The 57,025-nt window shown below is 72.8% G+C and carries 51 protein-coding genes (1 of these 51 cut by a window edge); 27 read left to right on the top strand and 24 right to left on the bottom strand.

The features are described 5' to 3' along the window. From hrcA to ACZ4Z2_RS00210, 10 genes are all read left to right on the top strand, one after another. Positions 1-294: the 3' portion of a heat-inducible transcriptional repressor HrcA gene (hrcA, locus tag ACZ4Z2_RS00255; RefSeq protein WP_055543005.1), read on the top strand. It extends 723 nt beyond the left edge of the window; the window shows 294 of its 1,017 coding nt (coding positions 724-1,017); its start codon lies beyond the left edge, outside the window; it ends in the stop codon at positions 292-294. Further along, the gene (gene dnaJ / locus ACZ4Z2_RS00250; RefSeq protein WP_055543006.1) at positions 295-1,431 is read left to right on the top strand and encodes a molecular chaperone DnaJ; all 1,137 of its coding nucleotides are present in this window, start codon (positions 295-297) and stop codon (positions 1,429-1,431) included. Positions 1,432-1,600: 169 nt separating this feature from the next. Beyond that, on the top strand, positions 1,601-2,809 hold the full coding sequence (locus ACZ4Z2_RS00245) for a nitronate monooxygenase (RefSeq protein ID WP_468070781.1): 1,209 nt from the start codon (positions 1,601-1,603) through the stop codon (positions 2,807-2,809). Further along, positions 2,806-3,555, top strand: a complete 750-nt coding sequence (locus tag ACZ4Z2_RS00240; protein ID WP_468070779.1) for a 16S rRNA (uracil(1498)-N(3))-methyltransferase — start codon at positions 2,806-2,808, stop codon at positions 3,553-3,555. Before ACZ4Z2_RS00245 ends, ACZ4Z2_RS00240 begins: the two co-directional genes overlap by 4 nt. 335 nt (positions 3,556-3,890) lie before the next feature. Then, positions 3,891-4,484, top strand: a complete 594-nt coding sequence (locus ACZ4Z2_RS00235) for a hypothetical protein (protein ID WP_468070777.1) — start codon at positions 3,891-3,893, stop codon at positions 4,482-4,484. A gap of 99 nt (positions 4,485-4,583) precedes the next feature. Beyond that, positions 4,584-7,832 carry a S41 family peptidase gene (locus ACZ4Z2_RS00230; protein ID WP_468070775.1) on the top strand — a complete coding sequence of 1,083 codons (3,249 nt, stop codon included), beginning with the start codon at positions 4,584-4,586 and terminating at the stop codon, positions 7,830-7,832. 183 nt (positions 7,833-8,015) lie between these two features. After that, a complete protein-coding gene (locus ACZ4Z2_RS00225) occupies positions 8,016-9,254 on the top strand; it encodes an IS30 family transposase (RefSeq protein WP_468070773.1) in 1,239 nt (412 codons plus the stop codon). A 212-nt stretch (positions 9,255-9,466) separates the two neighbouring features. Then, positions 9,467-9,820: an HIT domain-containing protein gene (locus tag ACZ4Z2_RS00220; protein WP_468070771.1), complete on the top strand. Its 354-nt coding sequence runs from the start codon at positions 9,467-9,469 to the stop codon at positions 9,818-9,820. A 6-nt stretch (positions 9,821-9,826) separates the two neighbouring features. Beyond that, entirely contained in the window at positions 9,827-10,735 is a 909-nt protein-coding gene (locus ACZ4Z2_RS00215; RefSeq protein WP_468070769.1) for a ribonuclease Z, read from the top strand. A 48-nt stretch (positions 10,736-10,783) separates the two neighbouring features. Next, positions 10,784-11,773 carry an adenosine deaminase gene (locus ACZ4Z2_RS00210; RefSeq protein ID WP_468070767.1) on the top strand — a complete coding sequence of 330 codons (990 nt, stop codon included), beginning with the start codon at positions 10,784-10,786 and terminating at the stop codon, positions 11,771-11,773. A 94-nt stretch (positions 11,774-11,867) separates the two neighbouring features. Here the strand turns inward: ACZ4Z2_RS00210 and ACZ4Z2_RS00205 are convergent, their stop codons facing one another. From ACZ4Z2_RS00205 to ACZ4Z2_RS00185, 5 genes are all read right to left on the bottom strand, one after another. Then, positions 11,868-13,061: an MFS transporter gene (locus ACZ4Z2_RS00205; RefSeq protein WP_468070765.1), complete on the bottom strand. Its 1,194-nt coding sequence runs from the start codon at positions 13,059-13,061 to the stop codon at positions 11,868-11,870. Positions 13,062-13,339: 278 nt separating this feature from the next. Next, complete coding sequence (locus tag ACZ4Z2_RS00200) at positions 13,340-14,452, bottom strand: carbohydrate kinase family protein (RefSeq protein ID WP_468070763.1); 1,113 nt, start codon at positions 14,450-14,452, stop codon at positions 13,340-13,342. Positions 14,453-14,616: 164 nt separating this feature from the next. Then, positions 14,617-15,405: a class I SAM-dependent methyltransferase gene (locus tag ACZ4Z2_RS00195; RefSeq protein ID WP_468070761.1), complete on the bottom strand. Its 789-nt coding sequence runs from the start codon at positions 15,403-15,405 to the stop codon at positions 14,617-14,619. A gap of 79 nt (positions 15,406-15,484) precedes the next feature. Continuing rightward, positions 15,485-16,786 carry a glucarate dehydratase family protein gene (locus ACZ4Z2_RS00190; protein WP_468070759.1) on the bottom strand — a complete coding sequence of 434 codons (1,302 nt, stop codon included), beginning with the start codon at positions 16,784-16,786 and terminating at the stop codon, positions 15,485-15,487. Further along, positions 16,783-17,736, bottom strand: a complete 954-nt coding sequence (locus ACZ4Z2_RS00185) for a 5-dehydro-4-deoxyglucarate dehydratase (protein ID WP_468071636.1) — start codon at positions 17,734-17,736, stop codon at positions 16,783-16,785. Before ACZ4Z2_RS00185 ends, ACZ4Z2_RS00190 begins: the two co-directional genes overlap by 4 nt. 159 nt (positions 17,737-17,895) lie before the next feature. Here ACZ4Z2_RS00185 and ACZ4Z2_RS00180 point away from each other — a divergent pair, with 159 nt between their 5' ends. The 5 genes from ACZ4Z2_RS00180 (at position 17,896) to ACZ4Z2_RS00160 (ending at position 22,073) form a co-directional block, all read left to right on the top strand. After that, a complete protein-coding gene (locus ACZ4Z2_RS00180; protein WP_468070757.1) occupies positions 17,896-18,687 on the top strand; it encodes an IclR family transcriptional regulator in 792 nt (263 codons plus the stop codon). Positions 18,688-18,833: 146 nt separating this feature from the next. Continuing rightward, the gene (locus ACZ4Z2_RS00175; protein WP_468070755.1) at positions 18,834-19,901 is read left to right on the top strand and encodes a PhoH family protein; all 1,068 of its coding nucleotides are present in this window, start codon (positions 18,834-18,836) and stop codon (positions 19,899-19,901) included. Positions 19,902-19,915: 14 nt separating this feature from the next. Continuing rightward, positions 19,916-20,413, top strand: a complete 498-nt coding sequence (gene ybeY / locus ACZ4Z2_RS00170) for an rRNA maturation RNase YbeY (RefSeq protein WP_468070753.1) — start codon at positions 19,916-19,918, stop codon at positions 20,411-20,413. Further along, entirely contained in the window at positions 20,410-21,717 is a 1,308-nt protein-coding gene (locus ACZ4Z2_RS00165) for a hemolysin family protein (protein ID WP_468070751.1), read from the top strand. The genes ybeY and ACZ4Z2_RS00165 overlap by 4 nt, the downstream gene beginning before the upstream one ends. Next, positions 21,714-22,073: an MmcQ/YjbR family DNA-binding protein gene (locus ACZ4Z2_RS00160; RefSeq protein ID WP_468070749.1), complete on the top strand. Its 360-nt coding sequence runs from the start codon at positions 21,714-21,716 to the stop codon at positions 22,071-22,073. The genes ACZ4Z2_RS00165 and ACZ4Z2_RS00160 overlap by 4 nt, the downstream gene beginning before the upstream one ends. Here ACZ4Z2_RS00160 and ACZ4Z2_RS00155 read toward each other — a convergent pair. Then, positions 22,035-23,477 carry an MFS transporter gene (locus tag ACZ4Z2_RS00155; protein ID WP_468070747.1) on the bottom strand — a complete coding sequence of 481 codons (1,443 nt, stop codon included), beginning with the start codon at positions 23,475-23,477 and terminating at the stop codon, positions 22,035-22,037. The genes ACZ4Z2_RS00160 and ACZ4Z2_RS00155 overlap by 39 nt on opposite strands. A gap of 192 nt (positions 23,478-23,669) precedes the next feature. On the opposite strand from ACZ4Z2_RS00155, the gene ACZ4Z2_RS00150 reads away from it, so the two are divergent. Both ACZ4Z2_RS00150 and ACZ4Z2_RS00145 read left to right on the top strand, forming a co-directional pair. After that, a complete protein-coding gene (locus ACZ4Z2_RS00150) occupies positions 23,670-24,488 on the top strand; it encodes a helix-turn-helix transcriptional regulator (RefSeq protein ID WP_468071634.1) in 819 nt (272 codons plus the stop codon). A 37-nt stretch (positions 24,489-24,525) separates the two neighbouring features. Further along, positions 24,526-24,879 (top strand): cytidine deaminase, encoded by a 354-nt coding sequence (locus tag ACZ4Z2_RS00145; RefSeq protein ID WP_468070745.1) that lies wholly within the window; start codon positions 24,526-24,528, stop codon positions 24,877-24,879. Between the two features lie 73 nt (positions 24,880-24,952). Here the strand turns inward: ACZ4Z2_RS00145 and ACZ4Z2_RS00140 are convergent, their stop codons facing one another. After that, positions 24,953-26,527: an oxidoreductase gene (locus ACZ4Z2_RS00140; RefSeq protein WP_468070743.1), complete on the bottom strand. Its 1,575-nt coding sequence runs from the start codon at positions 26,525-26,527 to the stop codon at positions 24,953-24,955. 429 nt (positions 26,528-26,956) lie between these two features. Between ACZ4Z2_RS00140 and ACZ4Z2_RS00135 the strand changes: the two genes are divergently transcribed. Continuing rightward, complete coding sequence (locus ACZ4Z2_RS00135) at positions 26,957-27,433, top strand: hypothetical protein (protein WP_468070741.1); 477 nt, start codon at positions 26,957-26,959, stop codon at positions 27,431-27,433. Positions 27,434-27,508: 75 nt separating this feature from the next. On the opposite strand, the gene ACZ4Z2_RS00130 is transcribed toward ACZ4Z2_RS00135, so the two are convergent. Next, positions 27,509-27,847 (bottom strand): P-II family nitrogen regulator, encoded by a 339-nt coding sequence (locus ACZ4Z2_RS00130; protein ID WP_468070739.1) that lies wholly within the window; start codon positions 27,845-27,847, stop codon positions 27,509-27,511. A 3-nt stretch (positions 27,848-27,850) separates the two neighbouring features. Then, the gene (locus ACZ4Z2_RS00125; RefSeq protein WP_468071632.1) at positions 27,851-29,188 is read right to left on the bottom strand and encodes an ammonium transporter; all 1,338 of its coding nucleotides are present in this window, start codon (positions 29,186-29,188) and stop codon (positions 27,851-27,853) included. A 216-nt stretch (positions 29,189-29,404) separates the two neighbouring features. Between ACZ4Z2_RS00125 and era the strand changes: the two genes are divergently transcribed. Next, positions 29,405-30,367 carry a GTPase Era gene (gene era / locus ACZ4Z2_RS00120; protein WP_468070737.1) on the top strand — a complete coding sequence of 321 codons (963 nt, stop codon included), beginning with the start codon at positions 29,405-29,407 and terminating at the stop codon, positions 30,365-30,367. Between the two features lie 11 nt (positions 30,368-30,378). Here era and ACZ4Z2_RS00115 read toward each other — a convergent pair whose 3' ends face one another. From ACZ4Z2_RS00115 to ACZ4Z2_RS00090, 6 genes are all read right to left on the bottom strand, one after another. Then, a complete protein-coding gene (locus ACZ4Z2_RS00115; RefSeq protein WP_468070735.1) occupies positions 30,379-30,705 on the bottom strand; it encodes a DUF4913 domain-containing protein in 327 nt (108 codons plus the stop codon). 87 nt (positions 30,706-30,792) lie between these two features. Then, complete coding sequence (locus tag ACZ4Z2_RS00110; protein WP_468071630.1) at positions 30,793-32,694, bottom strand: protein-arginine deiminase domain-containing protein; 1,902 nt, start codon at positions 32,692-32,694, stop codon at positions 30,793-30,795. A 178-nt stretch (positions 32,695-32,872) separates the two neighbouring features. After that, on the bottom strand, positions 32,873-34,126 hold the full coding sequence (locus ACZ4Z2_RS00105; protein WP_468070733.1) for an MFS transporter: 1,254 nt from the start codon (positions 34,124-34,126) through the stop codon (positions 32,873-32,875). After that, complete coding sequence (locus ACZ4Z2_RS00100; protein WP_468070731.1) at positions 34,123-35,448, bottom strand: GH1 family beta-glucosidase; 1,326 nt, start codon at positions 35,446-35,448, stop codon at positions 34,123-34,125. The genes ACZ4Z2_RS00105 and ACZ4Z2_RS00100 overlap by 4 nt, the downstream gene beginning before the upstream one ends. 87 nt (positions 35,449-35,535) lie before the next feature. Beyond that, positions 35,536-35,802: a protealysin inhibitor emfourin gene (locus ACZ4Z2_RS00095; RefSeq protein ID WP_468070729.1), complete on the bottom strand. Its 267-nt coding sequence runs from the start codon at positions 35,800-35,802 to the stop codon at positions 35,536-35,538. 20 nt (positions 35,803-35,822) lie between these two features. Further along, positions 35,823-36,893 (bottom strand): M4 family metallopeptidase, encoded by a 1,071-nt coding sequence (locus tag ACZ4Z2_RS00090; RefSeq protein WP_468070727.1) that lies wholly within the window; start codon positions 36,891-36,893, stop codon positions 35,823-35,825. 397 nt (positions 36,894-37,290) lie between these two features. Between ACZ4Z2_RS00090 and leuA the strand changes: the two genes are divergently transcribed. After that, positions 37,291-39,012: a 2-isopropylmalate synthase gene (gene leuA / locus ACZ4Z2_RS00085; protein WP_468070725.1), complete on the top strand. Its 1,722-nt coding sequence runs from the start codon at positions 37,291-37,293 to the stop codon at positions 39,010-39,012. Positions 39,013-39,195: 183 nt separating this feature from the next. After that, positions 39,196-39,948 carry a tellurite resistance TerB family protein gene (locus ACZ4Z2_RS00080; protein WP_468070723.1) on the top strand — a complete coding sequence of 251 codons (753 nt, stop codon included), beginning with the start codon at positions 39,196-39,198 and terminating at the stop codon, positions 39,946-39,948. A 38-nt stretch (positions 39,949-39,986) separates the two neighbouring features. On the opposite strand, the gene ACZ4Z2_RS00075 is transcribed toward ACZ4Z2_RS00080, so the two are convergent. From ACZ4Z2_RS00075 to ACZ4Z2_RS00055, 5 genes are read right to left on the bottom strand one after another with little or no spacing between them, the layout of a single operon-like run. Next, on the bottom strand, positions 39,987-40,922 hold the full coding sequence (locus ACZ4Z2_RS00075) for a dihydrodipicolinate synthase family protein (protein WP_468070721.1): 936 nt from the start codon (positions 40,920-40,922) through the stop codon (positions 39,987-39,989). Between the two features lie 9 nt (positions 40,923-40,931). Continuing rightward, positions 40,932-42,005: an oligopeptide/dipeptide ABC transporter ATP-binding protein gene (locus ACZ4Z2_RS00070; protein WP_468070719.1), complete on the bottom strand. Its 1,074-nt coding sequence runs from the start codon at positions 42,003-42,005 to the stop codon at positions 40,932-40,934. Beyond that, positions 42,002-44,110, bottom strand: a complete 2,109-nt coding sequence (locus tag ACZ4Z2_RS00065) for a dipeptide/oligopeptide/nickel ABC transporter permease/ATP-binding protein (RefSeq protein WP_468070717.1) — start codon at positions 44,108-44,110, stop codon at positions 42,002-42,004. Before ACZ4Z2_RS00065 ends, ACZ4Z2_RS00070 begins: the two co-directional genes overlap by 4 nt. Beyond that, entirely contained in the window at positions 44,100-45,059 is a 960-nt protein-coding gene (locus ACZ4Z2_RS00060; RefSeq protein WP_468070715.1) for an ABC transporter permease, read from the bottom strand. Before ACZ4Z2_RS00060 ends, ACZ4Z2_RS00065 begins: the two co-directional genes overlap by 11 nt. Position 45,060: 1 nt before the next feature. After that, on the bottom strand, positions 45,061-46,689 hold the full coding sequence (locus ACZ4Z2_RS00055; RefSeq protein ID WP_468070713.1) for an ABC transporter substrate-binding protein: 1,629 nt from the start codon (positions 46,687-46,689) through the stop codon (positions 45,061-45,063). Between the two features lie 314 nt (positions 46,690-47,003). Between ACZ4Z2_RS00055 and ACZ4Z2_RS00050 the strand changes: the two genes are divergently transcribed. Continuing rightward, complete coding sequence (locus ACZ4Z2_RS00050) at positions 47,004-47,765, top strand: FadR/GntR family transcriptional regulator (protein WP_468070711.1); 762 nt, start codon at positions 47,004-47,006, stop codon at positions 47,763-47,765. Positions 47,766-47,949: 184 nt separating this feature from the next. Beyond that, positions 47,950-48,390 (top strand): protein-tyrosine phosphatase family protein, encoded by a 441-nt coding sequence (locus ACZ4Z2_RS00045; RefSeq protein WP_468070709.1) that lies wholly within the window; start codon positions 47,950-47,952, stop codon positions 48,388-48,390. 246 nt (positions 48,391-48,636) lie between these two features. On the opposite strand, the gene ACZ4Z2_RS00040 is transcribed toward ACZ4Z2_RS00045, so the two are convergent. The 4 genes from ACZ4Z2_RS00040 to ACZ4Z2_RS00025 all read right to left on the bottom strand — a co-directional run bounded on the left by ACZ4Z2_RS00040 (position 48,637) and on the right by ACZ4Z2_RS00025 (position 54,172). After that, entirely contained in the window at positions 48,637-49,296 is a 660-nt protein-coding gene (locus ACZ4Z2_RS00040; RefSeq protein ID WP_468070707.1) for a M15 family metallopeptidase, read from the bottom strand. A 377-nt stretch (positions 49,297-49,673) separates the two neighbouring features. Further along, positions 49,674-52,787 carry an AfsR/SARP family transcriptional regulator gene (locus ACZ4Z2_RS00035; RefSeq protein ID WP_468070705.1) on the bottom strand — a complete coding sequence of 1,038 codons (3,114 nt, stop codon included), beginning with the start codon at positions 52,785-52,787 and terminating at the stop codon, positions 49,674-49,676. A gap of 212 nt (positions 52,788-52,999) precedes the next feature. Next, on the bottom strand, positions 53,000-53,584 hold the full coding sequence (locus tag ACZ4Z2_RS00030; protein ID WP_468070703.1) for an HD domain-containing protein: 585 nt from the start codon (positions 53,582-53,584) through the stop codon (positions 53,000-53,002). A 15-nt stretch (positions 53,585-53,599) separates the two neighbouring features. Then, positions 53,600-54,172, bottom strand: a complete 573-nt coding sequence (locus ACZ4Z2_RS00025; RefSeq protein ID WP_468070701.1) for an antibiotic biosynthesis monooxygenase — start codon at positions 54,170-54,172, stop codon at positions 53,600-53,602. 288 nt (positions 54,173-54,460) lie between these two features. On the opposite strand from ACZ4Z2_RS00025, the gene ACZ4Z2_RS00020 reads away from it, so the two are divergent. The 4 genes from ACZ4Z2_RS00020 (at position 54,461) to ACZ4Z2_RS00005 (ending at position 56,935) form a co-directional block, all read left to right on the top strand. Then, positions 54,461-54,691 (top strand): hypothetical protein, encoded by a 231-nt coding sequence (locus ACZ4Z2_RS00020; RefSeq protein WP_468070699.1) that lies wholly within the window; start codon positions 54,461-54,463, stop codon positions 54,689-54,691. A 77-nt stretch (positions 54,692-54,768) separates the two neighbouring features. Continuing rightward, positions 54,769-55,518 (top strand): DNA repair protein RecO, encoded by a 750-nt coding sequence (recO, locus tag ACZ4Z2_RS00015; protein WP_468070697.1) that lies wholly within the window; start codon positions 54,769-54,771, stop codon positions 55,516-55,518. Positions 55,519-55,576: 58 nt separating this feature from the next. Next, positions 55,577-56,413: an isoprenyl transferase gene (locus ACZ4Z2_RS00010; protein WP_468070695.1), complete on the top strand. Its 837-nt coding sequence runs from the start codon at positions 55,577-55,579 to the stop codon at positions 56,411-56,413. A gap of 3 nt (positions 56,414-56,416) precedes the next feature. Further along, entirely contained in the window at positions 56,417-56,935 is a 519-nt protein-coding gene (locus ACZ4Z2_RS00005; RefSeq protein WP_468070693.1) for a YcxB family protein, read from the top strand. Positions 56,936-57,025 lie beyond the last annotated feature (90 nt).

The following is a 57,025-nucleotide window of genomic DNA, read 5'->3' as shown; positions in this document are numbered from 1 at the left end:
GGACATGACTTCCCCCTCACGATCCGGCCCGTCCTCGAAGCCCTCGAGGAACAGGTCGTCCTCCTCAAGTTGCTGGGGGAGGCGGGGGATTCGGGCATGACCGTCCGCATCGGTCACGAGAACGCGTATGAGGGACTCAACTCCACGTCCGTCGTCTCGGTCGGCTACGGTTCGGGCGGCGAGGCAGTCGCGAAACTGGGCGTGGTCGGACCTACGCGCATGGACTATCCGGGAACGATGGGAGCGGTACGAGCGGTGGCACGGTACGTCGGACAGATCCTGGCGGAGTCTTAAGTGGCCACGGACTACTACGCCGTACTCGGCGTGCGCCGCGACGCGTCCCAGGACGAGATCAAGAAGGCGTTCCGCAGGCTCGCTCGCGAGCTGCACCCGGACGTCAACCCCGATCCGAAGACGCAGGAGCGGTTCAAGGAGATCAACGCGGCGTACGAGGTTCTCTCGGACCCGCAGAAGAAGCAGGTCTACGACCTCGGCGGCGACCCGCTGTCCCAGTCGGGCGGCGGAGGCGCGGGCGGCTTCGGAGCCGGCGGCTTCGGGAACTTCTCGGACATCATGGACGCCTTCTTCGGTACGGCGTCCCAGCGCGGCCCCCGGTCGCGCACGCGCCGCGGCCAGGACGCGATGATCCGGCTGGAGGTCGACCTCGACGAGGCCGCCTTCGGCACGACGAAGGACATCCAGGTCGACACGGCCGTGGTGTGCGGCACCTGCAGCGGCGAGGGCGCGGCCCCCGGCACGAGCGCGCAGACCTGTGACATGTGCCGCGGCCGCGGTGAGGTCTCGCAGGTCACGCGGTCCTTCCTGGGCCAGGTCATGACCTCCCGGCCCTGCCCGCAGTGCCAGGGCTTCGGCACGATCGTCCCGAACCCGTGCCCCGAGTGCGCGGGCGACGGACGGGTGCGGTCGCGGCGGACGCTGACGGTGAAGATCCCGGCCGGCGTCGACAACGGCACACGCATCCAGCTGGCCGGCGAGGGCGAGGTCGGGCCCGGCGGCGGTCCCGCCGGTGACCTCTACGTCGAGATCCACGAGCTGCCGCACCCGACGTTCCAGCGGCGTGGCGACGACCTGCACTGCACGGTGACGATCCCCATGACCGCGGCGGCGCTCGGCACCAAGGTGCCGCTGGAGACGCTGGACGGCCTGGAGGAGGTCGACATCCGGCCCGGTACCCAGTCCGGCCAGTCGATCCCGCTGCACGGGCGCGGTGTCACACACCTGCGCGGCGGGGGCCGTGGCGACCTCATCGTCCACGTCGAGGTGCAGACCCCGACGAAGCTCGACCCCGAGCAGGAGCAGCTGCTGCGGCAGCTGGCCGCGCTGCGGGGCGAGGAGCGGCCGACGGGGCAGTTCCAGCCGGGCCAGCAGGGGTTGTTCTCGCGGCTGAAGGACGCGTTCAACGGGCGCTAGCCGGTTCGTTCGGCTGCGGGTGCGTGGGGGCTGGTCGCGCAGTTCCCCGCGCCCCTGGAAGCCGAGGGCTGCGCACCCGTGCTTTTCCAAGAAGGATCACGAACCACGGCAGGCGGCCCCCGGCCCCACCGGATTCGGTCGGGGTTCGGGGACGTGAAACCATGCGGCCATGTCCTCCTCCGCACTGACCGATCTCTTTCCTCTCCCGATCGTGCAGGCCCCGATGGCGGGCGGGGTCTCCGTCCCGCCGCTGGCCGCCGCCGTGTCCGAGGCCGGGGGCCTGGGGTTCCTGGCCGCCGGCTACAAGACGGCCGACGGGATGTACCAGGAGATCAACGCGCTCCGGGCGCTCACCTCACGCCCGTTCGGCGTGAACCTGTTCATGCCCCAGCCCGAGTACGCGGAGCCCGCCGCCGTCGAGGTGTACGCGGAACAGCTGGCCGGTGAGGCCACCTGGTACGGGACGGAGCTGGGCGACCCCGACAGCGGGCGCGACGACGGCTACGAGGCCAAACTCGCCGTCCTGCTCGACAACCCCGTGCCGGTGGTCTCCTTCCACTTCGGCTGCCCGACCCCCGAGGTCATCGAGTCTCTCGCCCGCAAGGGCACGCTGACCCTCGTCACGGCCACCTCCGCGGAGGAGGCGCAGGCCGTGGAGCGGTCGGGCGCCCACGCGGTGATCGTGCAGGGCGTCGAGGCGGGCGGCCACCAGGGCACCCACCGCGACGACCCCGAGCGGGACTGCGCCGGCATCGGACTGCTCGCCCTGGTCGCCCAGGTCCGGGAGGCCGTGGCGCTGCCGATCGTCGCGGCCGGCGGGATCATGCGCGGCGGCCAGATCGCCGCCCTCCTCACGGCGGGCGCGAGCGCCGCCCAGCTCGGTACGGCGTTCCTCGCCACACCCGAGTCGGGGGCCGCCGCCGTGCACAAGCGGGCGCTCACCGACCCCCTCTTCGTCCGCACGGAGCTGACCCGCGCCTTCTCCGGGCGCCCGGCCCGGGGCCTGGTCAACCGCTTCATGCGCGAGCACGGTCCGTACGCGCCCGTCGCCTACCCGGAGGTCCACCACCTGACCTCGCCGCTGCGCAAGGCCGCCGCCAGGGCCGAGGACCCGCAGGGCATGGCGCTGTGGGCCGGGCAGGGGCACCGGATGGCGCGGGACCTGCCCGCCGGGGAACTGGTCGGCGTACTCGCCGCCGAGATCGCCGCGGCGCAGGCCGCGGTCGTGTCCGCGGGGATCGGGACGGCCGGGATCGGGACGGCCGGGATCGGGACGGCCGGGCCGGGCTCGGCCTCCGCGCCGACGTCCCCGCAGGCCTCCGCTTCCGGTTCCGACGAGGCCGGCTCCGGGACCGCGACGGGCGGTGAGGGCCGATGACCGCTCCCGTATTCGTCGTCGAGTCGCTGGAGCTGCCCCCCGGCAGCGGCGGCGAGTTCGTCCTCGACGGGCCCGAGGGGCGGCACGCCGTCTCCGTGAAGCGGCTGCGGCCCGGGGAGGACGTCGTCCTCACCGACGGGCGCGGCCGGTGGGCCGAGGGGATCGTCAAGGCGGCCGAGGGCAAGGACCGGCTCGTGGTGACGGACCTGGAGTCCGTCCACGAGGAGCCGGTGGCGCGGCCCAGGATCACCGTCGTACAGGCGCTGCCGAAGGGGGACCGGGGCGAGCTGGCCGTCGAGACCATGACCGAGGTCGGGATCGACGCGATCGTGCCGTGGGCGGCTTCGCGGTGCATCACGCAGTGGAAGGGCGAGCGGGGGCTCAAGGCCCTCGCCAAGTGGCGGGCCACCGCGCGGGAGGCGGGCAAGCAGTCGCGGCGCGTACGGTTCCCCGAGGTCGGGGAACTGGCGACGGGCAAGCAGGTCGCCGCGTTGCTCGCGGCGGCGGACTTCGCGGGGGTGCTGCACGAGAGCGGGGACGCTGCGCTGGCCTCGGCGGAACTTCCCTCCGCCGGGGAGATCGTGCTGGTCGTGGGGCCTGAAGGGGGCGTCTCCCCGGAGGAGTTGGCGTTGTTCGCGGAGGCCGGGGCCCGGGCGTACCGGCTGGGGCCGAGTGTGCTGCGGACGTCCACCGCGGGGACGGCGGCGGGGGCGTTGTTGCTGACGCGTACGGGGCGGTGGGGGTGACCGGGGGCGCCCAGTAGCTCGGGGGCGACTGTTGTAGGGCGGCTGCGGGTGCGTCGCGGTTGTTCGCGCAGTTCCCCGCGCCCCTGAAAAGCGACCGGGGCTGCGCCCCGTGCTTTTCGACGGCGCCACCCGCTGAAGGCCGGGCCGCAGGCCCGAGCCTTCAGGGGCGCGGGGAACTGCGCGAGCAACCCCCACCCGCACCCGCACCCGCGAACGTACCCTCCGGCCCGAGTTCTTGGGCGCATATCCACGGCCGCGCGGGGAACACCCCGGCTGGGGGAGCGTGGCTGCATGTGGTCTTTCGTCGTGGGCCCAGTGGTGGGAGGCTGCCGTCCATGGGGGTTTTGGGACGAGTAAGGGTGAATCGGTCCACAGGGCGCCGGACGTGGGCGCGCGCCGGACTCGGGCTCGTGGCGGTCGTCGCGCTCGCCGCCTGCGAGGGGGGCGGCATCAACACCGGCGCCGTCGCCTTCACCACGGACCAGATGGGGACCAAGGAACTGGAGCGGCACGGCGTCGACGTCCAGTGGCTCACCTGCACAGCCTCGTACGGCGACAACGGCGACAACGGCGACAACGGCGACAGTCGTGACGACGGCGGCGACAGGAAGAAGTCCGCTTCGCCCTCCGCTTCCGTCGACACCGTGGCGAACGTGAACTGCGAGGGCGAGGACAAGAAGGGCCGTGACATCACGATCACCGGGAAGGTGACCAAGGAGGTCAACGGCAAGTGCGTACGCGGTGATCTGACCGCCAAGGTCGACGGCAAGCAGCGCTTCCACGTCGACGTGCTCGGCAACTGCAACGCCCCCGACCCCACCCCCGGAACACCGGACCAGCCGGGGCGGCCCGGCCCCACCGCGACGGTGACCGTCACCCAGACCATCTGGTGCCAGAAGGACCCGCAGTGCTGGCCGGAGGGGAAGTAGCCGGCGGGTAGGGGGCGTGAAAGGTGCAAGTGCGGTTCGTGGCGGGCGACGTGATCCAAACGTCTCCCCAGACGCCCGTGCGCTGCTTACAGTGACCGGGTGACTCAGACCGTACCGTCCACACCGTCCGTTCAGGCCGTCCATTCCGTTCCGACCGCGTATCTCCGATACCCGCACCTGCACGGCGACTTGATCGCCTTCACCGCCGAGGACGACGTCTGGGTCGCCCCGCTCGACGGCGGTCGTGCGTGGCGCGTCAGCGCGGACAACATGCCCGTCAACCACCCTCGCATCTCCCCGGACGGCACGCTCGTCGCGTGGACCTCCACCCGGGACGGCGCCCCCGAGGTGCATGTCGCACCCGTCGACGGCGGCCCCGCCAAGCGCCTCACGCACTGGGGCAGTTGGCGGACCCAGGTGCGCGGCTGGACCCCCGACGGGCAGGTCCTCGCCCTCAGCACCCAGGGACAGCCCAGCCTGCGGCAGAGCTGGGCGCGGGCCGTCCCGCTCGACGGCGGACCCGCCACGACCCTGCCGTACGGGCCGGTCGGCCATGTCGCGTACGGCCCGGCCACCGTGCTGCTGTCCGCGCCGATGGGTCGCGAGGCCGCCTGGTGGAAGCGGTACCGGGGCGGCACGGCGGGCAAGCTGTGGATCGACCGCGAGGGCGACGGCGAGTTCGTCCGCCTGCACGCCGACCTCGACGGGAACCTGGAGTACCCGCTGTGGGTGGGCGACCGGATCGCGTTCCTCTCCGACCACGAGGGCGTCGGCGCGCTGTACTCGTCGCTCGCGGACGGCTCCGACCTGCGGCGCCACACGCCCGTCGAGGGTTTCTACGCCCGGCACGCGGCCACCGACGGCACCCGGGTCGTGTACTCGTCCGCCGGTGAACTGTGGCTGCTGGACGACCTCGACGGGGCCGAGCCGCGCCGGGTCGACGTGCGGCTGGGCGGGCAGCGCGTCGACCTCCAGCCGTTCCCGGTGAACGCCTCCCGCTGGTTCGGCTCCGCCTCGCCCGACCACACCGCCCGGGGCAGCGCCGTCGCCGTCCGCGGCTCCGTGCACTGGGTCACCCACCGCTCCGGCCCCGCCCGCGCGCTCGCCGCCGAGCACGGGGTACGGGCCAGGCTGCCGCGCGCCTTCCGGGTGGAGGGCGAGGAATGGGTGGTGTGGGTGACGGACGCGGAGGGCGACGACGCCCTGGAGTTCGCCCCCGCGACCGGCACCGGACCGGGCACGACTCCCCGCCGGCTCGCCGCCGGGCAGCTGGGCCGCGTCCTCGGGCTCGCCGTGGCGCCCGACGGCAGCCGGGTCGCCGTCGCCGCGCACGACGGGCGGGTGCTGCTCGTGGAGCGGGAGACGGGCGAGGTCCGGGAGGTCGACCGCAGCGAGGACGGGGAGGCGACCGGGCTCGTCTTCTCGCCCGACTCGGGCTGGCTCGCCTGGTCGCACCCCGGCGCGCGCCCCCTGCGTCAGCTCAAGCTCGCCAACACCGCCGACCTGTCCGTCACCGAGGCCACCCCGCTCCGCTTCCAGGACTTCTCCCCGGCGTTCACCCTCGACGGCAAGCACCTGGCCTTCCTCTCCGCGCGCGCCTTCGACCCCGTCTATGACGAACACGTCTTCGACCTGCACTTCGTCAGCGGCGCCCGCCCGCACCTCATCACGCTCGCCGCGACCACCCCGTCACCCTTCGGGCCGCAGCGTCACGGCCGGCCGTTCGAGGCGCCCGACAAGGAGGAGACCCCGGACAGCGAGGGCGCCCCCGTCACCCGGATCGACCTCGAAGGGCTCGCCGACCGGATCGTGCCCTTCCCCGTCGAGGCCGCCCGCTACTCCACGCTCCGCGCCGCCAAGGACGGCGTGCTGTGGTTGCGCCACCCCGTTACCGGCGTCCTCGGCCACTCCCGGGCCACCCCCGACGACCCCGACCCGAAGACGAGCCTGGAGCGGTACGACCTCGCCCAGCGGCGCCTGGAGTACCTCGCCTCCGACGCCGAGCACTACGCCGTCAGCGGCGACGGCAAACGGGTGCTGCTGTGGACCGACGGCAAACTCAAGGTCGTCCCCAGCGACCGGCGGGCCTCGGGCGACGACGACAGCGACAGCAACATCACCGTCGACCTCAGCCGCGTCCGGCAGACCGTCGACCCGGCCGCCGAGTGGCGGCAGATGTTCGACGAGACCGGCCGCCTCATGCGGGACAACTTCTGGCGCCCCGACCTCGGCGGCGTCGACTGGCAGGCCGTCCTCGACCGCTACCGGCCCGTCCTCGACCGGGTCGCCACCCACGACGACCTCGTCGACCTGCTGTGGGAGGTGCAGGGCGAACTGGGCACGTCCCACGCCTACGTCACCCCGCGCGGCGGCGGAGTCTCCGGCGACCGGCGGCAGGGCCTCCTGGGCGCGGACATCTCCCGGCACGAGGACGGCACCTGGCGCATCGACCGCGTCCTGCCCTCCGAGACCTCCGACCCCGACGCGCACGCGCCGCTCGCCGCGCCCGGCGTGGCCGTGCGGGCCGGCGACGCGATCGTCGCCGTCGGCGGGCAGCCCGTCGATCCCGTGGCCGGGCCCGGACCGCTGCTCGTCGGCACCGCGGGCAAGGCGGTCGAACTGACCGTCCTGCCCTCCGGCGGCGGCGACCCGCGCCACACCGTCGTCGTGCCCATCGCGGACGAGGAACCGCTGCGGTACCACGCGTGGGTGGCGGACCGGCGGGCCTACGTCCACGAGAAGTCCGGCGGACGGCTCGGCTATCTGCACGTGCCCGACATGGTCGGCTCCGGCTGGGCGCAGCTCCACCGGGACCTGCGGGTCGAGGTCGCGCGGGAGGGGCTCGTCGTGGACGTCCGGGAGAACCGGGGCGGACACACCTCTCAGCTGGTGGTGGAGAAGCTGGCGCGGCGGATCGTGGGCTGGGACCTGCCGCGCGGGATGCGGGCGACCAGCTACCCCGACGACGCGCCCCGGGGGCCCGTCGTCGCCGTCGCCAACGAGTTCTCCGGCTCCGACGGGGACATCGTGAACGCGGCGATCAAGGCGCTCGGGATCGGGCCGGTCGTCGGGACGCGGACGTGGGGCGGGGTCGTCGGCATCGACAGCCGGTACCGCCTCGTCGACGGGACGCTGGTGACCCAGCCGAAGTACGCGTTCTGGCTGGAGGGGTACGGGTGGGGTGTCGAGAACCACGGCGTCGACCCGGACGTCGAGGTCGTCCAGGCGCCGCAGGACCATGCGGCCGGGCGTGACCCTCAGCTGGACGAGGCGATCCGGATCGCGTTGGCGGGGCTGGAGGAGACACCGGCGAAGACGGCACCGGGGCTGCCGGGCGAGAGCGCCTAGTAGCTCGGGGGTGCGCGGATTGTCGGGCGGGTGCGGGTGGTTCGTGGTTTCTCGCGCAGTTCCCCGCGCCCCTGAAAAGCGACCGGGGCTGCGCCCCGTGCTTTTCAGGGAAGGGTGGGCCGAAGGCCCCACCCTTCGGCTTCCGTTCTAGTGGTCGTCGCAACACCCCAGTCAGGGGGTGCGATGGACTTCAAGATTCGGGAGAACCGGCAGGGGGCTCAAGGCCGCAAGGTCCTGGTCCGTGAGCGAGCGGAATACTTCCGGCTCATGGACCAGGGCTTCACCAACACAGAGGCTTGCCGGATCGTCGGGATCAACCGGCGGACCGGCAAGCGGTGGCGTCACGGCCGCCAGGCCACGGGAGCAACAGCGGGTGCTCCACCGGTCCGCAGGCCGCTGTCGCCCGATGGCCCGGTCCGCTACCTGCGGGAATCCGATCGCATCCACATCGCCGACCGGCTGCGGGAGAGGGCGTCCATCCGGCAGATAGCCGCTGAACTGGGCCGAAGCCCGTCCACGATCAGCCGGGAGATACGCCGCAACGGCATGCCACTGCGCAAAGGCAGCTCCCGCTGGGTCTACCGGCCGCACGCCGCGCAGTCCCGCGCCGACGCCCGGCGGCCTCGCCCGAAGCCGGGAAAGATCGGCCAGAGCCCCGAACTGCGCGACTTCATCCAGGACCACCTCGCACGCCGCTGGAGTCCGGAACAAATCTGCCAGGCTCTGCGGACACGCTTCCCCGGCCGGCCGGAGATGCACGTGACCCACGAGACCATCTACCAGGCCCTTTACATCCAAGGCCGCGGAGAACTCCGCCGCGAACTGGCCAGAGCCCTGCGCACAGGAAGGGCCATGCGCCGCTCGCACCGCCAGTCCTACAAGCGCCAGCCCCGTATGGCCAAGGACATGGTGATGATCAGCGAACGCCCTGCCGAGGCAGCCGACCGGGCGATCCCGGGCCACTGGGAGGGGGACCTCATCATCGGCAAGGCTCACAAGTCCGCGATCGGCACCCTCGTGGAGCGTTCCAGCCGCTTCGTCGCCCTCGTCCACCTCCCCGAAGGCCGCCAGCCCACGCAGACACGCGACGCGCTCATACAAACCGTCGCGGCCCTCCCGACCGAGCTCAGACGCTCTCTCACCTGGGATCAGGGCTCCGAGATGCACCTGCACAAGGACTTCAGCACCGCCACCGACATGCCGGTCTTCTTCTGTGACCCCGGCAGTCCGTGGCAGCGCGGCTCGAACGAGAACACCAACGGCCTGCTGCGGCAGTACTTCCCCAAGGGCACCGACCTGGCCCGCTACACCCGCGAACAGCTGGACGCCGTCGCGGCCGAGCTGAACAGCCGGCCACGCAAAACGCTCGGCTGGGAAACCCCAGCCGAGCGCCTCGCTAAGCTCCTGGCCACAGCCAGTTGATCACTTGTGTTGCAACGACCCCTGGAATTCGCCCGGGGGAGGGTGGGCCGCAGGCCCGTCCCTCCAGGGGCGCGGGGAACTGCGCGACCAGCCCCCCACCGACCCGCACCCGCCCACGACCCCCCCCGGCCCCCCGATTCGCGGAGCGACGGCGCACCCCGGTCGATACGATGGCGCACGTAGTGATCACAGTGGCGGAGCGGAGGCGACGTATGGCAGGGGAGCCGCAGGACGAGTGTCTGTTCTGCAAGATCGCGGCGGGGCACGTACCGGCGACGATCGTGCGGGAGTCGGAGACGACCGTCGCGTTCCGCGACATCAACCCCCAGGCGCCCACCCACGTCCTGGTGATCCCGAAGGCGCACTACCCGGACGCCGCCTCGCTCGCCGCCGAGGCCCCCGCGCTCGCCGCGGACGTCCTGCGCGAGACCCGGGCCGTCGCGGACGAGGACAAGCTGGACAGCTACCGCATCGTCTTCAACACCGGCAGCGGCGCCGGCCAGACCGTCTGGCACGCCCACGCGCACGTCATCGGAGGCCGCGGCCTCCAGTGGCCCCCCGGGTGACGAGCAGTGTCCGCACGTGAACTGGTGGTCCTCGGCACCGCCAGCCAGGTCCCGACCCGGCACCGCAACCACAACGGCTACCTCCTGCGGTGGGACGGCGAGGGCCTGCTGTTCGACCCCGGCGAGGGCACCCAGCGCCAGATGCTGCGCGCCGGTGTCGCCGCGCACGACCTGAACCGGATCTGCGTCACCCACTTCCACGGTGACCACTCGCTGGGGCTCGCCGGGGTCATCCAGCGCGTCAACCTCGACCGCGTCCCGCACGAGATCACCGCGCACTACCCGCGCTCCGGCAAACGGTTCTTCGACCGGCTGCGGTACGCGACGGCGTACCGGGAGACCGTTCCGATCACCGAGGTGCCCGTCGACGGGGACGGCGCGGTGCTGGCCACCACCCCGGCGTACACGCTCGACGCGCGCCGGCTCTCCCATCCCGTCGAGTCGTACGGCTACCGGCTCGTGGAGCCGGACCGGCGCCGCATGCTGCCCGAGCGCCTCGCCGAGCACGGCGTCAAGGGACCGGACATCGGGCGGATCCAGCGGGAGGGCGCCCTCGGCGGTGTGTCGTTGGACGACGTGAGCGAGCCGCGGCGCGGACAGCGGTTCGCGTTCATCATGGACACCCGGCTGTGCGACGGGGTGTACGCCCTCGCCGAGGGTGTCGACATGCTCGTCATCGAGTCCACCTTCCTCAACGAGGACATCGAACTCGCCGTGGACCACGGCCATCTGACCGCCGGTCAGGCCGCCTCCGTGGCCCGCGACTGCGGCGTACGGCATCTCGTGCTGACCCACTTCAGCCAGCGTTACACCGAGCCGGACGAGTTCGAACGGCAGGCGCGCGCAGCCGGGTTCGAGGGGGAGCTGAGCGTGGCGCACGACCTGATGAGGGTGGCGCTGCCGAAACGACGGTGACGGCCGTGTGGATGCGAAATCGCGGCATGCCGGACGTACCATGCTTCGATGTCCCTCCCCAAAGCTGAACTGCACCTGCACATCGAAGGAACCCTGGAGCCGGAGCTGGCGTTCGAGCTGGCCGCGCGGAACGGCGTGGCCCTGCCGTACGCCGACACGGAGGCGCTCCGCGAGGCGTACCGGTTCGAGGACCTCCAGTCGTTCCTGAACCTGTACTACGAGCTGATGGCCGTGCTCCGCACCGAGCGGGACTTCGCGGACCTCGCCGACGCCTATCTCACCCGGGCCGCGGCGCAGGGCGTGCGGCACGTGGAGATGTTCTTCGACCCGCAGGCGCACACCGCCCGCGGGGTGGCCATGGGCACCGTCGTCGAGGGGCTGTGGCGGGCGCTGGAGAAGAGCGAGGAGACCCACGGTGTCTCCACCCGGCTCATCATGTGCTTCCTGCGCGACGAGTCCGCCGCCTCCGCCATGGAGACCCTTCAGGCCGCCCAGCCCTACCTCGACCGGATCACCGGCGTCGGACTCGACTCCGCCGAGGTCGGTCACCCCCCGGCCAAGTTCCGCGAGGTGTACGAGGCCGCCGCCGCGCTCGGGCTGCGGCGGGTCGCGCACGCGGGCGAGGAGGGGCCGCCGGAGTACATCACCGAGGCCCTCGACGTGCTGGGCGTCGAGCGCGTCGACCACGGGCTGCGCTGCATGGAGGACCCGGCGCTCGTCGAGCGGCTCGTGCGCGAGCGGATCCCGCTGACGCTGTGCCCGCTGTCCAACGTGCGCCTGCGGACCGTCGACACCCTCGCCGACCACCCGCTGCCCGCCATGCTCGACGCCGGGCTGCTGTGCACGGTCAACTCCGACGACCCCGCCTACTTCGGCGGCTACGCCGGTGACAACTTCGACGCCGTGCACCGCACCCTCGGCCTGAGCGAGGAGCGGCTGCGCGAACTGGCCCGCAACTCCTTCACCGCCTCCTTCCTGGAGGACGACGAGGAGCGGCGGGCCCGGTATCTCGCCGAGGTCGACGCGTACGAGTTCTGACGCATACGAGTTCTGACGCATACGAGTTCTGACGCGTACGCGTTCTGACGCGTCCGGATCTCGATGGGGCGACGGGGTGCCGACCGGCCCGGGGTCAGGCCGCCGGGCGGTATTCCGGCTGCTCGGTGGCCGCCCGGTCCCGGTAGCGGGCGTGCTCGGTCGTGGCGGTCGTGGTGCGCAGGGCCACGGCCGTCATGGGGGCGGCGATCAGGAGCAGGCCCACGGCCAGGATCGCGCCCATCGCCGGGAAGCCGGCGTGGGCGGCGAGCAGGCTGCCGGTGAGGGGGCCGGCGGCCGTGCCCAGCGAGGACGCGGAGCCGACGAGGACCGCCCAGCGGCCGCGCGGGTCGAGGGAGGCGGCGAGGCCGATCAGATACGACAGGACGACCGGGTAGAGCACGTTCCAGGCGATCTCGCCGGTGGCGAAGCCGGTGAGGTCGGTCGCCGAGGCGCTCAGCGCGATACAGCCCGCGATGAGCGCGGTACCGCCGCCGATGGGCAGCGCCCGGCCGAGCCGCGCGCCCAGCGCGCTCGCGCCGATCACCCCGAGCAGGCCCGCGCCGAGGGCCGCCGCGAACACCGCGCCGACGGTGACCTCGCTGAGTCCGGCCTGGGTGGTGCCGATACGGCCGCTCACACCCCACAGGGAGTTCTGGGCGAGGGACCACAGCAGGAGGGTGGCGGCGAGGACCAGACCCGAGCGGCGGTGGGGGAGCGGGCCGCGTTCCCGTTCGCCGGGGGCGCCGGCCACGGCGGTGGGGAGACGGCCGGCCGCCGGCAGGGTGAGCAGGGCCGTGAGGGCGAGGGCGGCGAGCGGCAGGCCGTGGCCGGGGCCCAGGTGGGGGATGGTCAGGTAGAGCGCGCCGGCCAGCGCCGAGACTCCCAGCAGGCCCATGGTGGACACCCGGTGGGGGTCGCGCTGCGCGGCGATGCCGGCCGCGGCCACGGCGGTCGCCGTACCCGAGCCGAAGCCACCGAGGACCGCTCCCGCGACGACCGCGGGGAGGGTGGTGGTGAGGGCGGCGGTGCCGTAGCCGGCCGCCGCGAGCAGCAGGCCCGTGCGGGCGAGGCGGCGGGGACCGAACCGCTCCACCTGGGCGGCGAGGGTGAAGCCCGCCGTGGCGGAACCCAGCAGCAGGGCACTGCCGACGGCGCCGGCCTCGGTGGCGGTGAGGGGGAGGGCCGCGTCGAGTCTGCCGACGGTGGTCGGCAGGAGGTACGCGGCGAGGTACCCGGCCGTGAAAAGGGCGACGAGGGGCCAGGGCAGGGTGGGGGTGCGGGGGGACACGGGCGTTCCTGGACGTGCGAGGGTGCGGCTCCGGACCCCGACGACCGCGGCCCGGCAAGGGAAGTGGGCGGCTGTCGACGGACAGGGACGCGCGGAGAATTTGTATCAAGGTCGCCGAGCACGGAAGAAACGCGGAGGGCGTGATGTGAGTCACGTTGCGTTTGGGGTGCGAATGGCGGGGTAGCCGCACTGGCCCCGATTGTCGAGACGGGGCGCCAACTCCCCTGTCGTGCAGGCGAGTTGGCGCCCCCTCCGCGCAGGGTGTTCGCGGGGTCGCGTCAGGCCGAGCGGCGGAAGCCGATGGTGGGGACCGCGCGGCGCAGCGGCCAGGGGGCCACGTGCCCCTGGGGGAGGAGGTCCTCCAGGAAGGCGTAGCGCCGGAGGGCGGCGGGGTCCTGGACGTCGAGGGACCGCACCCGGCGCCACCACGCGGCGATCTCGGACCAGCCGGGGGCCGACAGCGAACCGCCGAACTCCTGGACCGACAGGGCGGCGGTCAGACCCGCGAAGGCCAGCCGGTCGGCCAGGGGCCAGTCCGCGAGGGTGCCGGTGACGAAACCGGCCACGAACACATCGCCGGCGCCCGTGGGGTCGAGGGCCTCCACGGCGATCGCCGGCACCTCGGCCGTCTCGCCGGTACGGCCGTCCACCGCGTACGCGCCCTCCGCGCCGAGCGTCACCACGGCCACCGGGACGTGCTCCGCGAGCGCGCGGGCGGCGGCGCGGGGGCAGTCGGCACGGGTGTACCGCATGGCCTCCTCCGCGTTCGGCAGGAACGCCTCGCAGTGCGCGAGGTCGGGCAGTCCCGCCAGGTCCCAGGCGCCGGTCTCGTCCCAGCCGACGTCCGCGAAGATCCGGGTGCCCTTGCGCGCGGCCTGGGCGATCCAGGGGGCGCGCACGCCGGGCGCGAGGGAGGCTACGGCGGCGCGCGCGAAGGGCGGGCACTCCGGGGCGGACTCCTCGGCGGGGGCGGCGTGGCCGTGCGAGACCATCGTGCGTTCGCCCTCGTACGCCATGGAGACGGTGACCGGGGAGTGCCAGCCGGGGACGGTGCGGGAGGTGGACAGGTCGATGCCCTCGCCCTGCTCCAGGGCGTCCCAGCAGTACTCGCCGTAGTGGTCGTCGCCGAAGGCCGCGGCGAGGGACGTCCGCAGGCCGAGCCGGGCCAGGGCCGTGGCCATGTTCGCCACGCCGCCGGGGCTGGAGCCCATGCCGCGGGCCCAGGACTCGGTGCCGCGGACCGGGGCGGAGTCGAGGCCCGTGAAGATGATGTCGAGGAAGACGGTGCCGGTCAGGTACACGTCCCAGGGCGGGTCGTCCGGGGCCCTCAGGGCCGACAGCGGGTCGACCTGCGGACGGTCGTGTGGACGCTCCCCTTTGAACGCGGTCACGGTGTGCTCCCTGGCGGTGGTGCGTGGATCTGGCCAGTGTGGCACCAAAACGCTCCGCTGGGTGGGTGGGCGCCTGAGGGGGCGGGGGTGCGTGTTTCGTGGGCGGGTGCGGGTGGTGTGTGGTTGCTCGCGCAGTTCCTCGCGCCCCTCGGGTGGGCGGGGTTTCAGCGTCTGCCCTTGATCGCCCAGGCCCGGGCGGTCAGGGCGATCGAGCCGTTCGGTCGGGTGGGGACGGTTCCGGTGAGCGTGTCGCGCAGGCGGTCGCGGGCGGCCTCGGTGAGCGTCGTGACGTAGCCGGGTGCGGGGCCCTGCCCGGCCAGGAACGGCTGCCAGAGATCGGCGAAGCCGGTGAAGTCCGTGGGCACCTCGATCGGGGCGACGGCCACCTCGGTCAGCCCCGCCTCCGTCCACAGCGCGCGCAGGGGGGCCGGGCGGCAGAGCGGGAAGCGGCGGCCCTCGTCCAGCGTGGCGGCCGACGGGTCCAGCGCGACCGCGGCGTCCCAGAACCGCCGCAGGAACTCCATGCCCTCCGCGTAGTCCCACACGTACGCCGCGACCAGCCCGCCCGGCCGCACCAGCCGGGCCCATGCGGCCACCGCCGCGCCCGGCGCGGGCAGGAAGTTGAGCGCCAGCCCGCTGACGACCGCGTCGAACGCCCCGTCGCGCACCGGCGGCGCCACCGCGTCGGCCACCACGAAGTGCGCGGGCACGGCGGTGCCGGCCGAGGCCACGAACCCGGCGGACCGGTCCAGCCCCACCACGGCGCGCGGCCGGCAGCGGGCCGCCACCGTCGCGGTCAGCGCGCCGGTGCCGCACCCCACGTCCAGCCACCGCGCACCGTCCGGGAGACCGAGCCACGCCGTGAACCGCTCCGCGACCGGACGGCTCCACCGGCCCATGTACCGCTCGTAGGCGTCACCGGCCGCCCACACGTCGCCACGCCTGTCGTCCATGCCCCCACGATGGCCCCGCCGGGCCCCCGCGGAACGGGGACACGCGGTCCTCCGGTGCCGTCGGCGGGCGGTGGGCCGTTCACCAGCGCGGCACCGACGGGGTGCGCCAGGCCGGATCCGCCACCCGCATCGCCGCCTCGTCGTCACGGTCGTGGAGGGTGCCGTCGTCGGTCAGCCACCGTTCGTGCAGGAGGGCCAGCCTGGCGCGGTCCAGCTCGACGCCCAGGCCCGGGGCGTCGGACACGCGTACGGAGCCGTTCTCGAAGGTGAGGCGCTCGGTGAGGACGTCCTCGGACTGCCAGGGATAGTGGGAGTCGCAGGCGTGGTGGAGGTTCGGCACCGTGGACGCCACATGGGTCATCGCGGCGAGGCTGATGCCGAGGTGGGTGTTGGAGTGCATGGAGACACCCACGCCGAAGGTCCGGCAGATCGCGGCCAGTTCACGGGTGTTGCGCAGACCGCCCCAGTAGTGGTGGTCCGAGAGGACGACCTGGACGGCGTCCTTGGTGAACGCCTCCTTGATCTCGGCGAACGTCGTCACGCACATGTTGGTGGCGAGCGGCACCCGCGTGCGCGCCGCCACCTCGGCCATGGCGGGTGTGCCCAGCGCCGGGTCCTCCAGGTATTCGAGGACGTCCGCGAGGGCGTCCGCGACCTTCACGGAGGTCTCCACCGACCAGGCCCCGTTGGGGTCGAGCCGCAGCGGGCGGCCGGGGAACGCCTCGGCGAGCGCGCGGACCGCGGCGATCTCCTCGTCCGGCGGGAAGACACCCCCCTTGAGCTTGAAGGAGGTGAAGCCGTAGCGCTCGGTGAACCTCCGGGCCTGTTCCACCACCCCGGCCGGGTCGAGGGCCGCCCCCCAGTCGTCCGTCTCGCAGGCGACCCCCTCGGGATGACCGGCCCACTTGTAGAACAGGTACGCGCTGTACTCCACCGCGTCCCGCACCTTCCCGCCGAGCAGCGCGTGCACCGGCAGCCCCAGCGCCTTGCCGAGGGCGTCCAGGCAGGCCACCTCGAACGCGGACACCACCGAAAGACGCAGCTTGTCGGCGGTCTGCACCCCGCGCAGACCGCCCACGTCCACCTGGGAGGAGACCCGCGAGCTGTCGACGGCGACCTCCTCGGCGACGACGAACAGGCCGTTGAGGTCGTCGACGGTGCGGCCCACCAGCCGCCGCGCGAAGGGCCGGGCCAGCTCCAGGTACTTCGTGTCGCCGTACGTCTCGCCGACGCCCGTGGTCCCGTCGGCGGTCACGACCTCCACGATCAGCCGGGGCGTGTACGGCTGGTGCACACCCTGGGTGTTCAGCAGCGGCGGGTCGGCGACCAGGATCGGGGTCAGCCGGACCTCGGCGATGGTCAGGTCGCGGACAGCGGTCACAGGGCGGCTCCAGCGGTCGGGACGGCGGCGGTGGTGTCGGCCGGCGCCGCGGGCACCGCCCCGTCCGCGGCGAGGGCGAGCCCGGTGGCCAGCAGTGGCTCCAGGTCGGCGAGGTCGGCGGCCGAGGGATCGGTGAGCGGGGCGCGGACCGGGCCGACGGGGCGTCCGCGCAGCCGGGCCGCCGCCTTCACCAGCGACACCGCGTACCCCGGCCGCCGGTCCCGCAGCTCGACGAGCGGGAGGTAGAACTCACGCAGCAGCCTCTCCAGCACCGGGTCGTCGCCGCGCCGCAACGCGCCGAAGAACGCCCCGGCGATCTCGGGCGCGAAGGCGTGGACGGCGGAGGAGTACGCCGGGACGCCGACCGTGGCGTACGCGCGGGCCTGCACCTCGGCGGTGGCGGCGCCGTTGAAGAAGAGGAAGCCCTCGGGGGCGGCGAGGGTGAGGCGCTGAAGCCGGTCGAGGTCGCCGTGGCCGTCCTTCAGGCCGACGACGTTCGGGACGCGGGCGATCCGGCGGAGCGAGTCGGCGGTGAAGGAGACCTGGTCGCGCTGGTAGGCGACGAGCGGCAGCCGGGTCCGTGCCGCGATCTCCTCCAGTTGCCGGACCAGCCCGTCCTGGGGGGCGGCCACCAGGTAGTGCGGCAGTACCAGCAGCGCGTCGGCGCCCGCCTCCTCGGCGATCCGCGCGAACCGTACGGCCTGTGCCCACCCGTAGCCGGTCCCGGCCACCACGGGCACCCGCCCGGCGGTCACCTCCACGGCGGTGGTGACGACCTCCCGGTACTCGTCCTCGTCCAGGGAGAAGAACTCGCCCGTGCCGCACGCGGGGAAGACGGCGCCGGGGCCGGTCGCGACCTGCGCGTCGAGGTACGCCGCGAAGCCGTCGAGGTCGAGGGAGCCGTCGGCGCGGAAGCTGGTGAGCGGGAACGACAGGACGCCGTTCACCATGCCGTCGCGCAGCCGCCGGACCGTGGCCGCGGGGAGATCCGAGTCGAGGCCCACCTGGCGCCATCTCCCTATGTAGATGTCCTCCATGTATGAGGATGGAGGTTAGATATATGAATGACCGGCGTCAATGGGCGGGAACGGGCCGTTTACGATCGGCGCATGGCGCAGACAGAGGGCGCGGGGGGCGTCCGTGAGGTGAAGTCGGCCGCGCGCACCCTCGAGCTGCTGGAGCTGCTGGCCGCGCGCGGCGACCGGCCGGCCCGGCTCCAGGAACTGGCGGACGAGCTGGGGGTCCCGCGCAGCTCCATGTACGCGCTGCTCCAGACCCTGATCGGCCGGGGCTGGGTCCGCACGGACACCACCGGCTCCCTCTACGGCATCGGCATCCGCGCCCTGCTCACCGGCACCGGTTACCTCGACTCCGACCCCCGCGTCCGCACCGTACGGCCGTACCTCGACGAGGCGTCCGACGCGCTCGGCGAGACCATCCACCTGGCCCGCCTCGACGGCATGGACGTGGCCTACCTGGCCACCCGCGAGTCCCACGAGTACCTGCGCACGATCAACCGGGTAGGCCGCCGCCTCCCCGCCCACGCCGGCGCCCTCGGCAAGGCCCTCCTCGCCGAGCGCGCGGACGCGGACCTCCCCGAGGGCCCCTACGAGGCGCTCACCCCCCGGACCCGCACCACCCGCGCGGCCCTGGTCGCCGACCTCGCCGCCACCCGCGCCCGCGGCCACTCCGTCGACCGGGAGGAGGGCGTCCCCGGCATCGTCGGCTTCGGCTTCGCCCTGCGCTACGACACCCCGGCCCGCGACGCCATCAGCTGCTCGGTGCCGACCACCCGCCTGACCCCGGCCCACGAGGACCGCATCGTGCGGGTGATGACGGAGACCAGAGCCAGGATCGAGGCCGCGACGGGGGGCCCGGCGGGCGCCCCGCTCTGGCGCTGAGCCACGAGCCCCCCGGAGCTCATCCGCACCGTCGAAAACTCCTGCGGCGTTGTCGGTGCCCCGGCGTACCCTTGAAACGCAAGCGCAGCCCTCGTGCAGGGCCTGCGATCCGTTACAAGGAGGACGTGCGGCCCCAGAGCCGGCCCATGACTCAGACACCCACAGCTCACACCCCCGCGCAGGGCAAGGCGAGAGCGCAGTTCACCGTCCCCGCGGCGCACCCCATGGTGACCGTGCTGGGTTCCGGCGACTCCCTCCTGCGCGTGATCGAGAAGGCCTTCCCGGCGGTCGACATCCACGTCCGGGGCAATGAGATCAGCGCGGTCGGCGACGCCCCCGAAGTCGCTCTCGTCCAGCGCCTGTTCGACGAGATGATGCTGGTGCTCCGCACCGGACAGCCGATGACGGAGGACGCAGTGGAACGCTCGATCGCCATGCTGAGAGCGAGCGAGAACGGCAGGAGCGAAGGCCAGGAGACCCCGGCCGAGGTGCTGACGCAGAACATCCTGTCCTCGCGCGGCCGCACCATCCGCCCCAAGACGCTCAACCAGAAGCGGTACGTCGACGCCATCGACAAGCACACCATCGTCTTCGGCATCGGCCCCGCCGGCACCGGCAAGACCTACCTGGCCATGGCCAAGGCCGTGCAGGCCCTGCAGTCCAAGCAGGTCAACCGCATCATCCTGACCCGCCCCGCGGTCGAGGCCGGCGAGCGGCTCGGCTTCCTGCCGGGCACCCTCTACGAGAAGATCGACCCCTATCTGCGCCCGCTGTACGACGCGCTGCACGACATGCTCGACCCCGACTCGATCCCGCGGCTCATGGCCGCCGGGACCATCGAGGTCGCGCCCCTGGCGTACATGCGCGGCCGCACGCTCAACGACGCCTTCATCATCCTCGACGAGGCCCAGAACACCTCGCCCGAGCAGATGAAGATGTTCCTCACCCGCCTCGGCTTTGACTCGAAGATCGTGATCACGGGTGACGTGACGCAGGTCGACCTGCCGGACGGCACGAAGTCCGGTCTGCGCCAGGTCCAGGACATCCTGGACGGCGTCGAGGACGTGCACTTCTCCCGGTTGTCGTCGCAGGATGTCGTCCGGCACAAGCTCGTCGGCCGTATCGTCGACGCGTACGAGCAGTACGACAGCCAGCACGGCACCCAGAACGGCTCCCACAAGAGTCGCGGCAGGGCCGGGCACAAGGGGAAGTAGACAAGCACAGCGCCATGTCGATCGACGTCAACAACGAGTCCGGAACCGAGGTCGACGAGCAGGCGATCCTCGACATCGCCCGCTACGCACTCGCGCGGATGCGCATCCACCCGCTCTCCGAACTGTCGGTGATCGTCGTGGACGCCGACGCCATGGAGCAGCTGCACATCCAGTGGATGGACCTGCCCGGCCCGACGGATGTCATGTCCTTTCCCATGGACGAGCTGCGTCCGCCGTCCAAGGACGACGACGAGCCGCCGCAGGGCCTCCTCGGGGACATCGTGCTGTGCCCCGAGGTCGCCGAGAAGCAGGGCAGGGAAGCGGCCACGCAGCACTCCATGGACGAGGAGCTCCAGCTCCTGACCGTCCACGGAGTGCTGCACCTCCTCGGTTACGACCACGAGGAGCCCGACGAGAAGGCCGAGATGTTCGGCCTCCAGGCGGCCATCGTGGACGGCTGGCGCGCGGAGAAGGGCCTCACCGGCCCGTCCCCGGCCCCGACCGTGTCATGAGCGCGTCCCTCGTCAGCGGTGCCGTCGCCCTGGTCGTCGTCGCCTGGCTCGCCGCCTGCGCGGAGGCGGGCCTCGCGCGGGTCTCCAGCTTCCGCGCCGAGGAGGCCGTACGGTCCGGGCGGCGCGGCAGCGCCAAGCTCGCCCAGGTCACGGCCGACCCGACCCGCTATCTGAACGTCGCGCTCCTGGTGCGGGTGGCCTGCGAGATGGCCGCCGCGGCCCTCGTCACGTACGCGTGCCTGAAGGAGTTCGACGCGACCTGGGAGGCGCTGGCCGTCGCCATCGGCGTCATGGTCCTCGTCTCCTATGTCGCCGTCGGTGTCTCCCCGCGCACCATCGGCCGACAGCACCCCCTGAACACGGCCACGGCCGCGGCGTACGTGCTGCTGCCGCTGGCCCGGATCATGGGCCCCGTCCCGGCCCTGCTGATCCTCATCGGCAACGCCCTCACCCCCGGCAAGGGCTTCCGCCGTGGCCCGTTCGCCTCCGAGGCGGAGCTGCGCGCCCTGGTCGACCTGGCCGAGCAGGAGTCGCTGATCGAGGCCGAGGAGCGCCGCATGGTGCACTCGGTGTTCGAACTCGGTGACACCCTCGTGCGCGAGGTGATGGTCCCGCGCACCGACCTGGTCGTCATCGAGCGGTACAAGACCATCCGCCAGGCCCTCACCCTCGCCCTGCGGTCCGGTTTCTCCCGCATCCCCGTCACCGGGGAGAGCGAGGACGACATCGTCGGCGTGGTCTACCTCAAGGACATGGCCCGCAGGACGCACATCAACCGCGACGCCGAGAACGAACTGGTCTCCACGGCCATGCGTCCCGCCGTCTTCGTCCCCGACACCAAGAACGCCGGCGACCTGCTCCGCGAGATGCAGCAGGAGCGCAACCACGTCGCCGTCGTCATCGACGAGTACGGCGGCACCGCCGGGATCGTCACCATCGAGGACATCCTGGAGGAGATCGTCGGCGAGATCACCGACGAGTACGACCGGGAGCTGCCGCCGGTGGAGGAGCTCGGCGACGACCGCCACCGGGTCACCGCCCGCCTCGACATCACCGACCTCGGCGAGCTGTACGGCCTCGACGCCTACGACGACGAGGACGTGGAGACGGTGGGCGGTCTCCTCGCCAAGGCGCTGGGCCGGGTGCCCATCGCCGGCGCCTCGTCGGTCGTGGAGCTGCCCGACGGGCGGGAGCTGCGGCTCACGGCGGAGGCCGCGGCCGGCCGCCGGAACAAGATCGTCACGGTGCTGGTGGAGCCGATCGGTCCGGCCGAGCCGTCGGAGGAGGAGGTGAAGGCGGAGTGAGCCCCGACGACCTGCGCGCCTTCTGCCTGTCCTTCGAGGAGGCCGTCGAGGACTTCCCGTTCCGGCCGGAGATCTCCGTCTTCAAGGTCCTCGGCAAGATGTTCGCGCTCAGCTGGATCGACCAGCGGCCCCTGAAGGTCAACCTCAAGTGCGACCCCGAGGACGCGGTCCGGCTGCGCGGCGAGCACCCCGGTCTGATCGCCCCCGGCTACCACATGAACAAGCGCCACTGGAACACCGTGACGGTCGACGGCGACCTCCCGGACGCCTTTGTCCGGGAGCTCATCGAGGACTCGTACGACCTGGTCGTGGCCGGGCTACCGCGAGCCGAGCGGCTGCGTCTCGACCGCCCCTGACGCGCCGCGCCCCACGCGCAGGCCCATCGCGACCAGGACCGCCGCCGCCAGGACGATCGCCGTGTCCAGCGCGAGGACCAGATGGACCCCGGCGAGCAGATCGTGCGAGGTGGTGGCGAGGACACCGAGCAGAGGGATGCCGACGGTGATGCCGACCTGCTGGGTGGAGGTCACCAGGCCGGTGGCGAGGCCCTGCTCGTGGTCGGGGACACCGGAGGTCACGGTCAGGCCGTAGGAGATGATCGCGCCCAGGTGGCACATGCTCGCCAGGGAGACGGCGGCCACCGCGAGCCACACCGACCAGCCGGCCTCGCCGAGACCCAGCAGCGCGGCGGTCAGCACACCCTGGCCGGCGAGGGAGACGACCAGGGTGCGGCGGGCGCCGAAGCGGCCGATGACCCGGGGGGCGTACGTGCCGGCCACCGCCGACAGCACGCCCTGGGTGCCGAAGACCAGGCCCGTCTCGAACGCCGACAGCCCCAGGGTCTCCTGGAGGTAGAGCGTCAGGACGAAGACCACGGTCGACATCATCGAGAAGGTGACCAGCCCGCCCAGGTTGCCCCACGCCACCGTGCGGCGCCGCAGCATCGGCAGGGACACCAGCGGCACCTCGGCGCGGGACTCGATCCGGACGAAGGCCACCAGCAGGGCGAGGCCCACGACGAGCGTGCCGACCACGTCGGCGCCGCCGAAGCCGCGCTCCGCCGCCGTGGACAGGGCGTAGATGACGGCCAGCAGACCACCGGTGACCGTGATCGCGCCGGGCACGTCCAGGCGGGGGCGCTCAGGGGTGCGGGACTCGGGCAGCAGACCGGGGGCCAGGGGCAGCACCACCAGCGCGAACAGGGCGAGCAGACCCATCGTGGAGCGCCAGCCGAGCACATCGGTCATCACCCCGCCGGCCACCATCCCGAAGGTGAAGCCCAGCGACAGCAGGGTGCCCGAGATGCCGAGGGCGCGGTCACGGGCCGGCCCCTCCGGGAACGTCGTCGTCAGCAGCGACATGCCCGTCGGCACGATCGCCGCCGCGCCGAGGCCCTGGAGCGCGCGGCCCGCCAGGAACGACGCCGGGTCCCAGGCGAACGTCGCCAGCACCGAGGCCGCGCCGAACAGGGCCAGCCCGGCGAGGAACAGCAGGCGGCGGCCGTACAGGTCGCCGACCCGGCCGAAGAGCAGCAGGAAGCCCCCGGAGGGCAGCGCGAACGCCGTCACCGCCCACTGGAGCGCCGACGGGCCCATACCGAGGTCGGCGCCGAGCACGGGCAGCGCCACGTTCAGGACGGAGAAGTCGAGCGCGACCATGAACTGGGCGGCGCACAGGACGAACAGGACGAGACGGTCGCGTGGGGACAGGGTGGTGCGTCCGCCGGGGGAGGAGGTCGGGGACGTGGTGTCGATTGCCATGGGAAGACAGTGCGGTGGCCGGAATAGCCGTGGGGAGCGGGCAGTTGTCCTGGTGGTGGCACCACCACCCGTCGGCCGGCGGCGCGGTGGGCGCCGGTATGCCGTCGAACCGGGGGAGTCGGACACGTGGCAGTGGTCGCGGGGACCGCGGCGGGCAGGACGCACCGCCGCACCGAACTGCGGGAGTTCCTGATGAGCAGGCGGGCCCGGGTGACCCCGGCCGACGCCGGGCTGCCCGACGGCGGGGCCCGGCGCCGTACGCCCGGTCTGCGCCGTGAGGAGGTCGCCGTCCTCGCGGGCGTGGGCGCCTCCTGGTACCAGTGGCTGGAGCAGGGGCGGGACATCTCCGTCTCCCCGCAGGTCCTGGACTCCGTCGCCCGGGTGCTGCGGCTCAGCGGCGCCGAACGACGGCACCTGTACCTCCTCGCCGGACTCAACCCGCCCGTCCCCGAGGCGGAGCCCGAGCGGAACGACATGTGCGACGGGCTGCGGCGGATGCTGGACGCGTGGATGCCGTACCCGGCGCACATCATGGACCGGTACTACGACAGCGTCCTCCACAACGACGCGGCCGCCCTCGTCCTCGGGATGCGCCCCGGGGTCACCCAGAACTGCCTCCTGGACTACTTCACCGACCCGATGTACCGCTCGCGCTCGCGGAGTTGGCAGGCGAACGCCCGCTCGGTCGTCGCCCAGTTCCGGGCGGCGTGCGGGGCGACGCCCGACGACGAGGGGCTCCGGGACCTGCTGGCCCGGGTCACGGCGGCGAGCCCCGAGTTCGCGGCCCTGTGGGAGCGGCGGGACATCGAGGACGCCGGGCAGATCCGCAAGGAGCTGGACCATCCGGTGGTCGGGCTGCTCGTTCTGGAGTCCAGCGCGATGAGGATGCCGGCCCGCCCCGATCTGACGATCGTGCTCCACACCCCGCTGGACGAGGACACCGCGGCCAAGCTGGAGTGGCTGGTCACGCCGGAGGGCAGGCGCGGCGCCCTGTACCCGGTGGCGGGGTGAGCGCCGGTGCCGGTGCGCGCCTACGTATGCTCGGCTCATGACCGACAGCAGCGCGCTCGACCCCGAGGACCGCAAGATCGTCACCCTGGCCCGTTCCGCGCGGGCCCGCAACGGCGTGCCCGAGGGCGCGGCCGTACGCGACGAGACGGGCCGGACGTACGTGGCCGGGACCGTGGCCCTGGAATCCCTGGAGCTGAGTGCGCTCCGGACGGCTGTCGCCATGGCGGTGGCGTCCGGCGCCAAGTCCCTGGAGGCGGCGGCCGTGGTGAGCGACACGGAGACCGTCTCCGACGAGGACCGCGCCGCCGTGCGCGACCTCGGCGGACCGGCCACCCCGGTCCTCCTGGCGGGCCCGGACGGCACGGTACGGGCGACGGTGACGGCGGGCTGAGGCCGCGGCGGTCGGCCCGCGGGAGCCGAGGGCGCGGCGGGCCGGCCCGTGGGGCCTGCTGGGGCGGGTCGCCCTAGTTCTTCTGCAGGGTGCGGGTCACTCCCGCGATGACGGCCGTCGTGAGGATCCAGCCGAGGGCGATCAGGGCGTAGGCCAGCCACTGGAGGGTGCCGTCCGTCCAGTACCAGGCCGTGCGCTGGCCCAGGCCGCCGATGGGGATCAGCAGGTCGAGGGTGTAGACCAGCGGCTGGAAGGGCGCGCCCTCGCCCGGTTTCACCGGGGTGGGCCTCTCGGCGTCGAACGCGGTCGTCCCCAGCAGGACCAGGGCGAGGAGCCAGACACCGGCCAGCCAGGGGCGGTAGCCGTAGCCGACGGTCACGTCGAGGAGGTGGCCCCAGGCGCGGGCGGCCGGGGAGAGGGTGCGCCGCCGGTGGCGCTGCTTGGCCAGCAGCACCCGGCGGGCGTCGTCGTCGTGCCCGACCTTGCGGTACCAGGCCGCGAGTTGCTCGTACGGCTGCGGGCTGTAGCCCGGGCTGCGGCGTATCCACTCCACGCGGCGGGCCACGACCGCCGGACCGCTCGCCGCCTCCCGCCGCTCGCCGGCCGCCTCCGCGGTCGTGATCGAGCCGTAGACGAAGCCGTCCAGCTCCACGACCTCCGGCCAGCTGTGCGCGCTCTCGTGGAGGTACGACACCTGGGCGCCCCGCAGATCCACCGCGCCCGTGGGACGCCGGGCCAGGGCGAGGTCGAAGTCGGCGGCGTGGAGGAGCCTGGCCACCAGGGCCGGGCCGGTGCCCGAGCCGCGGTCGGGTGTTCCGTTCAGGACGGCGCCCTCGAAGGTCAGGTTGTCGGTGATCTGGGCGCCCCGCAGGCGGACGGTGCCGTTGGAGACGAACCCGTCGGAGCAGTCGACCGTCTGGGCGACGGCGTTGTCCAGGGCGAGGGTCACCCCGTGCGGGCCGGGTCGTTCCAGGCGGGCCCCCTGCAGGAACAGCCCGCCGGGCAACTGGGCGCCCAGCAGCCGGATCTCGCCGTCGGCGACGAAGCCGCGCCGGCAGAAGAGACCTCCCTCGACGATCAGGCCACCGGCGGCCATCGCCCATCCGTCGGGGGCGATCAGCCGGGCCTTGTTCAGCATGATGCCGCCGGCCACATGGGCGTTGACGAGCGACAGGGCGGTGCTCGCACGGTGGAAGGGGGAAGAGGGCGGCGCCGCCTCCACCTGGGTGCTGTGCAGGTCGAGACGTCCCCCGATGCGGCTCGCCCCGGCCTCCAGCCTGGGCACCCGGCTGCTCATGATGGCGACCGTTCGCGTCTCGGCGCCGTAGAGGTTCACCTCCTGCTCGAACCAGCACCCCTCCAGCCAGAGGGGATGCTCGATCCGGGCACCGGCCAGGTCGACGTGGCCGGAGATCCGCGCGCCGGCGAGCGTGAGCGAGCCGACCGCGCCCGGCCGCTGGGCGGCGTTGGCGCCCAGCAGCAGCGCCACGATCACCGTCGCCCGCACCGTGCGCTCGGGCCCCCAGTCCGCGCCCCCGGACACGTGGTCCTCCTCCGGCACCCCCGTCCGCAGATCGACCCGCCGCCCTTCCGGAAACGCGTCCCACAGCTCACGTTCCGGCCCCGTCAACTCCTCGTAGGTGAGCACCGGTACAGCGTAGTGATCTTCGGGCCGACGGGGGCCGGCGGACGCCCGCCGCAGAGTGTTACGGCCGGTAACCGCTCTCTGGGTCGCAGGAAAACCGTGCGCGGACGAGTGGGCGCCCGTGCCGCACTACCGGCGAATCGTGCGGCGCGGGACAGATCGTCGCGCCGCCATGACGGTGCCGGCGAGTCGGCCGACGGTGCCGGCGAACGGCTTCGGCCACTTTCGCCGGCCCTCGACGCGACCACCAGGGCATCTCTTGCAATCTCGGCCCGCGCGCGTCTCAATGGACCCGTTCACCTGGCGGACCGTCAGATTCCGCCGCGCGGCCGCGCGTTGTTCCGCCCCCACATGGCAATGCCCGTAACGGGCCGCACGGGGCTGTCCCCAGAGCCCCGGGCGACTCCCGTGCAAGGGAAGGGAATTCGCTCGATGAGACGCATACGACTCGGCGTCGGCGCGGCGTTCGCCGCGGGCACGCTCGCCGTCACCGGCCTCGCTCTCGCCCCCAGTGCCGCGGCGGTCACCCCGCAGTCCGCGACGATCAACGCCACCTGCGCGATCGGCGGCTCCGGCGCGGCCACGCTCACGGCCACCCAGGACGGCACCTCCGCCACCGTCACCCTCTCCTCCGAGGAGATCACCGCGCCGATCGCCTTCGCCGAGGACTCCATCCAGTCCACGCTCACCTTCGTGAAGGCGGGCGGCGGCACGACGTCCTTCACCGGCACCGAGAACCCGGCGCTGGCCGCCGGCGACGGCATGGTCGTCGGCCCGCTCACCGGCACCGTCGCCCCCGGCGACACCCTGGAGGCGTACGGCGGCTCCCTGCGGATGGTCGTCTTCGGCTTCCCCGTGGACTGCACGGCGAGCGGACCGCAGTCGCCGGGACCGTTCGTCTTCGACTGAGCCGAGCGCCCGACCATGCGTGAGGGGTGGTGCGCCCCGCGGGCCGCACCACCCCTCACGACGGTTCCGTTCGTCTCAGAGCGCGTCGGGGCCCCGCTCGCCCGTCCGCACCCGTACGACCGTCTCCACCGGCAGCGCCCACACCTTGCCGTCGCCGATCTTGCCGGTCTGCGCGGCCTTCACGATCGCCTCGATCACGGCCTCGGAGTCCGCGTCGTCGACGACGACCTCGATCCGCACCTTGGGGACCAGGTCGACCTGGTACTCGGCGCCGCGGTAGACCTCCGTGTGGCCGCGCTGGCGTCCGTATCCGCTGGCCTCGCTGACGGTCAGACCGTGCACACCCATCTCCTGGAGGGCGGTCTTGACCTCGTCGAGGCGGTACGGCTTGACGATCGCGGTGATGAGCTTCATGCCTTAAGCCTTGGCCTTCTGCGTGGAGGAAGTGGAGGACGGAACGGACGCGCCGACCGGGGCGCCGTGCCCCAGGACGCCGTGATCGTATGCCGTCTCGGCGTGGACCGTAAGGTCGAGGCCGGTGTGCTCGTGCTCCTCGTCCGCGCGGAAGCCCAGCAGCCTGTCGATCAGCTTGCCGATGCCGTACGTCACGAGGAACGCGTACGCCCCGACGGCGGCCACGGCCACCACCTGCTTGCCCAACTGGCCGAACCCGCCGCCGTGGAGGAGGCCCTCCGGGCCGCCGGTCATCGACTCGACGGCGAAGACGCCGATGAGGACCGTGCCGATGATCCCGCCGACCAGGTGGACGCCGACGACGTCGAGTGAGTCGTCGTAGTTCAGCTTGAACTTCCAGCTCACCGCGTAACTGCAGACCACACCGGCGGCGAGGCCGATGACCAGCGCGCCGAGCAGCGACACCGAGCCGCAGGACGGGGTGATCGCGACGAGACCCGCGACGGCGCCGGAGGCCGCGCCCAGCGTCGTCGGGTGGCCGTCGCGCCGCTGCTCCACGAACAGCCAGCCCAGCAGACCCGTGCAGCCGGCGGCGAGGGTGTTGAGGAACGCGGCGGCGGCGAGGCCGTTGGCGCCGAGGGCGGACCCGGCGTTGAAGCCGAACCAGCCGAACCAGAGCAGACCCGCGCCCAGCATGACCATGGGCAGGTTGTGCGGGCGCATCGCGTCCTTCTTGAAGCCCAGGCGGGGGCCGAGGACCAGGCACAGCGCGAGGCCCGAGGCGCCGGAGGTGACCTCCACCGGCAGACCGCCCGCGAAGTCCAGGGCGCCCAGGTCGCTCACGATCCAGCCGCCCGGACCCCACACCCAGTGGGTGACCGGAACGTATACGAGCAGCGCCCACACCGGCACGAAGACCAGCCAGGCCCCGAACTTCGCCCGGTCCGCGATCGCGCCGCTGATCAGGGCGGCCGTGATGATCGCGAAGGTCAGCTGGAAGGTGGCGAACAGCAGGGTCGGCACGGTGCCCTGGACGCTCTCCGGGCCGAGGCCGCCCATCCCGAGGTGGTCGAGGTCGCCGACGAGACCGCCGAACGCGTCGTCACCGAAGGCGAGCGAGTATCCGGCCGCCAGCCACACCACGGTGACCAGCGCGATCGACACGAAGCTCATCATCAGCATGTTGAGGACGCTCTTCGTCCTGACCATGCCGCCGTAGAAGAGGGCCAGGCCCGGGGTCATCAGCAGGACGAGCGCGGTGGCGGCGAGCAACCAGGCGGTGTCGCCGGTGTCGATGCCTTTCGCGGCCAGGGGCGCGGCGAGGGGCGCGGCCAGGGTCACGGTGGTCACGGCCTTTCTCCAGCGAGTACGGGTGCGGGGGCTCGTCAGAGGGTGATCGGCGTGCGTTTCCGGACGCGTACGGCTGTGTTTCCGTGACGTTTCGTTGCGTGAGGGTTTCGGAAAGCTCACGGTCGGCGGTGTGGCGGGGGCGGCGCGGGGCGCGGCGGAAGAGGTGTTCTCGCGGTCTGTGCGGCGGGGCTCCGGGGATCAGGGAGAATGGGCGCCATGAGCGTTCGTACCCAGTCATCCGAGCAGCCGGCCGAGGCCGCCCACCGCGCCGGTTTCGCCTGCTTCGTGGGCCGCCCCAACGCGGGCAAGTCCACCCTCACGAACGCTCTGGTCGGCCAGAAGGTGGCGATCACGGCGAACCAGCCGCAGACGACGCGGCACACGGTCCGCGGCATCGTGCACCGGCCGGACGCCCAGCTGATCCTCGTGGACACCCCCGGCCTCCACAAGCCGCGCACCCTGCTGGGGGAGCGCCTCAACGACGTCGTCCGCACGACGTGGGCCGAGGTCGACGTGATCGGCTTCTGCCTCCCGGCGAACGAGAAGCTCGGCCCCGGTGACCGGTTCATCGCCAAGGAACTGGCGTCCATCAGGAAGACGCCGAAGATCGCGATCGTCACCAAGACCGACCTCGTGGACGGCCAGCGGCTCGCCGAGCAGCTCATCGCGATCGACCAGCTCGGCAAGGAGCTGGGCTTCGAGTGGGCCGAGATCGTCCCGGTGTCGGCGGTCGGCGACAAGCAGGTGGACCTGCTGGCCGACCTGATCGTCCCCCTCCTCCCGGAGGGCCCCGCCCTCTACCCGGAGGGCGACCTCACCGACGAGCCCGAGCAGGTCATGATCGCCGAGCTGATCCGGGAGGCCGCGCTGGAGGGCGTCCGCGACGAACTGCCCCACTCCATCGCCGTCGTCGTCGAGGAGATGCTGCCCCGCGAGGGCCGCCCCGCCGACAAGCCCCTCCTCGACATCCACGCCTTCGTCTACATCGAGCGCCCCAGCCAGAAGGGCATCATCATCGGCCCCAAGGGCAAGCGCCTGAAGGACGTCGGCATCAAGTCCCGCAAGCAGATCGAGGCGCTGCTGGGCACGCCGGTCTTCCTCGACCTCCATGTGAAGGTGGCGAAGGACTGGCAGCGGGACCCCAAGCAGCTGCGCCGCCTCGGCTTCTGACCCACCGCCCGTCAGTCCAGGGCGAAGGGGCCGGTCACGGGGTCGGGCAGGGCCCGCACCGCCGGGTCGAAGTGGTGCACCCACCAGTTGGACGGACCGAGTCCGGCGTCCCAGCGCAGCGCCTGCCAGGCCCGCCACACCGCGTCCAGCCGGGACAGCGCCTCCGGGTGGCGGTGCCACTCGGGGCACCACACCCGCCCGGAGCCGGGGGCCGGGCGGGAGACGAAGCGGACGAAGCGGTTCGTGACGAACCCGCCGACGTTGCCGTAGAACAGCTCCGCCGGGCGGGCGGCGCTCTCCTCGTCGCGCCGGATGTCCTCGACGGACTCCTCCCGCACGAACCGCAGCGGTGACGGGACGCGAACGTGCCGCCACCCCCGGCAGCCGGGGGCGACGGCACGTTCAGGCCGGGTGCGCGGGGGCCGCTAGCGCGTCCACCAGGCGGCCGACGCGTCCCGCAGGGTGTTCGTACCGCAGTGGATCTCGCCCATGCCCTGGTGGTACGTCTCCCAGTCGTCGATGTACGACACCTTCATCCCGGCGGCCGTGTACGCGGCCGTCACCGCCTCGGTGAAGATGTCCTTGCCGCCGATGACCGGGCCCCACTGGCGCGGCGCCAGGTAGTGGGTGCGGCTGAGGACGATGCCGTTGACGGCGCCGGGGACGTAGGCGCTGGTCATGACCGACGGGGCGGGGGCGGCGGGGCTGCCGACGGCGCCGTTCGAGGAGGGGGCGGCGCTGCCCGGCTCGGCCCGGTCGAGCTTCCGCTGCTGGCCGTGTTCGCGGGCCACGTCGGGGAGTTCGGCGCCGCCGCCGAGGCGGGTCAGCCGGGGCAGGCGGAGCTTCTCGTCACCCGACTCGCCCCGCTGCTCCCGGCCCTGGGTGAACAGCGCCGGGACGCGCACGACCTCGGCGTCCGTGACGCCCGTCTCGCGCTTGAGGATCGCGAGGTTGGCCTCGATGCGGCGCGTGGCGAGGTTGTTGTCGGAGACCAGCGTCTTGGAGGCGAGGGCCTCGTTGATCGTCTCGGTCGGGCCGACCGGCAGCGAGAACATCCGCTTCGAGCCGTGCCCTGCGGCCTTGGCGTCCCGCAGCAGCTTCAGGCCCGCCTCGGGGTCGGCGATGGCGAGCTTCCAGCCGCGCGGGGTGTCGGCGGGCAGGAACTGCACGAACTCGTCGACGTGGCCCACGTGCAGCCAGGAGGTGTCCAGGAACAGCGGGTCCTGCAGGCCCTGCGACTTCAGGAACGTCCGCATCACCTTGGCCGGCTTGGAGCCGCTGTCGGGGCGGTGCCCCATGATGATCCGGCCCGCCGGGAAGGAACGGTCGCCGTGGGCGTAGGGCGGGATGGTCTCCACGTTGCCCATGGAGTTGAGCGTCCACTCCTCCGACGGGCGGGCGCCGGTGACCTGCACGGCGCCGACGTTCGGGCCGCGCAGCTTCTCGAACAGCTCCCGGCCCGCCTCGCGGTCCATCTGCGCCGAGCGCAGCAGCACCCGCATGACCTGCTGCCGCCCGTCCGCGCCGGTCATGCTGACGTAGCCGGGCTCCACGAAGTCCTGGGCCCAGATGTCCTGGTACTTGGTGAAGTTGATCGTCGGCTTGGTGACGCCGGCGGCCCGCGCCTCCTTGTCCAGACCCTCGCGGAAGATCCGGTTGCGCTTCGCGTAGCCCTCGCTGCCGGGGATCTTGGTGACCATCAACTGCTGCGTGTTCTGCAGGTGGTGGTGGGTCAGGAGCGGCGCCACCCGCAGGGTCACCGTGTCGGAGGTGGTGCCGGTGGAGGACTTCACGGTCAGCCGGATGCGGGCGGTGCCGTCCCACTTGGCGGTGTCCCGGATGACGTCCCGCGCCTCGACGCCGAACTCCACGCCCGCCCGCAGCTCGGCACGCGTCAGCCGGGTCTTGGAGGTGACCGGCACCCACTTGTCGGCCCGCTTCAGGAAGACGCGGGCCTTGTCGGCGCCCGCGGTCACCTTCACCGTGCCCTGCGCGCCGGTCGGCAGGGTCTTCATCGGCACGGAGCGGACCCGCGCCAGGTCGGCGGCGTCGGCCGTGCCGTTCACCTTGGTGTCGGAGGCGTCGTTGCACGCGGCCAGCTTGGTGTCGGACAGCGGCTTGCCGCCCGCGCCCTTGGTGGGGCAGCGCTTGGTGTCGTCGTCGATGTTGGGCAGCATCAGCGCGCCCCGGCCGACGGTCCAGCCGTTCTCACCGGCGGTGTCCGTGGTGCCGGTGAGGTCCACCCGGCCGTCCCGGTTCGCGTCCACCCGCAGATCGGTCGGCGGCGCCCCGTCCGCGAAGGCGACGGGCGCCGCGAGCGACGGCATGGCGAGCAGGGTGCCGGAGACGGCGAGGACGGCTATCGCCCGCCGTGCGGGGCGGGTGAGGGCGGATCTCGGTGAACGCGTGGGCACAGGGCGTCCCTTCAGTGACGGGGGTGGTCGTCACAGAAGAGGGCCGAACCGGGGAATCAGTTCCCTGTGCGCCTTCTGTGTGCCGAGTGATCTACTCCACTCCCCGGATCCGCCGCACGAACACCGCTCCCGCCAGCCCGATCACCGCGGCCACGAGGTACAGCGTCCGGTAGCCGCCGAGGTACGTCACGACCGGCGCGGCGATCACCGGCGCGGCCACTTGGGGAAGGGAGTTGGCGATGTTGATGACGCCGAGGTCCTTGCCCCGGTCGCGGGCCCTCGGCAGCACGTCCGTCATCAGGGCGAAGTCCACGGAGGTGAAGACGCCGAAGCCGAGCCCGAGGAGCGCCGAGGCGACGAGCGCGCCGGGCCAGGTCGGCCAGAGCGCGATCAGCCCCGTCGCGGCCGCCATCAGCAGCCCCGACCCGTACACGAACGGCTTGCGGCGCCCCACGCGGTCCGACCACACCCCGGCCACCACCACCGTCGCCAGCAGCATCGCCGCGTTCACGGCCGTCAGGATCAGCACCCCCAGCTCGGGGTCGTGGAACCGGACGCGGTCCCGCAGGTAGAAGAGCAGATAGAGCAGGCCGAGGCTGTTGCTCAGGTTCACCAGGAACCGGGTCAGCCACGCCCAGGCGAAGTCCGGGTACCGGCGCGGACTCAGCCAGAAACCGGCCAGGAAGCCCCGCCACGACCACACCGGCCGGTCCGCCAACGGCAGTCGTGGATCGCGGTGGCGCAGGACGTACGGCAACACACCCGCCAGCGTGAACACCGCGCACGCCGCGTACCCCGCGCCCACACCCCCGCCCAGCGTCGCCAGCCCCGTCCCGCCGACCACTCCCAGGATCTGCGCGGCACCCAACCAGCCGCCCACGGCGCCCCGTTGCAGCCGCGGCACCCGGTCCGGCACCGCCGCGGTGACGGCCGCCCAGGACGCGTTGAGGGTCAGCTGGACCAGACACCACCCGGCCGCCATCGTCCACAGCCCGCCCGCGCCCGCGAGGAGCGGCAACGCCACCGCGCCGCCCGCCGAGCCCGCCACGATCCACGGCGTACGGCGCCCCCAGCGGGACGTCGTCCGGTCCGACAGCGCGCCGAACAGCGGTGTGGCGACCAGGGAGACGACCGCGCCGGCGCCCGTCACCCAGGCCAGCATCGTCTCCTTCGACATCCCGGCACCCGGCGCGAAGTCCTCCGCCTGCGAGGCCAGCAGGATCTGCAGCGGGCCGTACCAGCCCACCCAGATGGCCGCGTTGGCCAGCGCCAGTGTGGCCGTCCATCCCCCGCCGACCCGTTCGACGGGCTCGGCGAGGGCGTCGACCGGCTGTGTCGCCGTCATCCGCGGCGCTGCGCTCTGAGCAGGTCCGCGTACCACCCGTACGACGCCTTCGGCGTCCGCTCCAGCGTCGCGTAGTCGACGTGCACGAGCCCGAACCGGCGGGCGTAGCCCTCCGCCCACTCGAAGTTGTCGAGCAGCGACCACACGAAGTACCCGCGGACGTCGACGCCCGCCTCCACGGCCCGGTGCAGTGCCCGGACGTGGCCGTCGAGGTAGGCGATGCGCTCCTGGTCGTCGACGCCCTCGTACGAGCAGCCGTTCTCGGTGATGACCACGGGTGGCAGCCGGTCGCCGTAGCGCTCACGGAAACCGGTGAGGAGTTCCGTCAGGCCCTCGGGCACCACCGGCCAGCCGAAGTCCGTCGTCGGCGCGCCCTCGATCTCCTTGACCGTGAAGGGCAGTTCGGCGGGGATCGTCACCCCCCCGAACTCGATCTCCGTGCCCTCGGGGGCGCCCACCCGGGTCGGCGCGTAGTAGTTGATCCCGTACCAGTCGATCGGCTCGGAGATCACCTTCAGGTCCGCCGACACGTCGTCGCCCGGCATCAGCTCCCCGATCCCGTCCGGGTACGCGCCCAGCAGCACCGGCTCCGCGAACAGCCGGTTCAGCAGCAGGTCGTAGAAGGCCGCCGCCTCCACGTCCGGCTGCTCCGTGGACGCGGCCCACGTCGGCCCGTGCGAGTTGGCGATGCCGATGTCCGAGGCCCCGGCCGCGCGCAGCGCCCGTACCGCCAGACCGTGGCCCAGCAACTGGTGGTGGGCGGCCGGGAGGGCGTCGAACATCAACTGCCCGCCCGGCGCGTGCGTGCCGAGCGCGTGACCCAGCAGGGTGTGCTCGGCCGGCTCGTTGAGGGTGATCCACTTGGTGGCCCGGTCACCGAGGCGGTCGGCGACGACGGCGACGTACTCGGCGAACCGCTCGGCGGTGTCCCGGTTCAGCCAGCCGCCGGCCGCCTGCAGCGACAGCGGCAGATCCCAGTGGAACAGGGTCGGCACCGGCCGTACGCCCGCCCCCGCCAGCTCGTCCACCAGCCGGTCGTAGAAGTCGAGTCCGCCGGGGGCGTTCACCCGGGGCCAGGACACCGAGAAGCGGTACGCGTCCACGCCCAGCTCGCGCAGGAGGGCCACGTCCTGCGGGTAGCGGTGGAAGTGGTCGCACGCCACCGCCGCGTTCGAGCCGTCCTTGACGCGGCCCTCCTCGGCCGTGAACGCGTCCCACACGGAGGGCTCGCGCCGGTCCGCCGCGCCCTCGATCTGGTGCGCGGAGGTCGAGACGCCCCACAGGAAGCCGGCCGGGAACTGGGGTATCGGGTTCGTCGCCATGCGCGGATCATCCGTACCACGGGTAACGGAAGTCAACGGCCCGGAGGGAATGCCCTGTTACCGCCGGGTATCGAAGCGGCGCGGGACTCATGCCCCTTCCTTGAGCACCCTTCTGATCAGCTCCCGCTGCTCCTCCGTCAGCCCGGGATCCGCGCAGTACACGGTCCTCCCATCAACGGTGATCTCGTACGAGAATCCGTCCGGCACCCCCAGCGGTGCCGTGCCCCGACCGGCGGCCAGCACCCGCTCGGCCAGAGCCCGCCATTCCAGGGCATCGGGCCGCCCCGCGGTGTCCACCACCGCGTGCCGCTCGATGCCCGCGAAACCACCCGTGCGCCGCACCTCGATCCGCATGGGTCATGTCTAGTACGGAACTACAGCGTGCGCACGCCTACCTGCTCCCACGCCTTGAGCACGGCCGTCAGTTCGTCGCCCTGCCCGTACCGCTCCCTGGTGGCCTTCACCGTGAGCGTCGCGAAGTCCACGAACAGCGCCTGCTGCTTGAGTTCGCCGCCGGTCAGGACGTCGTACCAGATCTGCCCGGCCCGCTCCCAGGCGTAGCCGCCGAGCGCGGTGGCCACCAGGTAGAACGCGTGGTTGGGGATACCGGAGTTGATGTGCACGCCGCCGTTGTCGCGGCCCGTGCGGACGTAGCCGTCCATCGTCGCCGGCTGCGGGTCCTTGCCGAGGACGTCGTCGTCGTACGCGGTGCCCGGGGCCTTCATCGAGCGCAGGGCGACGCCCGTGACGCGCGGCGCGAGCAGACCCGCCCCGATCAGCCAGTCCGCCTCGGCGGCGGTCTGACCGAGCGTGTACTGCTTGATCAGGGCGCCGAAGACGTCCGACATGGACTCGTTGAGGGCGCCCGGCTGGCCGAAGTACGTGAGGTTCGCCGAGTACTGGGTGAGGCCGTGGCTCAGCTCGTGGCCGATGACGTCGACCGGGAGGGTGAAGTCGAGGAAGATCTCGCCGTCGCCGTCGCCGAACACCATCTGCTCGCCGTTCCAGAAGGCGTTGTTGTAGTCACGGTCGTAGTGGACGGTCGCGTCCAGCGGCAGCCCGTTGCCGTCGATCGAGTCGTGCCCGTACGCCTTGAGCAGCAGCTCGAACGTGGCGCCCAGGCCCGCGTAGGCGCGGTTGACCGTGGCGTCCCCGCCGGGCTCCTCGCCCTCCCCGCGCACCTGCTGGCCGGGCAGGTCCGTGCCGTGCCGGGCGTCGTAGACGGTGCGGTGGGGTGTGCCGGGCTCGGCGCCGACGGGTGCGGTGATCGCCGGGGCGCCGATGACGGTGGTCAGCCGGCGGCGGGTGCGTTCGAGTGCGTCGCGCTCCAGGGTGCGGCGGGCGGCGCCGGAGAGCGCGGAGTCCTCGGCCTGGGCGAGCTTGTCGAGGACGTGGGGCGGTACGACTGTGCAGAAGACGGGCTCTTGGCCCCCGTTTGTCGTCATGGTTCGCACGATTGCACTCCGTTAGGGGCGTGTCACCAGGCGCAACCTTGATTGGTGAAATGTCGCCGTATGGGTTGCGAATCGTCATCGCCGTGTTACTGACCGTCGCGTTCGGGCTGCGGGTGGGTGGGGGCTGGCCGCACAGTCGCCCGCGCCCTTCGGGCGGGCCGGTGTGGTCTTGCGCACCTTTTGTCCTGGTTGGGGTGCTGGTCCCGCATACTGATACGACCCCGCGCGACAGAGAAGACTCGGCTACGCTGCTCCGCATCATGCGTTTCGGGCTGCTTCTCCTTAGCTGCCGCGGCGAGGGCCTGTAGTCGAGGCCGACCCCCTCCCCGCGGTGCTCTGGCGTTGCGTTGTCGGCCGTCCTTTCGGACCATCGAGGAGCCCACGCACCATGGCGAACCGCCAGCAGCCCACGTCCATGCCGATCCACAAGTACGGGCAGTACGAGCAGGTCGACATCCCCGACCGCACCTGGCCGGACAACCGGATCACCGTCGCCCCCCGCTGGCTCTCCACCGACCTGCGCGACGGCAACCAGTCCCTGATCGACCCGATGTCGCCCGAGCGCAAGCGCCGGATGTTCGACCAGCTGGTCAAGATGGGCTACAAGGAGATCGAGGTCGGCTTCCCGGCGTCGGGGCAGACCGACTTCGACTTCGTACGGTCGATCATCGAGGAGCCGGGCGCCATCCCCGACGACGTCACGATCTCCGTACTGACCCAGGCCCGTGAGGACCTGATCGAGCGGACCGTCGAGTCCCTGAAGGGCGCCAAGCGGGCCACCGTGCACCTGTACAACGCCACCGCCCCGGTCTTCCGCCGCGTCGTCTTCCGCGGCTCCAAGGACGACATCAAGCAGATCGCCGTCGACGGCACGCGCCTGGTGATGGAGTACGCCGAGAAGCTGCTGGGCCCGGAGACCGAGTTCGGCTACCAGTACAGCCCGGAGATCTTCACCGACACCGAGCTGGACTTCGCGCTGGAGGTCTGCGAGGCGGTCATGGACGTCTGGCAGCCCGGCCCGGGCCGCGAGATCATCCTCAACCTGCCCGCCACCGTGGAGCGTTCGACGCCGTCCACGCACGCCGACCGCTTCGAGTGGATGGGCCGCAACCTGTCCCGCCGCGAGCACGTCTGCCTGTCGATCCACCCCCACAACGACCGCGGTACGGCCGTCGCCGCCGCCGAGCTGGCGCTGATGGCCGGCGCCGACCGCGTCGAGGGCTGCCTGTTCGGGCAGGGCGAGCGCACCGGCAACGTCGACCTGGTCACCCTGGGCATGAACCTGTTCTCCCAGGGCGTCGACCCGCAGATCGACTTCTCCGACATCGACGAGATCCGCCGCGTCTGGGAGTACTGCAACCAGATGGAGGTCCACCCGCGCCACCCGTACGTGGGCGACCTGGTCTACACGTCCTTCTCCGGCTCCCACCAGGACGCCATCAAGAAGGGCTTCGACGCGATGGAGGCCGACGCGGCCGCCAAGGGCGTCACCGTCGACGACATCGAGTGGGCGGTGCCGTATCTGCCGATCGACCCGAAGGACGTCGGGCGGTCGTACGAGGCGGTCATCCGCGTCAACTCGCAGTCCGGCAAGGGCGGCATCGCGTACGTCCTGAAGAACGACCACAAGCTGGACCTGCCGCGCCGGATGCAGATCGAGTTCTCGAAGATCATCCAGGCGAAGACGGACGCCGAGGGCGGCGAGGTCACCGGCGCCGACATCTGGGCGGTCTTCCAGGACGAGTACCTGCCGAACCCCGACAACCCCTGGGGCCGCATCCAGGTCCGCAACAACCAGTCGACCACCGACAAGGACGGCGTGGACACGCTGACCGTGGAGGCCGAGGTCGACGGTGTGGAGACCACCCTGGTCGGCACCGGCAACGGCCCGATCTCCGCGTTCTTCGACGCGCTGCAGGGCATCGGCGTCGACGCCCGGCTGCTGGACTACCAGGAGCACACGATGAGCGAGGGCGCCTCCGCGCAGGCCGCCTCGTACATCGAGGTCGCCATCGACGGCAAGGTCATGTGGGGCATCGGAATCGACGCGAACACCACGCGCGCCTCCCTGAAGGCCGTCGTCTCCGCCGTCAACCGCGCGGCGCGCTGACCAGCCCTACCGGCGGTTTGAGAGCCCCGTTCGCCGGATTCCGGCGGGCGGGGCCCGTCGTTTACCGGCCAAACCCTGTGGAGGTCACGGGAAGGCATCGTCCGGAGTACTGACTGCGCCTCATCGATGTGGCTAACATCACGCAAGCGCGGCGATGTTGCCGTGGAGTTACGGAGGTGCGACGTGCTGCCAGGACGGGGACCAATCGGCCATGCCGCCGGGCTCGCCCGCGGCGGACCGGCCGGCAGCGGCGGTCCGACCGGAGGTGCCGCGCGGCTCTCGCGTCTCCTGGGCACCAGGATCGCGTGGACCGGTGTCGGCGACGGCGAGTTCTTCTGCCCCGGCTGCGGAGGCGACCGCAACTACCAGCGCCTCACCGGACGCCGCCGCTTCACCCTCCTCGGCGTCCCGGTGCTGCCGCGCGGCGAGACCGGCCCCGTCGTGGAGTGCGCGGCCTGCCGCCACCACTACGGCACCGAGGTCCTCGACCACCCCACCACCGTCCGCCTCTCGGCGATGCTCCGCGACGCCGTCCACACCGTCGCGCTGGCCGTCCTCGCGGCCGGCGGCACCCGCACCCGCACCTCCCTGAGCGTCGCCGCCGGCGCCGTACGCTCCGCCGGCTTCGACGACTGCACCGAGGAACAGCTCGACGCCCTCGTCGAGGCCCTCGCCGCCGACACGGGCCGCCTCTTCGGGGAACCCTGCGCGGCGGCCGGACTGTCGATAGAGCTGCACGAGGCCCTCGACCCGCTCGCCCCGCACCTCGCCCCCGCGGGACGCGAGGCGATCCTCCTGCAAGGCGCCCGGATCGCCCTCGCGGACGGCCCCTACACCCCCGCCGAGCGCGACGTCCTCTCCACCGTCGGGGCGGCGCTCACCATCGGCGGGGACGAGGTGACGCGCCTGCTCGCGGCGGCCCGCACCCCGTCCTGACGCCGGGCGGCGGTGCCTTCCAGCCGTCCCGGGTGTCCCTAGAGCAGTCCCGCAGCCGCCAGGAACTTGCCCACCCGCGCGACCTCGTCGTCCGACAGCGGCACCTGGGGCTCCGCCGTCGCCGGGCACGCGATGACGCCCCGCAGATGCAGGGCCGCCTTGAACGCGCCCAGGGCGGAGGAACTCCGGCCCATGCGGTGGGGGTCGCCGACGCCGACCATGCCGAACAGGGCGCACAGCCGCTCCTGCTCGGCGCGCGCCCGCTCCCGGTCGCCCGCCCGGCACAGGCGGTGCAGCCGGACGTAACCGGCGGGGTCGACGTTGGCCAGGCCGGGGACCGCGCCGTCCGCGCCCATGGCGAGCGCGGCGTCCACGAGCAGTTCCGAACCGGTGAGGACGGCGAAGCCGGTCACGAGGGCGTCGTCGCGGGCGCCCGTGACGACCGTACGGAACCCGGCCAGGTCCCCGCTGGAGTCCTTCAGCCCGGCGATCACCCCGTGCGCGGCCAGCTCCAGCACCACCTCCGCGGGCAGCTTGGTGTGGACGGCGACCGGGATGTCGTACGCGAGGACGGGGACGGGGGAGCGGGAGCCGAGCAGACGGTAGTGGCGGGAGATCTCCGCCGGGTGGGTGCCCGCGTAGAACGGGGCGGTCGCCACGACGGCCTCCGCCCCCGCCGCCGTCACCGCCCCGACGTGGTCGAGGACCCGGGGCGTCGTCATGTCGATCGCCCCGGCGAGCACCGGGACCTGACCGCCCACGTGCCCGACGACCGTCTCCACCACCGTCCGCCGCTGCGCGTCCGTCAGGAACGCCGCCTCCGACGACGACCCCAGCACGAACAGCGCGTCCACACCGCCCGCCACCAGATGGTCGACCAGCCGGACCAGGGAGGGGACGTCCACCTCGCGGTCCGGTGTCAGAGGGGTGCAGACGGGCGGGATGACTCCGGTCAGCGGGGCGGGGACGGTCATGGCTGCTCCCTAGGTGTCTCGTACGGCGCGCTCCTGTACGGCCATGGCGGTGGCCGGGGAGACGGACGCCGGCCCGGACCCGGCCTCGGCGACCAGGTCCCGCGTCGACTCCGTCTCCCCCACAGGATGGTGGCAGCGGAAGCGGTGTGCGGGGGCCGACGCGGCCGCGAAGTCCGGCATGACCTCCGCGCACACCTCGTCCGCCCGCCAGCAGCGGGTACGGAACGGGCAGCCGCTCGGCGGCCGCGTGGCCGACGGCACCGGGCCCGCCAGCGGGATCGGGTCGATCGGGTCCAGCAGGCCGGGCGTCGCCGAGAACAGCGCCCGTGTGTACGGGTGCCGGGCCCGGCCGGTGACGTCGCCGGCCGGGGACTCCTCCACGATCCGCCCCAGGTACATGGTGATCACCCGGTCGCTCATCCGCCGCACCGTCTGGATGTCGTGCGACACGAAGACCAGCGCCAGCCCGAGCCGCTCCTTCAGGTCGAGCAGCAGGTTCAGGATCTGCGCGCGCACCGACACGTCCAGCGCGCTCGTCGGCTCGTCCGCCACGACGAGCGGGGGATCGAGGGCGAGCGCGCGGGCGATGGCCACCCGCTGACGCTGTCCGCCCGAGAGCCGGCCCGGCAGCCCGTCGGCCAGGACGGCGGGCAGGCCGACCAGCGCCATCAACTCCCGCACCCGTTCCTCGCGTTCGGCGGGCGTGCCGCGCCGGTGCACATCGAGCGGGTCACGCAGGATCCGGCGGACGGACAGCCGGCGGTTCAGGGCCGTGGACGGGTCCTGGAAGATCATGCCGGTGCCGGCGCCCACGGTCGCCCGGCGCTCCGCCGGCCCCATGGACCACAGGTCCCGCCCCCGGAAGGAGACCGTCCCGGCCGTCGGCCGCTCCACACCCACCAGCACCTTCGCCAGCGTCGACTTCCCGCACCCCGACTCACCGACCACGCCCACCGTCTCACCGGGCGCGATCGTCAGGTCGGCGCCGGTCAGGGCGTACACCCGGTCGCGGGTGAAGAGGCCGCCGCTGCGCGCCCGGTGGACGACATGGGCGCCGGAGACCTCCACGAGTGCGCTGCTCACCGGGTCACCTCGTGATCCGTCGTGGTCAGGTCCACCACCGGGTGGTGGCAGGCCGCCGTGTGGGTGCGGGGGCCCCGCAGGGCCGGGACCGTGGTGTGGCACACCTCGCTCGCGCGGGGGCAGCGGTCGGCGAAGCGGCAGCCCGCCGGGAAGTCGGCGGGGGAGGGGACGACCCCCCTGATCTGCGTCATCCGCGCGGCCGCCGACTCCAGCGACAGGACGCTGCCGAGCAGGCCGCGCGTATAGGGGTGGGCGGGGGCCTCCACGAGGTCCGCCGTCACGCCCGTCTCGACGATCCGGCCGCCGTACATCACCGCCACCCGGTCCGTGACGTCCGCGACCAGCGCCAGATCGTGCGACACCAGGACCAGCGCGAAGCCAAGTTCCGCGCGCAGCCGCAGCAGCAACTCGATGACCTGCGCCTGGACCGTGACGTCCAGGGCCGTGGTCGGTTCGTCGGCCACGATCAGGCTCGGGTCGCGGGACAGGGCCATCGCGATCAGCACACGCTGGCGCTGTCCGCCGGAGAGTTCGTGCGGATAGCCGCGGAGGGTGCGGACGGGGTCGAGGCCGACCATCTCCAGCAGTTCGGCCGGGGTGCGGCCGCCGCCCCGCCGGACGACCTGCCCCAGCTGGGCGCGGATCGTCATCGCCGGGTTCAGCGAGGACAGGGCGTCCTGGTAGACCATCGCCATCTCATGGCCGAGCAGCCGGCGCCGGGTCCGCATCGGCTCGCCCACCAGCTGCCGCTCCCCGAACCGGACCCGGCCGCGCACCCGCGCCCCCTTCGGCTCCAGCCCCATCACCGTCAGCGCGGTCAGCGACTTGCCGCACCCCGACTCACCGACCAGGCCCAGCACCTCCCCGGCCCGGACCTCGAAGCTGATCCCGTCGACGATGTCCACGCCCCGGTGCCGCTGGTCGAAGCCGATCGCCAGGTCCTCCACGGCCAGTACCGGCCGCCCGGTGGGCAGGGGCCGCGCCCGCGCCCGCAGCCGCCGACCCGCCTCGGCCAGCCCCGGCAGCTCCACCTCGCCCCCGGCGGCCTCCACGGGGTCCTCCACGGGGTCCTCCACGGCCTCCCCGGGACCGGCCCCGACGGCCGCCGGGCCGACCGCGCCGCCACCGCCCCCGGCCCGGTGCTCCCCGCCCCCGGTCCGGTGCCCGTCTCCGCCTCCCGTCGGGCGTTCCGTGTCCCGGCCCGCCGGGGCCGCCCAGGCGTCGGAGACGCCCTCGGAGAGGACGTTCAGGGACAGGACCGTGACCAGCATCAGCAGCCCGGGGAAGACCGTCGCCCACCAGCCGCCCGTCAGCACCATGTTCTTGCCGTCCGCGATGACGCTGCCCCACGACGGGTCCGGCGGCCGTACGCCCGCGCCGATGAAGGACAGGGACGCCTCGAACACGATGGCCTCGGCGACCTGCACGGTGCAGAACACCAGGACGGGCGCCGCGCAGTTGACGGCCACGTGCCGGACCACGATGTGCGCGGTGCGGGCCCCGATGACCCGCTCGGCCGTCACATAGTCCTCGCCGTACTGGTCGAGGACGTTGGCCCGCACGACCCGGGCGACCGGTGGGGTGAACAGGAAGGCGATCGCGCAGATCAGCACCTCGATGCCGCCGCCGAAGACCGCGACGAGCACGGCGGCGAGCGCGATGCCCGGGAACGCCATGACGACGTCCAGGCAGCGCATCAGGGTCTCGTCGACCGCCTTGCGCGAGGTCGCGGCCACGGCCCCCACGAACGCGCCCACGAGCAGCGCCAGCGCGGTGGCCCCGAGCCCGATCGCGAGCGACCAGCGGGCCCCGTGCATCAGCCGGCTGAGGATGTCCCGGCCGAGGCTGTCCTGGCCCATCCAGTGCTCGGCGGAGGGCGCGCCCGTGCCGCCGACGAGGCTCCGCTGGTCGAGCGGGTCGTGCGGGGCGAGCAACGGGGCCAGCAGGGCGGTGAGGACCACGACCGCCAGGAAGCACACGGCCACCCGGGACAGGACCGGCAGCCCGCGCCACGAGCGGAGCCGGACGCCGGGTCCGGACAGGGCGTCCGTCAGGCGTTCGCGCGTGGTCACCAGCAGGCCGAACATCAGCGCATCAGCTCGCATCCCTCAGTCGCGGGTTCACCAGCAGGTAGAGGACGTCGATGACGAGGTTGACGACGACGAACCCCGCGGCCGTGGTCAGGACGACGCCCTGGACGACCGCCGGGTCGCCGTTCTTCACGGCGTCGATCATCAACTTGCCCATGCCGGGCAGCGAGAAGATCGTCTCGATGACGACCGCCCCGCCCAGCAGATAGCCGACGCGCAGCCCGAGCACCGTGAGCGGGTTGATCAGCGCGTTGCGCAGGACGTTGCGGCCCACGACGACCCGCGGGGGCAGGCCGCTCCCGATCGCCGTCCGCACGTAGTCCTTGTCCAGCTCCTCCACCACGGCCGTCCGCACGATCCGGGTGAGCTGCGCGGCCACCGGCAGCGACAGGGCGAGCGCGGGCAGCGTCATCGTCCTCAGCCACCCGGTGAAGGAGTCGGCCGGGTTGACGTAACCGCCGGTCGGGAACCAGCCCAGGTCCACCGCCAGGTACTGGATCATCAGCAGCGCCAGCCAGAAGCCGGGCGCGGCGACGCCGGTCAGCGACACCACGCGGATGATCTGGTCCGGCAGCCGGTCCCGGTGGATGGCCGCCGTGACCCCGCCGAGCAGCGCCAGCACCACGGCGATGCCCAGCCCGAGGAAGGTCAGCTGGAGGGTGAGGGGAAGGGCGGTGGTGACCTGCTCGACCACCGGGGCCCGGGTGAGCGCGCTGGTCCCCATGTCGCCGTGGAGCAGATCCCCGACGAAGGCGACGTAGCGCACCGGCAGCGGGTCGAGGAGGCCGTTCTCCTCCCGGAACGCGTGCAGTTGCTCCGGGGTGGGATTGGCGCCCTGGAAGAACGCGGACGCCGGGTCGACGTCCGAGAACCGCATGACGACGAAGACGAACAGCACGATCCCGAGCCCGAGGGGGACCAGCAGGGCGATCCGCCGGAGCAGGATGCGCAGGACGGCGATCACGCTAGACCCACTTGGCCTGGAGCAGGTTGATCCCCGGATAGGGCTGTGCCCTTATCCCCGACAGCCGCTTCGGGTCCCACGCCGTCATCAGCTCGTTGTGGACCACCGGGTACAGCACGGCCTGTTCGGCGACGACGTCGATGTAGTCCTGGACCATCGCCTTCTTCCGGTCGGCGTCCGGCTCCCGGGTGGCCCGGTCCATGTCCCTGAACAGCTTCTTGGCCACGGCGTCGTCGGCCCAGCGCGCGTACCGCATCCACAGGTTCTGGGGGCCGTAGTTGTAGTGCATGATCAGATCCGCGTCGAGGCCGAACTGGTTCGGGTTCGAGGCGGCGGCCACGACCTGGTAGTCCTGCTTCTGGTCCATCTTGGTGAACACGGCGGTCGTCTCCTGCGGCGAGAGCGTCGTCTCGACGCCGATCGCGTCCCAGGACGCCTTCACGGTCGGCAGGCAGTCGACGATCCAGCTCACGTTCACCGCGAGGATGTCGACCTTCAGCCCGCGCACGCCCGCCTCGGCCAGCAGCGCCTTCGCCTTCTCCGGGTCGTACCCGTACACCGTCTTCGCCGGCCGGTAGCTCGGGTTGCCCTCGTTCAGGAAGGAACTCGCCGGTGTCCCGTGCCCCTTCAGGGCGACCTCGATCATCTTGTCGCGGTCGATGGCGTAGTGCAGGGCCTGCCGGACGCGGACGTCGTCGAAGGGCTTGTGCCGGGTGTTGAACATCAGGAAGAGGTTGTTCATCCCGGAGCCGCCCTGGACGGTCATCCCGCCCTTCTCCAGCTGCCCGATGTTGGCGTACGGGATGTTGTCGGCGATCTGCGCCCCCGCGCTCGCCCCGGAGATCCTCGCGACCCGGGGCGCGGCGTCCACGATGGTCAGCCAGTTCATCTTCCTGAACGCGGCCGGGCGGGGCCCGTTGTAGTCGGCGTACGCCTCGAACGTCGTGTTGGACTTCGGGTGGTGGGCCGTCTGCCGGTACGGCCCCGACCCGACGGCCTTGCCCTTGACGGCCTCCTCCCAGGCGCCCGGCCGGGAGAAGACGTGCTTCGGCATGATCTTCGCCAGGGTCAGCCGGGAGACGCCCTCGGGGAAGGGGAACTTGAGGACCAGCTCGACGTTCCGCGCGTCGATCTTCCGGACCTCCTTCAGCCAGCTCGCGAAGAACCCCTTGGCAAGGGTCTGGGTGCCGGGGTCGAGAATCCGCTCGTAGACGAAGACCACGTCGTCGGCGGTGACCGGTTTCCCGTCGTGGAACGTGGCGCCGGGCCGCAGCTCGAACCGCCACGACGTGCCGCCGAGGTCGCCGGGCACGGCCGTCGCGAGCGCCGCGTACGGCTCGCGGGAGATGGGGTCGGTGTCGAGGAGCCCCTCGTAGATGTGGTGGTTGGCGGCCATGCAGAACGCGGACGCGGTCTGGGTCGGGTCCCAGCTGCCGTCGTTGCCGTAGCCGATGACGGCGGTCAGGGTGCCGTTCCTCCCGCCGCCACCGCCGGTGTCGTTCGTCGACTCCGGGCCGGCCGAACAGGCGGCCAGAGCGGGGGACAGGGCCGCGGTCGCGCCCAGCGCGCCGGAGTGCTTCAGGAACGACCGGCGGGCCGGTGCCGGGGCGTCATGGGTCACATCGCGCACGGTTCCTCCAAAGAGGCGGCGAGGGAGCGAAGCGGTGGGGGCTCGATGACGGAGGTACGACGTCCTACGTCCTACAGGGGGCAGCGTGACCTTAGGAGCGCCGCCGGGGGCGGTCAAGGGATCGCACACGAATGGCGTAGCCGCCAGAGGTTGGACCAATGGAGGGCCAACACCGGTACGAAACAAGGAGGGTTGAGGCTCCGTTGGGAGGGAGTTCGCCGGGGTGGTCACCCGGTGTTCACCCGGCGTTCCCCCGGCCCCTCGGTGTGGTTCCGGTCCGCCGGGCGGGTCGAGGGCGGTCCGGCGAGCGTACGATGCGGCGCATGTCTCAGGAGAGCGGCGGCCGCCGCCGGCCCGAGCGGCGGGTGAGCGGCCAGGTCCAGCACGCGGTGATGCAGCTCATCCTCGACCGCAAACTGCGGGCGGGGGCACCGCTGCCCACCGAGACGGAGCTGATGGAGGACCTCGGGGTCAGCCGCAACTCCGTCCGCGAGGCCCTCAAGGCGCTCCAGGCCCTCGACATAGTCGACATCCGGCACGGCTACGGCACCTATGTGGGCGAGGCGTCCCTGACGCCCCTCGTCGACGGCCTGACCTTCCGTACGCTCGCCCGGCCCGACGGCGACACCGCCGCGCTCGCGGAGATCCTCCAGATCCGGGAGGTGCTGGAGGAAGGGCTCGTACGCCGGGTCGCGGGCACGCTCACCGAGGCGGAGCTGGACGCCCTCGCGGCCGTCGTCGACCGGATGGAGGCGGCCGGCCGGGCGGGCGAGCCCGTCGCCGAACTCGACCGTGACTTCCACGAACTCCTCTACGCCTCCCTCGGCAACGCGCTCGTCCCCCAACTGCTCGGCGCCTTCTGGACGGTGTTCCTGCGCGTCGCGGGGGCCCGCGGCTGGACCGACGACCCCGCCCCGGAGCTGACCGTCCGCCGCCACCGCGACATCGTCGCCGCCCTGCGCGCCCGCGACGTCGAGGGCGCGCAGCGGGCGATGTCCGAACACTTCCGCGGCATCGAGGCCCGCGCGGCGACGGCTTCCACGGAGCGCACGGCGAGCCGCGACGCACCCCGCTAGGCCCTGGCGTCACATTCCCGCCTACCCCGCGACGCCATGCACGCGCTCTCGACGCACCGGGCCCCGACCCGAGTACGTCCAGTACACGGGTCAGGGCCCGGCACGCCGAGAGCACGCACCTGACGCCGCGGGGTCGCCCTCCAGGCGACGGCGGGAATGTGACGACAGGGCCTAGGCTGGCCGGATGACCGACCCGATCGAACCCTGGAGCCCGGCTGCCGCCGGAGTGCTGAGGCTGCCGTCCGGGCGGCTGGTGCGCGGGCGGGGGCTGCGGCATCCGCTGCCCGAGGGGGCCGCGCCGACGTACGCGGTGTATCTGCTCGGCAAGGAACCGCCCGCAGTGCCCTGGCCGGCGCACTGGTTGCGGTGGCCCGACTTCCGGCTGCCCGCCGACCGGGCGGAGGCGGCGAAGGTGCTCCGGGACGTGTGGGAACGGGCGTCCGGCGAGCGTGTCGAGGTCGCCTGCGGCGGCGGCCGGGGCCGTACCGGCACCGCACTGGCCTGTCTGGCGGTCCTGGACGGCGTACCGCCGGAGGAGGCCGTCGCGTATGTGCGCCGGCACTACGACCGGCACGCGGTGGAGACCCCGTGGCAGCGACGCTACGTACGCCGCTTCGGGACCTGACCGGCGGAACCCGACGGGCGGAACCGGACCGGCTGCCGCCCTGCCGGTCGGCCGCTCTGCCTTGGGCGGGACAAGCCCCCACCGTCCCTGCCCGCCCCATCCGCAGGGTGCTGCCCGTGAACCCCCGCTACGGGGTTTGCCGCCGAGGCGACAACAGGGGTTCGGGTACAGCCCTCGGGGATGGGACGGGTAGGGACGGCGGGGACGGAGAGGGTCCCGGGCCCCCAGGCCCCCGGACCCTCCCGGCTACGGGCCGCCGAACTCGGCCGGCCCGTAGAGCGCGTGCGGCGACCCGGTCATCAGCGCCCAGTAGCGGTCGCCGTACGACCAGTGCCACCACTCGGTGGGGTAGTTGACCAGCCCGGCCGTGGTGAGCGCCGCCGAGAGGGTGCGGCGGTTGCCGCGGGCCGCCTCGGAGATGTGCGGCGCGTCGGTGTAGCAGGCGTCGTCGCTCTCCTCGGGGCTGGCGTCGACCCTGGTGCCCATGTCGAGCTCCTCCCCCGTGACGGTGCACAGGGTGAGATCGACGGCGGCCCCGGCGACATGCGGCCCGATCTCCGGCGGGGAGAGGGAACGGCTGGTCTGCTCGCGCAGATGGTCCTCCGGCCAGTCCGGGTTGGCCAGCCGCAACTCGGCCGCGTACGCCTCGAAGTACGTGGTCTGCAGTGCCAACGGCCGGTACCCCTCGGTCACCAGCAGCCGCAGACCGTCCGGCAGCAGCCGGGCGGCCCTGGCCAGCCGCCAGGCCACGCCCTCGCGCAGGTGCGCGAACGCGCCCTCCGCGTCGGCCTGGCGCGGGTCGACCACCACGAAGGGCAGCTCCCTCAGATCGACGAGGGGTTCACCGCAGTCCCGGACCGGGACGCGCGCGACCTCAGGGTCGCTCATGAGGATGATCGAAGGCATGCGTCGTCTTCCACAGGGTCCACGAGTCCCGAGTGCTTCCTGGGCCTCGTACCGGAGGTGTGCTGCGGGGGATGAGGTCGCGCCCCGGGGAGGGACCTGATCCCCTGATGTCCCTCCCCGGGGGCTTCCCCCCTTGAGTGGTGGTCTGTGGCCTGGCGACGGTGGTGTTCCCCGTCCGTTCTGCCGTCCTGATCCCACTGTGTTCATGTTCCCGCCGGTCCGTCCCCTGTGCGTTCCGGTGGGCCGACCGGCCGGGCGGTGGTCGCCCGGCCGATCCGTTGTTCCCCCGAGAACCCCGAGAATGCCGGGCTCCGCTGGAAGTTCTCTGCAAGTCGGCCGCAAGCGACTTCAAGCCGCGCCGAAGCGGCCCGGCAGAGCTACTCCGGCGCCCCCGGCCACGGTTCGTACCGCTCCCGGGCCTCGCACGCCTCGAAGACCGCCATGGCCTCGGCACGCAGCGCGGCGGCGCCCTCCGGGTCGCCGAGGGCGGCGCGGACGGCGGACAGGTCGCGCAGCGCGCGAGCGCGGGGGAGGGGCAGGGCGAGAACCTCCCAGAGGGCCGCCGAGGCGGTCAGCAGCCCGTCCGCGTCCGCCGGGCGGCCGTCCGCGAAGGCGCACTCGCCCAGCGTGCGCAGGGTCAGCGCCTCACCGAACCGGTCCTCGTGGACCCGGCAGACCTCCAGGATCTCCCGCAGCTGCGCCTCCGCCTCCCGGGTGTGCCCCAGCCGCAGCCGGGCCTTGGCGCGGGCCCGCAGGGCGTACGCCGCCATGTGCGGGTCGCCGAGGGCGCGCAGGATTTCCAGCGCCTGCTCGGCCACCCGCGCGGCCTCCTCGTACGCGCCGAGCGAGCGGTGCACCAGGCTGAGCGTGCGCAGCGCCAGCGCCTCGCCGCGCCGGCTGCCGAGCCGCCGGTACGCCCGCAGCGACTCGTCGAGCAGGGGGAACGCCCCTTCCTGGTCGCCGAGTTCCAGCCGTACGGAACCGCCGTACCGGCAGGCGACCCCGACCCCGGTGTCGTCGCCGACCCGCCGGAAGCCGTCGGCCGCGTCGGTCAGCGCGCGTTCCGCCTCGCGCAGTTCGCCGACCTCCCGGCAGGCGCTGCCCAGTCCGGCGAGCGCGGCGGAACGGCCCCGGACGTCGCCGAGTTCGGTGCAGATCCGCTCGGCGGTGCGGAAGTACTCCTGGGCCTCCGCTATCCGGTCCTGCTCGTACCGCAGCTGCCCGAGGCCGATGATCAGCAGGGCCTCGCCCGAGCGGTCCTCGGCGCGGCGGGCCGCGGCGAGCGCGGCGTCATGGCTGCGCCACCAGGCGTCGAAGCGGTTCTTGATGGCGAACGACGAGGAGCACAGGGCCGCCGCCGCCTCACAGGCGAGGGTGTGCAGGCCCAGGGCCGCCGCGCGCTCGACCGCCGAGGTCAGGGTGTCCGCCTCCGCGTCGAACCAGGAGAAGGGGTCGGCAAGGGCGAGGCGGGTGGTGCGGGCGCCGACGGGGGGAGGAGCCTCGGCGAAGTCGCCCGCCCCGAACCGGTCGCGCCCTTGCGGTGAGGGGGCACAGGGGACGCTCCCGCGCCCCTTGAGCGCGAAGCTCTGCCTGAGGACCACCGCGCCCGACGGCGCCGCCTTCGTCACCCGGTCCATCAGCCACAGCCCCGCGGACAGCGCCCGGCCCACCGCCGCCGTGCGGTCACCGGGCGGGTCCTCCGCCTCGGCGCGTTCGGCGGCGTAGACACGGACCAGGTCGTGCAGGCGGTAGCGGGGCTGCCCGATGTGGTCGGTGCCGGGGCAGTCGATCAACTGGGCGTCGAGGAGCCGCTCCAGGACCTCCTCCGCCTCGTCCTCCGGGGTGCCGGCGAGCGCGGCCACCGCCCACACGGCGACATCGGCCGAGCCCAGCGTGGCGATCCGCCGCAGCACCCGGCGCGCGTCCTCGTCCAGCGCCTGGTAGCTCAGGCCGAGGCTGGCCCGTACGGCCAGGTCGCCGACCGCCAGCTCGTCGAGCCGGCGGTGCTCGTCGGCGAGGCGCGCGGCGAGCACGCTCGGCGTCCAGTGCCGCCGGGTCGCCAGCCGGGCGCCCGCGATCCGCAGCGCCAGCGGCAGCCCCCCGCACAGCTCGACGATCCGGCGGGCGGCGGCCTCCTCACGGGGCTCGTCCGGGGTGCGTTCCGGGCCGGTCACCCGGGTCAGCAGCTCCAGACCGCGGACGTCGTCCAGCACGTCGAGGTCGGTGCGCCGCGCCCCGATCAGGCCGCCGAGCCGGGCCCGCGAGGTGACCAGCACCCCGCAGGTCGCACTGCCCGGCAGCAGCGGCCGGACCTGGGCCTCGCCGCCCGCGTCGTCCAGCACCAGCAGGATCCGCCGTCCGGCGACGAGGCTGCGGAACAGGTCGCCGCGCTCCGCGGTGTCCTCCGGCGGATCGGCGCCGAGGGCCCGCAGCAGCCGGCCCAGCACCTCGGCGGGCGGTACGGGCTCGCTGAAACCGTGGAGTTCGGCGTACAGCTGCCCGTCGGGGTACGCGCCCGCCACCCGGTGCGCGGCCTGCACGGCGAGCGTCGACTTGCCGACCCCGGCGGCCCCCGACACCACGACGACGGGCATCGCCTCCCGCTCCCCGGACAACCCCTCGACGACGCCCGCCAGTTCCTCCTCGCGCCCGGTGAAGTCCCCGATGGCGGGCGGCAGGAGCGACACCGTCCGGGGCACGGTGGCCGCGCCCCGCCCGGCGGCGGTGGTGGCGCCGGGCGCCAGCAGCTCAGGATCGGCCCGCAGGATGGCCTCGTACAGCCGGGTCAGCTCCGGTCCGGGGTCGAGGCCCAGCTCGTCGGCGAGCACCGCCCGCCCCTCCGCGTGGACGGCGAGGGCGTCCGCCTGCCGGCCCAGCCGGTACAGCCCCAGCATCAGCTGCCCGCGCAGCCGCTCCCGTGTCGGATGCGCCCCCACCAGCGCCGTCAGTTCGGTGACCAGCTCCGCCTCGTGGCCCCCGGCCTCCAGCTCCGCGGCGATGCGTTCCTCCAGCGCCGCCTGCCGGGCCTCCTCCAGCCGCCCGGCCTCGCCCCGCAGCGCGTCACCGACCCCGCCGAGCGCCGGACCGCGCCACAGGTCCGAGGCCGCCCGCAGCAGCAGCGCGGCGCGCTCGTGATCACCCGCGGCGGCGGCCTGCCGGCCCTCGGCCGTCAGCGCCTCGAACTCCGCCAGGTCGACCCGCCCGACCCCCGGCCGCATCAGGTACCCGGGCGGCCGCGTCTCGATCGCGTCCGCCGCCTGACCGGGCAACGCCCGCCGCAGCGCCGACACGTACGTCTGCACCAGGGCCCGCGCGGTGTCCGGGGGATCCTCGCCCCACACCGCGTCGACCAGCACGTCCGCGGGCACCACCTGCCCGGCCCGCAGCAGCAGCACGGCCAGCAGCGCGCGGGGCTTGGGGCCGCCCAGCCGCAGAGGTCTCCCCGCGTGCCACGCCTCGACCGGGCCGAGCAGTCGGAATTCCAGCTCCACGGGTCCCCATCTTCCGTGCCGTCGGACCGCCGGGACAGCGGTTGCTCACGCAACGTTCGACGCTGATGTACGCCGAGTGGTTTCCCAGGACGCGTGATGCGCCGGAGAGTTGTCGTAAATCGGGGGAACCAGAGGGAATCTTAGGTGGACGAAGCGGAGATTCGACATGTCCCCGTGGGCGACCTGTGCGAGTGATGTGGCGGAGGCGGGGATTACGGGCGTACGGGATACGCCGCCTGGAATGCCAGCCTCCGGTCCGCGTCGGCACCCAGGGCGGCGAGCAGGTCGTCGAGGGCCAGGAACTCCTCCCACACGGGGCGGCCGCTCGCCCCGGCCAGCCGTCCGACCACCAGGTCCTCCAGCTCCGACACCCGTTTGTTCTTCCACACCTTGTCGGCCAGGCTCACCAGCAGGTCCTCGAAGCCCACGTCCGGGTCCGCGGCCCACGCGGCGTGGGTCCCCGCGAACCGGGCCAGTTCCGGCTCCACCCCGCGGGCCAGCAGCAGCCGGCGTCCCGCCTCCTCGTGCGCGGAGCCGGGGCCGGACAGCTCCTCGGCGTGCTCCGTCTTGCCGATGTCGTGCGTGGCCGCCCCGAACAGCACCGCCGTCCGGTCGAACGGCAGCTCCGGGTACCGGCGTTCCACCCAGTCGGCCAGTCGGGCCGCCACGTCGTGCACGAGCCGCAGGTGCGCGGCGAGCCGAGGCGGCGCCCCGAGGTCCCGCAGCAGCGCGGCGGCCCGTTCGGGCAGCGGACGCAGAGAAGGCTCGGCGGCGGTCAGCGGATCGGCGGCGGTCACGCCGGCCAGTGTGCGTCATCGCGTGGACGAGGGCGACGGATACAGCCATCTCCGCAACAGCCTGCTGAGGAACGGCATGACCGCGAACGTCAGCGTCGGCAGCAGGACCAGCGGGAAGACCGCCGCGCGCAGCGGCAGCGGCCAGCCGGCGGTGTGCGGGGCCACCAGCCACTGGACGAGCAGCGTGAACGGATAGGCGCCCAGGAACGTCGTCAGCGCCATCTTCCAGCGCGGCGGGGCCGGCCCGTTCGTGCCCGGCAGATCGAACCAGGTCTCCATGCCGGTGGTGGACTGCCGTTCGCTGCTGACCTCCGTGGCGACGCCGTCGATCCGCGCGTGCCAGCGCGCCCGCTCCGCCGAGGTCAGCCAGGCCCCCAGCCGCTCGGGGTCGGAGAAGCGCAGGACCGCGTGGAAACGGTGCCCCTCCTCGGGCCGCAGCCAGGCGACGCCCTCGTTGCCGGGGAACCGGGAGGCGCTGCGCGTGACGCCCCGGGTCCACTCCTCGAAGACGTCCTCCTTGCCGGGCCGCACCTGCCAGGTGAACACGGTGGTGACGGGCTCGCCGCACCGGACTCGCGAGGTGTGCATGAGGACGAGGTGCCACACCCGGCGCCGATCATGCCGCGTCGACGGCCCCCAGGGGGCGTGAAGCACAGACTCCTGCCGAGTCTAGACACAGCGGGTCACCGTGGGGATGCGAAGAGTGAAACTCGATACGGCGGGGGTAGCACCGTGAAGGCAATGGGCGAAGGGCTCGGGGGACGAGACCCGGCGCGGCGCGTCGAGTGAGGCGGAGGACACGGTGGAGGAACTGGCGCGGGGACCCGCGAGAACCACGGGAGCGCGGTCCGCCGCCCGGCACCCGGCGGCCCCGCGGTGAACGGCAACGGCAGGAAGCCGCCGATCGGCACCTACGCGGTGGACACCCGCACCGGGCAGGTCGGCCGGGTCATGGGCCACGAGGGGCCGTACGTCCAACTGCGGCCCGTGGGCGGGGGACGCGAGTGGGACTGCCCGCCCAGGGCCGTACGGGCCGCGACGACGACGGAGCGGCTGCGCGCCGCGACCGCCCACGAGAACGCCCGCGGCCGTGGGGAGGTCCCTTGAAGCCGGCCCCCTGACCGAGTGAAGGCCGCCCTCTGATCGCGGTCCGCCTCGGCGCCGTCGTAGGCGAGAATGGGCCCATGAGTCTGTTCCGCGACGACGGCATCGTGCTGCGCACCCAGAAGCTGGGCGAGGCGGACCGGATCATCACGCTGCTCACCCGCGGTCACGGACGCGTACGGGCCGTGGCCCGGGGGGTGCGGCGCACCAAGTCGAAGTTCGGGGCGCGACTGGAGCCGTTCTCCCATGTGGACGTGCAGTTCTTCGCGCGGGGCAGCGAACTGATCGGCCGCGGACTGCCCTTGTGCACCCAGAGCGAGACGATCGCGCCCTACGGCGGCGGCATCGTCACCGACTACGCCCGCTACACCGCCGGGACGGCCATGCTGGAGACGGCCGAGCGGTTCACCGACCACGAGGGCGAGCCCGCCGTGCAGCAGTACCTGCTGCTCGTCGGCGGACTGCGCACCCTCGCCCGCGGTGAACACGCCCCGCATCTCGTCCTCGACGCCTTCCTGCTGCGCTCCCTCGCGGTCAACGGCTACGCCCCCACCTTCAGCGACTGCGCCAGGTGCGGGCTGCCCGGACCCAACCGGTTCTTCTCGGTCGCGGCCGGCGGCTCGGTCTGCGTGGACTGCCGGGTACCCGGCAGCGTCGTACCCTCTGCGCAGGCCCTGGAACTCCTCGGCGCGCTGCTGACGGGGGACTGGGCGACCGCGGACGCCTGTGAGCCGCGGTACGTCAGGGAGGGGAGCGGACTGGTGTCCGCCTATCTGCACTGGCACCTGGAGCGCGGACTGCGCTCACTTCGGTACGTGGAAAAGTCGTAGAGCACCACGGTCTTAGAGCACCACAGTCGTAGAGCATGACAGAGGAGACGAGAAACACATGGTGGTACGCGGGTTCCTGGGGCGTCAGCGCCGCGAGTACAAGTCGCCCGTGCCGCACCCGTCCGGTGCCCGCGCGCCCAAGCTCCCCGGCGAACTGGTCCCCAACCACGTGGCGATCGTCATGGACGGCAACGGCCGCTGGGCCAAGGAGCGGGGGCTGCCGCGCACCGAGGGCCACAAGGTCGGCGCCGAGCGCGTCCTGGACGTCCTCCAGGGCTCGATCGAGATCGGCGTGCGCAACATCTCCCTCTACGCCTTCTCCACCGAGAACTGGAAGCGCTCGCCCGACGAGGTCCGCTTCCTGATGAACTTCAACCGCGACTTCATCCGCAAGACCCGCGACCAGCTCGACGAACTCGGCATCCGTGTCCGCTGGGTGGGCCGGATGCCCAAGCTGTGGAAGTCCGTCGCCAAGGAACTCCAGGTCGCCCAGGAGCAGACCAAGGGCAACGACCTGCTGACCCTGTACTTCTGCATGAACTACGGCGGCCGCGCCGAGATCGCCGACGCCGCGCAGGCCCTCGCCGAGGACGTCCGCGCGGGCCGCCTCGACCCCTCCAAGGTCACCGAGAAGACCTTCGCGAAGTACCTCTACTACCCGGACATGCCCGACGTCGACCTGTTCCTGCGGCCCAGCGGGGAGCAGCGCACCTCCAACTACCTGCTCTGGCAGAGCGCGTACGCCGAGATGGTCTTCCAGGACGTCCTCTGGCCGGACTTCGACCGCCGCGACCTGTGGCGCGCCTGCGTGGAGTTCGCCTCCCGCGACCGCCGCTTCGGCGGCGCCATCCCGAACGAGGAACTGCTGGCGATGGAAGGCCGACAGGAGGACTGACCCGTGGCCGAGGCCGGTGGGGAGCACGTCGAGCTGGTGTACCGCGCGACGGTCGGGGACTTCCGCGAGGCGCTGCGTGTCGCCACGCGCGCCTCGGCCGCCGGCCGCTGGGGGCAGGGCCTGCTGTTCTTCGCCGCGGGCGCGGGCGCCCTCGTCACGGCCGTGTCCCTGGCGCTCGGCGGTTCACCGGGAGCCCAGGCACTCGTGGGCCTGGCCGCGGCCCTCATCGGCCTGGTCGTCCTGCCCTGGGCGCAGGCCCGCCGCCTGCACCGCCGGGCGGCGGCCAGGGGCGTGCACCGCACGGTGCTGGACCTCTGGGGCGTGACGACCACCACGGACCGGGGCACGCCCCGTATGTCCCGCTGGAACGAGATCACCCGCTACGCGGAGACCCGCGGCACCTTCGTCCTCCTGGACGCGCACGCGTACGCCCCGGCGCCCGTCCTGCTCCCGAAGCGGGTCACCAGAGATGTGGACGCCCTGCGAGCACTCCTCGACAAGAGGCTCAGCTCGCCCACCTAGGCCCTGTCGTCAAATTCCCACCTACCCCGCGACGCCATGCACGTGCTCTCGACGCACCGGGCCCCGACCCGAGTACGTCCAGTACACGGG

It is taken from the genome of Streptomyces sp. NPDC030183 (genome assembly GCF_055573455.1).
Note: the sequence above shows the minus strand (reverse complement) of the source record. Positions and strands in the feature narration are given on the sequence as shown.

What these genes read in the sequence shown, in the direction of transcription:
- ACZ4Z2_RS00245 (WP_468070781.1), top strand. Translation starts at nt 1,601, where the DNA reads ATGTCCTCCTCCGCACTGACCGATCTCTTTCCTCTCCCGATCGTGCAG.
- ACZ4Z2_RS00240 (WP_468070779.1), top strand. Translation starts at nt 2,806, where the DNA reads ATGACCGCTCCCGTATTCGTCGTCGAGTCGCTGGAGCTGCCCCCCGGC.
- ACZ4Z2_RS00235 (WP_468070777.1), top strand. Translation starts at nt 3,891, where the DNA reads ATGGGGGTTTTGGGACGAGTAAGGGTGAATCGGTCCACAGGGCGCCGG.
- ACZ4Z2_RS00225 (WP_468070773.1), top strand. Translation starts at nt 8,016, where the DNA reads ATGGACTTCAAGATTCGGGAGAACCGGCAGGGGGCTCAAGGCCGCAAG.
- ACZ4Z2_RS00220 (WP_468070771.1), top strand. Translation starts at nt 9,467, where the DNA reads ATGGCAGGGGAGCCGCAGGACGAGTGTCTGTTCTGCAAGATCGCGGCG.
- ACZ4Z2_RS00210 (WP_468070767.1), top strand. Translation starts at nt 10,784, where the DNA reads ATGTCCCTCCCCAAAGCTGAACTGCACCTGCACATCGAAGGAACCCTG.
- ACZ4Z2_RS00195 (WP_468070761.1), bottom strand. Translation starts at nt 15,405, where the DNA reads ATGGACGACAGGCGTGGCGACGTGTGGGCGGCCGGTGACGCCTACGAG.
- ACZ4Z2_RS00185 (WP_468071636.1), bottom strand. Translation starts at nt 17,736, where the DNA reads ATGGTGAACGGCGTCCTGTCGTTCCCGCTCACCAGCTTCCGCGCCGAC.
- ACZ4Z2_RS00180 (WP_468070757.1), top strand. Translation starts at nt 17,896, where the DNA reads ATGGCGCAGACAGAGGGCGCGGGGGGCGTCCGTGAGGTGAAGTCGGCC.
- ACZ4Z2_RS00175 (WP_468070755.1), top strand. Translation starts at nt 18,834, where the DNA reads ATGACTCAGACACCCACAGCTCACACCCCCGCGCAGGGCAAGGCGAGA.
- ybeY (WP_468070753.1), top strand. Translation starts at nt 19,916, where the DNA reads ATGTCGATCGACGTCAACAACGAGTCCGGAACCGAGGTCGACGAGCAG.
- ACZ4Z2_RS00165 (WP_468070751.1), top strand. Translation starts at nt 20,410, where the DNA reads ATGAGCGCGTCCCTCGTCAGCGGTGCCGTCGCCCTGGTCGTCGTCGCC.
- ACZ4Z2_RS00155 (WP_468070747.1), bottom strand. Translation starts at nt 23,477, where the DNA reads ATGGCAATCGACACCACGTCCCCGACCTCCTCCCCCGGCGGACGCACC.
- ACZ4Z2_RS00150 (WP_468071634.1), top strand. Translation starts at nt 23,670, where the DNA reads ATGAGCAGGCGGGCCCGGGTGACCCCGGCCGACGCCGGGCTGCCCGAC.
- ACZ4Z2_RS00145 (WP_468070745.1), top strand. Translation starts at nt 24,526, where the DNA reads ATGACCGACAGCAGCGCGCTCGACCCCGAGGACCGCAAGATCGTCACC.
- ACZ4Z2_RS00135 (WP_468070741.1), top strand. Translation starts at nt 26,957, where the DNA reads ATGAGACGCATACGACTCGGCGTCGGCGCGGCGTTCGCCGCGGGCACG.
- ACZ4Z2_RS00130 (WP_468070739.1), bottom strand. Translation starts at nt 27,847, where the DNA reads ATGAAGCTCATCACCGCGATCGTCAAGCCGTACCGCCTCGACGAGGTC.
- era (WP_468070737.1), top strand. Translation starts at nt 29,405, where the DNA reads ATGGGCGCCATGAGCGTTCGTACCCAGTCATCCGAGCAGCCGGCCGAG.
- ACZ4Z2_RS00110 (WP_468071630.1), bottom strand. Translation starts at nt 32,694, where the DNA reads ATGCCGTCGCTCGCGGCGCCCGTCGCCTTCGCGGACGGGGCGCCGCCG.
- ACZ4Z2_RS00105 (WP_468070733.1), bottom strand. Translation starts at nt 34,126, where the DNA reads ATGACGGCGACACAGCCGGTCGACGCCCTCGCCGAGCCCGTCGAACGG.
- ACZ4Z2_RS00100 (WP_468070731.1), bottom strand. Translation starts at nt 35,448, where the DNA reads ATGGCGACGAACCCGATACCCCAGTTCCCGGCCGGCTTCCTGTGGGGC.
- ACZ4Z2_RS00095 (WP_468070729.1), bottom strand. Translation starts at nt 35,802, where the DNA reads ATGCGGATCGAGGTGCGGCGCACGGGTGGTTTCGCGGGCATCGAGCGG.
- ACZ4Z2_RS00090 (WP_468070727.1), bottom strand. Translation starts at nt 36,893, where the DNA reads ATGACGACAAACGGGGGCCAAGAGCCCGTCTTCTGCACAGTCGTACCG.
- leuA (WP_468070725.1), top strand. Translation starts at nt 37,291, where the DNA reads ATGGCGAACCGCCAGCAGCCCACGTCCATGCCGATCCACAAGTACGGG.
- ACZ4Z2_RS00075 (WP_468070721.1), bottom strand. Translation starts at nt 40,922, where the DNA reads ATGACCGTCCCCGCCCCGCTGACCGGAGTCATCCCGCCCGTCTGCACC.
- ACZ4Z2_RS00065 (WP_468070717.1), bottom strand. Translation starts at nt 44,110, where the DNA reads ATGCGAGCTGATGCGCTGATGTTCGGCCTGCTGGTGACCACGCGCGAA.
- ACZ4Z2_RS00050 (WP_468070711.1), top strand. Translation starts at nt 47,004, where the DNA reads ATGCGGCGCATGTCTCAGGAGAGCGGCGGCCGCCGCCGGCCCGAGCGG.
- ACZ4Z2_RS00045 (WP_468070709.1), top strand. Translation starts at nt 47,950, where the DNA reads ATGACCGACCCGATCGAACCCTGGAGCCCGGCTGCCGCCGGAGTGCTG.
- ACZ4Z2_RS00040 (WP_468070707.1), bottom strand. Translation starts at nt 49,296, where the DNA reads ATGCCTTCGATCATCCTCATGAGCGACCCTGAGGTCGCGCGCGTCCCG.
- ACZ4Z2_RS00025 (WP_468070701.1), bottom strand. Translation starts at nt 54,172, where the DNA reads ATGCACACCTCGCGAGTCCGGTGCGGCGAGCCCGTCACCACCGTGTTC.
- recO (WP_468070697.1), top strand. Translation starts at nt 54,769, where the DNA reads ATGAGTCTGTTCCGCGACGACGGCATCGTGCTGCGCACCCAGAAGCTG.
- ACZ4Z2_RS00010 (WP_468070695.1), top strand. Translation starts at nt 55,577, where the DNA reads ATGGTGGTACGCGGGTTCCTGGGGCGTCAGCGCCGCGAGTACAAGTCG.